Origin of the sequence: Brucella pituitosa, assembly GCF_003049685.1 — a bacterium.
Lineage (GTDB): Bacteria > Pseudomonadota > Alphaproteobacteria > Rhizobiales > Rhizobiaceae > Brucella > Brucella pituitosa.
Window position 1 is genome coordinate 57,672 of the sequence record NZ_PYSY02000002.1, and the last position, 57,671, is coordinate 115,342.

The window sequence follows — 57,671 nt, forward strand, 5'->3', positions numbered from 1 at the left end:
TGGGCAGACATCGACTGGTTCGGTTATTGCCTGGCTTGGCCGCATGATGAACGGCACAATGGATATAGAAGAGCTGAACCGCAAGGCTGCCGCACTTGAGCCGGGCGCGGATGGGCTTCTGGTGCAAGATCATTTTCAGGGCAATCGCACGCCTTATACCGATGCCCTGTCGCGCGGGGCAATTGTTGGCCTGACACTTGCACATGAGCCGCACCATGTTTTCCGTGCCATCATGGAAGGCATCAGTTTCGGTACACGCGCGATCCTCGATGCCATGGCGGAAGCCGGTTATAGTGGTCAGGAAATCACGGTCGGCGGCGGGGCAAGTGCATCACCGCTTTGGCTGCAAATCCACGCCGACACGGCTGGGCTGCCTGTTTGTGTGCCGCAATCACGTGATGCGCCTTCGGTTGGAGCTGCCGTTCTGGCCGCCCATGGCGCTGGACATTTTGCCAGCATTGACGACGGCATCGCCGCCATGGTCAAGCCGGGCACCCGTATCGAGCCACGTCCGCGTGAGACGGCCATCTATAACGAGATTTATCAACAATATCGTGCGCTGTATCCAGCTTTGAAGTCGGTTCGGGGTGCCTGAGGAAGATATTCGGGAGAAGATAATGCTCAAGGATTTTCAGCTGACGGGTAAGAGTGCTGTCATTACTGGCGGTGCCAAAGGTATAGGACGGGCTATCGCCGAACTTTTTGTCGAGGCCGGTGCCAATGTTATCATCACCGACCGAGATGAGGCTGCGGGTAAGATAGCTGTCGCAGAACTCAACGCCCGGAGAGCCTCGTCAGCGCAATTATATGTGCTCGATGTAACGGACAAGAATGCTGCCGAACGGGTGGCAGAGGCAATTTCCAACGAGATTGGCGTGCCGGATATTCTTGTCAACAATGCCGGTATTGTTCGAAATGCCGCCGCCAGCGATGTGACCGAAGATGATTGGCGGGCGGTGATCGACGTCAATCTCAATGGCGTTTTCTACTGCGCACAGGCATTCGGAAAGCGCATGGCTGCGGCGGGTCGGGGCGCAATCGTCAACATCTCGTCGATGTGCGGGGAGATTGTCGTCTATCCTCAGCCGCAGGTGGCCTACAACGCTGCAAAAGCGGGTGTCAATCTCATTACCAAGTCACTGGCTGTTGAATGGGCCAAGCTAGGCGTGCGCGTAAATGCGGTCGCGCCCGGTTACACCGCAACCGAACTGACGCTTGCGGGACGCAGCAACGGAGAATGGTTTTCGACCTGGCTCGCCATGACGCCCCAAGGGCGGCTCGGTGAACCGCGTGAGATTGCCAATGCCGTTTTGTTTCTTGCATCCGATGCAGCAAGCTTCGTGACAGGCACAGTGCTGACAGTCGACGGCGGCTATACGGCTCTTTGATTTCTGGGATTTCTGGAGGATGAAATGACTGAACAGGCAAAAATAGCACTCGTCACAGGTGCCAGCCGTGGAATTGGACGTGCAATCGCTATTGGTATGGCCAAACGCGGCTTTGATGTAGCCATCAACGATATCGAACGCCAGAAGGATGCTTTACAGGATGTGGCGAAGGAAATTGAAGCAGCCGGTTGCCGCGCTTTGACCGTCTATGCGGATGTCAGCTGCAAAACCGACGTTGAAGCGATGGTGCAAAAGACCGTCGATACTTTTGGTCGTATCGATGCTGTCGTCAACAATGCAGGTATTCTGATTGCCAGCGACGTCGAACATCTCAAGGAAGAACATTGGGACAGTGTTCTTGATGTAAATGCCAAGGGTACATTTCTGGTCGTCCAGGCCGTGTTGCCTCACATGAAAAAGCAGAAATACGGTCGCATCGTGAATATTGCCTCTATCGGTGGCAAGCATGGTGCACCAGAACAGGCGCATTATTCTGCATCAAAAGCTGCGGTCATGGGGTTCACACGCGTATTGGCACAGGAAGTGGGGACTTTCGGTATTACCGCAAACTGCGTCTGCCCCGGCATCATTTTAACTGACATGGGTCGCGTCAATCTTGACGATGTCGCAATACGCGAGGCCTGGCAGGAAAAGACCGCCATGCGGCGGATTGGCGACCCTGAAGACGTGATTGGGCCGGTTGTGTTCCTTGCTTCTGATGACGCAGCTTTCGTGACCGGCCAGAGCCTCAATGTCGATGGCGGTATCGTGCTAAGCTGATCATAGTAGTTTTACAACCACGACAAAACGGCCCGCAGTGATACTGGCGGGCCGTTTTCATTTGCGATGCGTTTCACAAAACATCGAATAACCTCTTCTGTTTTGCATTAGCCACTTCAAATCTCACTCATTGAGAGATAAATTGTCATGGGTGGCTTCCTGTTAAATTAGGACAATCGATGGCTTGTAATGATCTTGTGACCTTCGATGTGTGGCAACCTGCGCTGGAGATGCGAAAGGGAACCACCAAACATCGGCTTCTGACTGAAAAGATCGTTGAGGATATTGAGAAGGGTGTCCTGAAACCTGAGACGCGTATGCCAACGCATCGTGATCTCGCGCACAAGCTCGGGCTTTCGGTGCAGACGGTCAGTATCAGCTACAAAGAAGCCGAGCGGCGCGGCTATCTGCGTGGCGAAGTCGGCCGGGGAACTTATGTCTGCAATCGCGTGACGGAGCGGGCGGACCGGTTCATGCTTGATCGGGATCCCAGCGGAACCGCGGATCTGTCGATCATTCGCGCCGTCTATACGGAAGCCCACGAGAATGCCTCGCGTCGCTTGCTGGAGGAAATGAGCCAGTCGGACAATGCAAGCTTCATGCGTCCGTGTCGTCCAATTGCTGGGCTGGACCGGCATCGTGCTGCCGCACGGGACTGGTTGCGTGGCCTGTCCGTTGATGTTGATCCGGGTCGCATCATTATTACGAATGGTGCAGCGCATGGACTTTTTCTTGCGGTTGCTGCTGTCGTTCAGCCGGGAGAGGTAGTGCTTACGGAAAGCCTGACCGATCATGGCATCATCGGTCTTGCCAATGTACTTGGCTTCACGCTGCGTGCGCTGCCGACGGATAGAGAAGGCATATTGCCCGATGCCTTTGAAACTGCGTGTAAGGCGGGAGATGTAAGAGCACTGGTGCTCATCCCGACGCTTGGCAATCCGACCAGTCATTTAATGGGAGTCGAAAGGCGCATTGCTGTCGCGGACATTGCGCGGCGATATGGCGTTTGTGTCATTGAGGATGAAGTCTACAAGCCGATCCTCGAAGAGCCTCTGCCGTCAATGCCGGAACTGCTGCCGGAGCTGGGTTTCTTCGTCACAAGCTTCACCAAGACAGTCATGACCGGCTTGCGGACAGGCTATCTTGTGGTGCCAGCGCATTATTCTATTCGCGTGACGTCGATTTTGCGCGTCACGAGCTGGAGCGGCGTTAATCTCGTTGCAGAGATGGCCAGCCGCTGGATCGAGGACGGAACGGCGACAGAGCTTCTGGATATTCAGCGCAGCGAACTGCGTTCAAGGCAGACATTGGTAGCCGATATTCTTGAGCCTCACATTGCAGGCAGCAATCCGCTGTCGCTTTGTGCCTGGTTGAAAATCCCGCGCAACTGGTCGGAGGATGGTCTGGTTCGTGCTCTGGCAAGCAAAGGTGTTGCTGTCACACCTTCTGATCCATTCGTGGCGGGTGGTGAGCGGGGAGATGGCGGCATCCGCATCTGCCTCGGCGGGAGGCTTTCGCGATCTGCCTTGCAGACAGCTCTTGAAACTATTCGCGAAACCTTCGCGCAACTGCCGCCAGTCTATGACGTCAGTTCTATAGCCTGAGCGCTATAGAACTGATTGCAGAAATTCTTTCGTCCGCTCTTCGGTCGGAGACTGGAATATCTGTTCGGGCGTGCCCTGCTCGCAGATGCGTCCTTTGTCGAAAAAACAAACACGATCAGACACTTCACGTGCAAAGCGCATCTCATGGGTGACGAGGAGCATTGTCAGATCATGTTCTTGTGCGAGACTGCGAATGACCGCCAGAACTTCGCCGACAAGCTGCGGATCAAGTGCCGATGTGGGCTCGTCAAAGAGTAGAACACGCGGACGCATAGCCAATGAACGCGCAATCGCAACGCGCTGCTGCTGGCCGCCGGAAAGCTGTGAAGGGTAGTGATCTTTCTTGTCTGTCAGGCCGACAAGAGCAAGAAGATCGAGTGCGCGCGCCTCGGCTTCGTCCCGCTTCATACCGAGAACGTGAACCGGCGCTTCGATGATATTGCGCAGCACAGACATGTGCGGAAACAGATTGAAGCTCTGGAACACCATGCCGACATGCGCTCTGATTTTACGCAAGTGGGCTTCGCTCGCTTGAAACTGTCCTTTGCCGTTCGGCTCATGATAGGACATGTCTGCGAGTTCGAGCGTCCCTTCCTGAAATGGCTCCAGCGTCATGAGAATGCGGAGCACGGTCGATTTTCCCGATCCTGATGGACCGATCAGCGTTACTTTCTCGCCCGTCTTGACCGAGAAATTGAATTGATCCAGCACAGTCAGTGCGCCGAAACGCTTGGATACGTCCTGAAAGCGGATAATTTCCTGGGTCATTTGAGAGCGATCCCGTTCTTTGGAAGTGTGCGTTCGAGCAGTCGAATGCCTGCCGAGCAGATAAGTGTCAGGATGAGGAAGATCAGGCCGACCATCGATAGTGGCACCAGATATTCGAAGGTGCGGTCGCCGATCAGATTGGCGAGGTTCAGCATGTCGACGATACTGACGACAGACAGAACCGGGGTCTCCTTCAGCATCGAGACAAGGTAGTTGCCCATAGCCGGGATGATCCGGGGTATGGCTTGCGGAATGACGATATCGCGATAGGTGCGCCATGGTGTGAGGTTCAGCGCACGTGCCGCTTCCCACTGTCCGCGCGGAATGGCCTCTATACCTCCGCGATAAACCTCCGACGTATAGGCCGAATATTGAAGGCCAAGCGCCAGAGCGCCGGTCAGGAATGCGGGCAGTACGATGCCGTAGACGGGCAAGACGTAATACAGGAAAAACAACTGCACCAGCAGCGGCGTATCGCGCAGAAATTCCACAACGACCACCGTTGGCCAGGAAATGATCTTGTACGGGCTGCGGCGCAAAAGCGCGAAAACGAGGCCGAGCACCAGCGCAATCGCGAAGCCGGTGGCTGCGGCCTTGAGGGTTACTGTGAGGCCAATTCCCAGAATTGGCAGAATGGAAATCGCAAAAGAAAGCGTGGACGAGGTGTCCCATGCATAGCCGTAGATCATGCGAAACCTCCTGCCATTGTCTGGCGTTTCAGTCGTCGCTCAAGCCAGCGAATAGCGGAAGCGAGCACCAGAGCCATTGCAAAATAACCGAGTAGTGTCAGCGAATAGATCGTCACATTGTCGAGCGTCAGATTGCGCAAACGCTGGGCCTGGAAGGTCAGATCGCTGATGGCGATAAGCGAGGCGAGTGCTGTATCTTTCAGATTATGAATGGCCAGATTGCCGAAAGCCGGCATCATCTCGACGACGGCCTGTGGCAGGACGATATGAAACAATGTGTGGCCTCTGCTGAAGTTGAGGGCTCTTGCGGCTTCGTGCTGTGCTTCGGGAACAGACTTCAACGCGCCGCGCACCACCTCCGCACCATAGGCACCTATATTGAGACCAAGCCCCATGATGCCGGTCGTGAGTGGGTCGAACGAAATGCCGATCAGTGGCAGGGCGTAATAAAGCCAGAACAATTGCACGAGCAGTGAAGTACCCCGGAATATCTCGATATAGATCACCGCAATCGTGGAAAGGATGGGTCCACCCGCAAAACGGGCAATGCCGGCTGCGAACGCCAGCAGAGTGCCGATAGCCATCGAACTGAGGGCAAGAACGACGGTGATTTGTGCGCCTTTGAAAAGGGCGGGAAGATACTCCGTCCAGTGCATATGGTCTTCTCCCGATAGAGATGAGACAAGGCCCGCCGAACCAATCATCATGGCACGGCGGGCGACAAAAGCGTTACTTTGCGTTGCAGAGGGTGGCCGTATCGACAGTCCGAGCCGCCTCTACGCTCTCTTCGCTAAGCCCGTAAGTCATCAGGATTTTGGCGTAGTCATCAGTTTTCTTGAACTCGATGAGTTCCTTATTGAAGGCGTCGTAGAATTCCTTGTCCTCCGGACGGAAGCTGAAAGCGCCGAAACTGCGTGCAGCTTTGCCATCCACAACCGGGTCGGTAAACGGATGTGCCTGCTCCAGTTCCGGGGAATTCGCAACAAGGTTCGCCACCGTCAATTCGGTTGCCGCATAAGCATCGGCACGACCGGCCTGTACCGTGGATGGAGCGTCAGCATTGCCCTGAATCATGACGATTTGCGATTCATCGATACCCATGCCATGCAGGAAGTCGATTTGATCCGCGCCTGAAACGATAGCAACTTTCAGGGAAGGATCCTTCTTGATGTCTTCATAGGAATGGATTTTCTTCGGGTTGCCTTTGGGCACCAGAAGACCTTCACCATAGCTGGAATTAGCAACGGTGAACTGCACCTGCTTGCAACGATCCGGCAGAATGTTCTGCTCGGCGGCGACAAACTCAAAGCGCTTGGCCTTCAATCCGGGAATAAGTGAGCCGAATGGTGTGACGGTCCAGTCGACTTCCTCAATTCCGAGTTTCTTGAAGATTGCTGCGGCAACATCCGGACCGATGCCTTTGGCTGCACCACTCGCGTCCATATAACCATAAGGCATTTCGTTAGCGGTTGCTCCTCGCACAAAGCCCGCGCTTTTCAGATCGTCAATGGTGACGGCCTGTGACGGCATTGTAAGAGCTGCAAATGCTGCCGCGGAAAGCAGAGCGGAAATCGTATGAAGTTTCATGCGCATGGTGTTCACTCCTCTTTATGGATGCCGGTTGTTTTTGTTCCGGCTTTTCAATTGGTCAGTACTGATTGATTTGAGACGAAGATGGCTCCTCGCTGATCGTGGCGATGACCGAAAGGCAATCGCCCATCTTGATGAGACCCGGAAAGTGCCGTGCCGCGAGTATTCCATCGAGTGCGGCGCGATACTCTTGCGGAGCCAAGCCGGTGCGCGCCACATTATGAACGCGGGCAATGAGGTCGCCTTTGCGTACTTCTGCGCCGAGATCAACCAAAGGTTCAAGCAAACCTTCGGTATCGGCAAAGCCGAAGCATTCCTGTGACGGCATATCGAGCCATGTGGTGGGCGAAAGCTCGACTTCACCATGCAGAATGCCTGCATGGCGCAAAAGGTTGCGAATGCCGCGTTTGGCGATTGCTGCCGACCGTGCCGAAATCGTGCCGCCGCCTGAAAGCTCGGTCGTCACAAAGACTTTGCCTGCTTCTTCAGCGGTTGTATCGTACATGCCTACTGCATCGATCTCGATCATCCGCATGGAGAAAGGAGCCGAAAAGGCTTTGACGGCAGCAAAGCATTGGGCTTCCTGAGTTGCATCGGGCAGGGCGTGCGCGGCGGCATAGGGCAGGAAGTCGAGTGTTCGTCCGCCGGAATGAAAGTCCACGACGATATCGGCTGTGGGCAGCAGATAGCGGGTGAAATAATCGGCGATCTTTTCCGTGACGGTGCCATTCGGGCGGCCGGGGAAACTACGATTGAGATTGCCTTTATCTATCGGCGATGTGCGCGTTCCGGCCATGAAGGCCGGGAAATTCATTGCAGGAACAATAATAACGCGTCCGTTGATCTCAGCCGGTTTCAGATTGGCGGCGAGATCGTAGAGGGCAACCGGTCCTTCATATTCATCGCCGTGATTGCCACCCGTAAGAAGGGCTGTGGGTCCATCGCCATTACGAATGACGCAGATGGGCAGCATCAGCGAGCCCCAGGCGGAATCGTCTCGCGACCACGGTAACCGCAAATGACCATGCTGCACGCCGTCGCGGTTAAGATCGACGGTTGGCGTGATTGGGGAGGGGCGGGAAGGGGGCGAGCTATGCATCATCGCAGCGTCCTAATCCTTGACCACGAGTTTGCGCGGCACATTCGACAGGCATTCGACACCCGTTTCGGTGATCACGATGCTCTCGGTAATCTCGAGCCCCATGGTTTCCAGCCAGAGACCTGTCATGAAATGAAAGGTCATGCCGGGCTGCAATTCCGTGCGGTCGCCGGGACGCAGGCTCATTGTGCGTTCGCCCCAGTCCGGCGGATAGGACAGGCCGATGGAATAGCCGGTGCGGTTGTCCTTGATGATCCCGTATTTCTTCAAAACAGCGAAGAAGCCGTTGGCGATATCCTCGCAGGTGTTGCCGGGACGAGCAGCAGCAAGTCCCGCTTCCATACCTTCTAGTGTTGCCTTTTCTGCCTCAAGAAAGGCTTGTGTCGGCTTGCCGAGAAATACGGTGCGCGACAGTGGGCAATGATAGCGCTTGTAGCAACCGGCAATCTCGAAGAACGTGCCTTCGCCGGTTTTCATTGGAAGATCGTTCCAGGTGAGATGCGGGGCGGAAGCGTCGGGTCCGGAAGGCAGCAACGGCACGATTGCCGGATAATCACCTCCGAAATCGTCAACGCCGCGCGTACCTGCATCGTAGATTTCAGCAACCAGATCGCATTTGCGCATACCCGGCTCGATCTTGTCGACGATGCGCCGATGCATGGCTTCCACGATGCGGCCGGCCTTGCGCATATAGTCGATTTCGGTAGCGCTTTTCACCGCGCGCTGCCAGTTGACAAGCCCCTGCGCATCTTTGAAACGTGCGTTGGGCAGATGCTTCTGCAGGGCATGATGTGCTGCAGCCGTGTACCAGTAATTATCGAACTCCACAGCTATCGTCTTGTTGCCCCAACCCTTTTCCTCAAGGATCGAAGCCAAAAGATCCATCGGGTGGCGTTCCAGCGATTGCACGTAATGGTCAGGATAGCCGATGATATTGTCATGGCTTATCCATGCGGTACGTTTCGCACCGTTGCCATCCTGACCGCGACCATACCAGATCGGTTCGCCTTCCATCGAAAGCACAACGCATTGATGGACATAGAAGGACCAGCCATCATAACCGGTAAGCCAGTGCATGTTGGATGGATCGGTGACGATGATAACATCGAAGCCTGCCTTCTCCATGGCGCGACGGGTTTTGGCTATCCGCTGATCATATTCCGTGCGGGTGAAGTTGAGTTCCACACTCATCGACTGGCTCCTGCAGTTTTGGTTGAATCGATTTTCGTGCCTGCGTCGCGCAGGCTGGCGCGCTCCGTCGCAAGGCGAGCAATTGCGGTGTCCTGAACACCGGTGCCTGTTAGATCGCAGAAGGTTATATCCTCTGGTTGCCGCTGGAATTTCGCCTTATTGAGAACGATTTGGCCAAGCTCTGGAAAGACAGTATCCGCTGCAACAATCCCAGCCGAAATTGCATGATGCAGTTCGCCAAGCCTGCGCGTTTGGGAGAGGCTGTCAGCGACATAGATGATTGATCGCTGGAAAAGGGCGGGGTCGATCTCGTTCTTATGTTCGGCATCCGAGCCCATCGCAGTGATATGCTGGCCGGGAGTAAGCCATTCAGCCTTTATGAGCGGTGTTTCCGATGGCGTTGTCGTGACGATAATGTCAGTGCCGTCGCAAGCTTCCTTAGCATCTGCGATTGCCGTCACCGGTATTCCGAGCTTTTCGGTAAAGTTCCGCGCGGCTTTTTGTGCGCTATCGAAGTTGCGTGCCCAAATCCGCGCCTCGGTGATGGGGCGAACGAGCGTCAGCGCTTCAAGCTGCATTTCTGCCTGCATGCCCGCACCGAAGATGGCGGCTAGATGGGCGTCCTTTCGTGCCAGATATTTTGCGGCGACAGCACCGGCAGCCGCTGTACGCACATCGGTCAGATAGCCATTATCCAGCAGCAACGCTTCAATAAGCCCGGTCTTGGCCGAGAACTGGATCATCAGTCCGTTGGTAGAAGGCAGGCCGATGGAAGGATTATTGAAGAAGCCCGGACTTACCTTAATGGCAAAGCTGTCTAATCCGGGAATATAGGCCGTTTTCACATCGACTTCGCCACGTTCTGCAGGGATATCCAACCGAAGAATGGGCGGCATGCTGACACCGCCACTGGCGAGTGCCCTGAAAGCATCCTCCACGCATGCTACGCTTTCAACGTCGAGGGCTATGATCTGTCGTAGATCAGCTTCGGTCAGAATTCTCATTTCAGCCATCAGCCTGCCCTCCGATAGCGGTTTTCCATAATTGCGCGATGCTGTTCGGGATCGACATTGCCGCCCGAAATGATGATGGCAGTTGCTCCCGTTGGCTTTATTTTTCCAGCAAGCAAGGCGGCAATACCGACGGCCGCAGCTCCTTCGATGACTTCGCCTTCCTGTGTTGCGGCATGTCTGATCCCCGCTGCGATCTCCTCTTCATCGAGCAGGATCACATCATCAAGCAGCGAGCGACACAGCTCAAAAGTCCAGCGATTGTCGAGCCCGATACCACCGCCGAGGGAGTCTGCCAGCGTGTCCAATTCCTCAACATTGACTGGTTTGCCCGCTTCGAGGCTCGCCTGCATAGCCGCACCGCGTTTCATGGAAATTCCAATTACCCGCGCTTGCGGAAGCTTTGCTTTCACTGCCGCAGCCACTCCGGCGGCAAGGCCGCCACCAGAAAGCGGAACAAGCACTGTACCCAGTTCGGGGAGGTCTTCGACAATTTCCAATCCCACAGTTCCCTGTCCGGCAATAATGCGCGGATCGTCGAATGGTGGGATGGCATTCATGCTTTCATCACGCACAAGTCGCATGACTTCTTCCATCGCGTCGTCCTGGGATTTGCCGATGATGCGCACATCAGCACCAAGTGCACGGATGGCCTCGACCTTATTGCGCGGTACAAGCGATGAAAGGCAGATCGTGGCGGTCAACCCTTGCGTGGACGCCGCATGAGCCAATGCGCGCCCATGATTTCCGGTAGAGGCTGTGACAAGCCCCCGCTCGCGTTCATTCCCGGACAGGCTGAGAACAGCATTTGTTGCACCACGAAGCTTGAAACTACCCGTTGGTTGTCGGTTTTCAAGCTTGAGAAAAACCGGCACGCCTGATTGCGCGCTGAGACTTTCGGAGTGGATCAGCGGCGTTCTTTCGACATGACCATTCAGCCTGTCCTGGGCTCGCTCTATTTCGTTGAGACTGATCATTTGCGACACACTTCCCGACATCCGCACTGCCGTTCAAAGCGGCGTGACAATAGGGAGCGCTGCACCAAGCAAAGCACTTCTTCGCTGCAGGTGAGCAAATTGAGGGCGCAATAAAGCACCATATGCGAAACCATAAGGCCGCATTCTCGTTCCCCATTTATTTGATTTTTCTTCTTGGCTATATGTGTGAAAGACCAATTACATCATGTCAATAATTATATTGGATCATTACAATATTGCTCTGAAGTGACTTTTTACTGACGCAGGCTTGCCTGCGATATGCGACCATGCCAATGAGAATGGCCTTGAAACGCAAATACTCACTTACATTGGACCGTTATAATGAAATCCGCCCTCAAGCTTGATGCTGTTGATCTTCGTATTCTGGAAGCGGTGCAGCAGAATGCGCGGATCACCAAGCTCGCGCTTGCAGAGCAGGTGGGTTTGTCACCGACACCGTGCTGGCTACGACTGCGCAAGCTGGAAGAGGCGGGCATTGTAACGGGCTACCACGCACGCATCGCCTATCGCAAAATCGCCCCCATTGCGCATGTCATGGTTCAGATCACGCTCGGCAATCACCGCCAGAGCGATTTTGACCGCTTTGAGCGCGCAATCGCTGTCATTCCCGAGATTGTCTCGTGCTGGTCTGTCGGTGGAGGCATCGATTATTTTCTGATGATCATGGCCCGCGATATAGATAGCTATCAGCGTCTGATTGACCGCCTGTTGGATCAGAATATCGGAATCGAACGCTATTTCACGTACATCGTGACGAAACTTGTCAAAGATGAGCGGACTGGAACACCTTTGTCGATCCTCGCGGACAACGTGGAATAGTCCAAACGATCTGTTTGATCGCTGAAGTTTAGCCCAATCCTGCTGTTCTTCGTTATGCCTTTGGTCCGAATAAAGGCCCAGCCTGTGAGATGTTTCTTCCAGAATTGGGAGAAGCACAATGAATGCCGTTTTGGATCATCCGATACAACATGACGGGCTTAACAGGCTTCGGGACAAACACCTTTTTCGCGAACTTGGCTATATCGATGGGCGCTGGGTTGCGGGAGAGAAGGCTGAAACTTTTGCCGTTGTCGACCCGGCAACCGGGCGACGGCTGGCACGCGTCGCAAGTCTAAGCGAAGCCCAAACAACGCTTGCGATAGATGCAGCTGAGAAAGCCTTTCCTGAGTGGCGCAACAAACTGCCCCAGGAACGAGCCGCAATTTTGCGACGCTGGTATGAGCTTGTTCTGGCGAACCGCGAAGATCTGGCATTGCTGATGACGCTGGAGCAAGGCAAGCCGTTGGATGAATCGCGCGGCGAGATTGACTATGGCGCAGCTTTCATTGAATGGTTCGCAGAAGAGGCTAAGCGCCTCAACGGAGAGACCATCATAAGCCATCTGCCCAATGCCGAGATGATGGTGCGCCGTGAGGCGCTGGGTGTCGTAGCACTTGTGACGCCGTGGAATTTCCCGCATGCCATGATCACCCGTAAAGCGGCAGCAGCGATTGCTGCAGGCTGTCCGGTGGTGGTGCATCCGTCGTCGGAGACTCCACTTTCAGCGCTCGCATTGGCAGAGCTTGCAGAACGCGCCGGCCTTCCGTCTGGGGTTTTCAACGTTGTGACGGGCAAGGCTGCGCCAATCGTCGATGTGTTGTGCCGCGACGAGCGTGTGCGGGCGCTGAGCTTCACCGGTTCGACCGAGATTGGCAAGCTGATTGCCACCAAATGTGCGGCAACAGTCAAACGTCTGGTCATGGAGCTTGGCGGGCATGCGCCATTGATTGTCTTCAACGATGCAGATGTTGACCGTGCGGCCGATGTGGCCATGGCTGCCAAGTTTGCAACTTCAGGGCAGGATTGTCTTGCTGCCAACCGTATCTTTGTCCAGCGCGATATCCTTCCAGCTTTCACGAGCGCTTTTGCTGCGCGCATATGGGGCCTCAAAACAGGCAACGGTCTTGATGCGGACGTCGAAATTGGTCCGATGATGCATAGCCGTGCGGTCGATAAAATTGAGGAACAGGTTCGCGACGCGGAAAAGCGCGGCGCTCGTATCGAAGTGGGTGGCAAGCGGATTGGTGATCAAACGCTTTTCTTCGAGCCGACATTGCTGACCAATGTGTCTGACGATGCGGCGATTATGCACGAAGAGACATTCGGGCCGGTAGCTGCCGTCACGGTTTTTGACGATGAGGACGAAGTCATCGCCCGCGCCAATGCCACACAATATGGTCTGGTTGCCTATGTCGTAACGGCGAATGGCGCTCGACAGCTCCGCATGGGGCGCGCACTCGAATATGGAATGGTAGCCATCAACCGCGCAAAAATTACCGGCGCGCCGATCCCCTTTGGCGGCTGGAAACAATCAGGGCTTGGCCACGAAGGCTCCCATCAGGGCATCGAAGCCTTCACCGAACTCAAATATCTCTGCATCGATACCGCCGCGTAAAAGCGTGGCGACAGGAAAGGAACATACCCATGTTGAACAATAGCAACGAACTGACCGCTTGGGATCGCGATCATTTCTTTCATCCGTCCACCCATATGGGAATGCATGCGCGAGGCGAAACGCCAACGCGCGTGATCGAAGGCGGCGAGGGTGTGTACATTGCCGACGTGAATGGCCGGAAGAGCCTTGATGCCTTTGCGGGTCTTTATTGTGTCAATGTTGGTTATGGCCGCACAGAAATTGCGGATGCAATTGCAGAACAGGCTCGGAAGCTCGCTTATTACCATGCCTACGTCGGCCATGGCACCGAGGTGTCTATCACGCTTGCCAAGATGATCATCGATCGTGCACCCGAGCATATGAGCCGTGTCTATTTTGGTCTGTCCGGTTCGGATGCCAATGAAACCAACATTAAACTGATCTGGTACTACAACAATATTCTTGGCCGCCCGGAAAAGAAGAAGATCATTTCGCGCTGGCGCGGCTATCACGGTTCGGGCGTGATGACGGGAAGCATGACGGGGCTTGCGACCTTCCACAACGCCTTTGACCTGCCGCGTGCGCCTATCCTGCATACGGAATCGCCATACTATTTCCGTCGCGCGGACCGCTCGATGAGCGAAGAACAGTTCTCGCAACATTGTGCCGACAAGCTTGAGGAAATGATCCTTGCAGAAGGCCCGGAGACAATTGCAGCCTTCATTGGTGAACCTGTTCTGGGCACCGGCGGTATCGTTCCGCCACCAGCAGGCTACTGGCAGAAAATTCAGGCCGTTCTTGATCGCTACGATATTCTGCTTGTCGCCGATGAGGTCGTTACCGGCTTCGGCCGTCTTGGCAGCATGTTCGGTTCCGATCATTACGGTATGAAGCCGGACCTCATTACCATCGCCAAGGGATTGACCTCAGCCTATGCGCCATTGTCGGGTTCGATTGTTTCTGATCGCATGTGGCAGGTGTTGGTACAGGGATCTGACAAGATGGGTCCGATTGGTCATGGCTGGACCTATTCTGCCCATCCGATCTGCGCTGCCGCAGGCGTAGCCAATCTCAAGCTGATTGATGAATTGAACCTCGTCGAAAATGCGGGTTCCACCGGCGCTTATTTCCGCAAGGCACTGCAGGATGCTGTTGGTGGCCATAAGCACGTTGGGGAAGTGCGCGGCGAAGGTCTGATGGCTGCAATCGAATTCGTGGACGACCGCGACGACCGCAAGTTCTTCGACCCATCGCTAAAGATCGGCCCACAGGTTTCAACGGCACTTCTCGCCAACGGCGTTATCGCTCGCGCTATGCCTGAAGGCGATATTCTCGGATTTGCTCCACCGCTCTGTCTGACACGCGAAGAAGCCGATAAAATCGTCGATGCAACCAAGAAAGCAATTGCAACGGTATTTGCCTAATCTGATCTCTGTGAGCTTGCGATATCAGCCTTCACCATCTTATCGGGTGGTGAAGGTTTTCTTTTAAGGTTCAGAATTGTCGATTCATTGAACCCGTATGTCGATTGGTCCTAAAGCTATTGCTGATTTAAAGAAACACACGAGAAACTATTCGCTGATTTGAATATATTTCGGGGCGGCGAGGAATGACTGTTTTTGATTTTGGACAAGGCAACGCTTATGTCCTTACTCCGCACCATCGCGGACAAACAGGTTTTGCCAGGCAAGTAGAACTCAATATTCAAATCCGAAGACGAACGCTCAAAGCATCGACAGCGATGTCCGGTGTTCTTGCTGCTATAGCAGCCATGGCCGCTTTTTCTGGCCTCGCATTTTCAACTGCTCCAGTTCTGGCACAGCAAGTCTCAGGCCATGGTGGGGCCGGTGGACAACATGCAATCAGTCGCCCTCGGGCGGGGGGCTCCGGCGCCGCTGCCATCTCCTATTCAGGTGGTGGTGGCGGTGGCGGTGGCGGAAAAAACTCGACTTCTGCTTCTGAGGGGATTGGTGGAACTGGCGGAAGTGGCCCACATGCGCGAGGCGGGGGAGCAGGTGGCCGCTGGAACGAGCGTGGTAACGACGGCGCCAAAGGGGCGAATGGTGCAGCGAAGGGCTGGGTTTGGGCACCCGGTAACTTCGGCCATGATGGTGGAAGTGGCGGAGGCGGCGGAGGTGGTGGCGTTACGTCCCGGCTTGCTTCGCGTATGCTTTACGATATTTCCACCTCCATTACTGGTGGCAAGGGCGGCAGTGGTGGCAATGGTGCCATAGGTGGAATTGGGTACTCGGCAGCGATATACCCGTTTTCTGCATATTGGGATGGAACCGGTGGTGGCGGTGGTGCCGGTGGTGGTGGCGGCGGCGGCGGAGCCGCTCTTGCTTTCAGCTCTTCGAACCAGGGGCCAATGCCTGCCGGGCAAGTCGCGGCCAATATTTCAGCCAACATTACCGGTGGAGCAGGTGGTGATGGTGGTTACGGCGGCGACGGTGGTGCTGGTGAAACCAAAGCAAGCCTGAACAATGCCGTCGGCGGCGACGGCGGTTCTGGCGGCAATGGCGGCAACGGCGGCGCAGGCATTCTGGCGGACAACTTTGTCGCATCAATCTACCTAACTCCCGGGACCGCTGTTGCTGGTGGCAATGGCGGAAAGGGCGGTAACGGTGGCTGGGGCGGTAACAGCGATTATGCCTACAACTATAACCTTGGTAATGGCGGTAATGGTGGAGATGGCGGAGCCGGTGGAACGGGTGTTGTGTTGGGCGGACCAAACGCTGACCAAAGCCACATCATTCTGGGCGACGGTGCCAGCGTTAAAGGCGGACAAGGCGGAGAACGAGGTTTCCGGGGAGGTCCCGGGTCCGTTTACAAGGGTACAATGTCCCCAAGTAACGGTATAGCCGGTCATCAAGGAAATGGCGGTCAAGGCGTCTGGTTGAGTTCCGGGGAGAGACTTCGCGTCGAGGTGGGGACTGGCGCAGTTATTCAGGGGGGAGACGGAGCCTCCGGCGGGATTGGTATTGAAGGCTCTGCATCGCAGTCGTTCATAAGTGCTGCGGGCACCATATCGGGCGGACTTGGCTCGGATGAAACACGAGCAGCAGCGATTTCCATCAACGGCACGAAAAACGTGCTTCAGCTTCTCAATGGCTATCAGTTTGTCGGTGGCGTTAATCTTGGTACTGACGCCACGTTATCCTTGGCTGGCGTGGAGAATTCTACGTTCGATCTTTCTTCGGTGGGCATGCGGTTTCAAGGTTTTAGCCACTTCCTTAAGGATGATCAGAGTACATGGACGCTGAGTGGAAAAGCCAACACAAAATTCAAAGATGTTAGCGTCTCTGGTGGCGTTCTGACGCTTGGTCCTGACCAAACAGCACTGCAATCCGAAACTGGCCTTATCGATGGCGGTAAGGTCATTGTAACTGGCAACGGTGCTCCCAGCTCTGCAGACTGGTCCGTTGAACAATCTCTGGTCGTTGGCAATATCAAAGCGGGTGAGCTGGAGATTTCCAATGGTGGGGCGGTCAAGGTTGGCGGTGATTTGATCATAGGTAGCCAGAACTCAGCGTCAGGCACCGTAAATATCGCCGGTTCGCAATCAAGCCTGACCGTGGATGGCATGCTGGCTGTTGGTGATTCCGGCAATGGCACAATGATCGTTTCTAATGGTGCGCAAGTTCAGTCCGGTAAAGTGGCAATTGGGAGAAACACTGGTTCGACCGGATCCGTTCTTGTCACTGGTGCAGGCACGAAATGGGCGGCGCGGGACATCTATGTCAGTGGTGGTAATGCGGATAATGATGGTGGACATGGCTCGTTGACCATCGCCGATGGTGCGGTTGTTGGCTCGCCCGGCGGAATGATCGATGTCGGCGATAATGGCGCTTATGGCGTTCTGAATATTGGTGCGGCTGAAGGTGAAAGCGCTGCTGCTCCAGGCATCTTTGCCGGTCGCTATCTGATGCTTTCACCATTTACCGATACGGTTTTTAATCACAATGCGACTGACTACAGCTTTGATGCTTCAATATTGGGTTCTGCGAACCTCAAGTTTCTTTCAGGAAAGACAAAGCTGACAGGAGCCAGCTCGTCTTTCGACGGCAATGCGACCGTATCCAATAGCACTGTGGAAGTGGCCGAGAGAGCGAAACTGAATGGTACATGGACTGTCGATCATGGGGGGCGGCTGGAAGGATCGGGTCAGGTTGGTACGACGACCATAAATGCCGGGGCTGTTCTCGCACCAACGGGCACGCGTTCATTAACACTTAATGGGGGGCTTACCCTCAATGCGGGTGGCTCCATTTTACCCAGCGACGCGGCTTCGCTCATCGTGAACGGTAAGGCAACGTTCAACAGCGGCGGGCTTTATACTTACAATCTCGCTACAGGCGGTTCAGGGACGACGGCAACGACTGTTGTGAACGGTGACGTTGCGCTTAACGGGACGACGCTGAATGTAACGGGTACACCTGCGATCGGTTATCACCGCCTCATTTCATATACAGGCAGTCTGACACAAATGAATGGCGGACTGAATGTTGGAACAACGCCCGACACAACACCATTCGGCTTCAACTATACGGTTGATACAACACAGGCACGGGCCGTTGATCTTTTCGTCAATCCTCAAGGCTTGAACATTCTTCAGCTATGGGATGGTGGAACTCCGGGTAGCAACAATCAGAATGGTGTATGGAACAGCGCCAACCAGAACTGGTTAAACCCTGCTGGCGGTACTGCTGACACAACATGGGGCCACGGTTATGCCATTTTCCGTGGATTGGGTGGCACAGTCATGATTGATGGTGCGCAGTCAGCCGTTGGATTGCAGTTTGCGGGCGGTAATTTCAGAATTGAGGGTAATTCCGGCGCAACGCTCAATCTGACTGGCTATAGCGGATCTGGTATCAATATCGAAGTCCCGGAAATACGTGTCCTTGATAACGAAGGGGCACTGATAAGCGCATCGATTACCGGCACCTCGGGTCTGGAAAAAGCCGGAGATGGATTGCTGGTCCTTTGGGGAGATAACACGTATTCCGGTAACACTTATCTCAACGGCGGCATTCTTCAGATAGCGTCCATGCAAAATCTGGGGTCGGCAAACAACACGCTGAATATCAACAACGCTACCTTAAGAACCGCCGATAGTTTCGATCTGACACAAGCCGTAACTCTGGGTGGCGTGTCGACAATCAATGTTCTTCTCGATCAGGAAATGAAACTCACAGGCGGCGTTTCCGGCGACGGAATGCTGTTCAAGGATGGCGGCGGTACACTTCTGCTCAGTGGAGCAAATAACTGGTCGGGTGGTACATGGATCAATGATGGCACGTTACGTCTTGAAGCAAACAATCTCTCGGCGATCGCTTCGAACTCCGATTTCGTTCTTACAGGTGGACAGCTTGATCTGAATGGCAATGCATTGCAGATGCGCTCCTTGATCGGAACCGGTGGCGAAATCTCAATCGATGGGACGACACTGACAATTGCGCAGGACACCGGCACTATTTTTGCAGGTAGAATAACAGGTAACGACTTCAATAGTAATCTGGTCAAGAGCGGCAGCGGAATGCTCGTGCTTTCCGGGACCAATAGCTATTGGGGCAACACTACCATCAATGATGGATCGCTGGCTATTTTCGATGCGGCAAATCTTGGGATCAATTCCAGCGGCGCAGCACTTGAAATTCGCAATGCAGCACTCGTAACACTTGGCGATATAGGCCTTAATCGTCGTGTGAACCTGATCGGAACAGGAACAATTAATACACTGTTTGGAACGACGCTTGAATTGAGTGGCGCAATTTCCGGACCTGCGGGAACGTTGTATAAGGATGGCGCGGGACGGCTCATCATTTCCGGAAACGGAACCTATGCAGATGGTACGACAGTTGCGGGTGGTATTCTGCAGATTGGTGATGGCGGAACAACCGGTTCCATTATCGGCAACATTAGCAATGACAGTTTGCTGGCGTTCAACCGTTCAAATGCTTTTAGTTATGACGGATCGATATCCGGTGCGGGGACGTTGCTTCAGGCTGGAACCGGAACGACCGTTCTGACTGGTAATCACAGCTATACGGGCAATACATTCATCACAGATGGTACATTGCAGATTGGGAATGGCGGTGTAACGGGATCGATTGGCGGCTATGTGCTTAACAATGGCACGCTCGCATTCAACCGCAGCGATGACTACACTTTCTCAGGTTTGATTATTGGTACTGGTGCGCTGGTCCAGGCAGGCTCAGGCACTCTTATTCTGGATGCCGACAACTATTATACGAGCGGCACACGCATTGAGAGCGGGACCCTTCAGATCGGGAGCGGCGGTACGTCAGGCTGGATCACAGGCGATGTTATCAACAATGGGACACTGGTCTTTAGTCGTTCGGACGCGTTTGAATTTTCCGGCAGCATTAGCGGATCAGGTGGTTTTCAGCAGAAAGGTGAGGGCGCTGTCGTTCTAACGGGCGACAGCAGCTATACAGGTGCCACCGATGTTCTGTCAGGGCGGCTCGCAGTCAATGGCTCCATCAGTTCTTCGATGCTCACAACGGTCTATGAAGGTGCCGAACTCGGCGGCACCGGCACGGTAGGGCAGACATTCATCAATGGTGGTACGCTGGCACCGGGCAATTCCATAGGCACCCTCAATGTGGCTGGAGATTTGCGATTAACGGCGTCTTCTCTCTATGAGATTGAAGTCTCTCCTTCAGGTTCAGACCGCGTAAATGTTATGGGGCAGGCTGATTTGGGTGGCGCGACGGTACATGCTTCTTTCGATCCGGGTGCTTATGTGATGAAGCGCTATAACATTCTCAATGCAGAGGGTGGTTTGGCCGGGAGTACATTCGGCGAAGAGGTGACGACAAATCTGCCGGAGAATTTCGTCTCGCTCTTGCGATACGACGCCAGTAACGCCTTCCTCGATCTCGAAATGAATATCGGCGGCTTGAATGTGAACCAGCAGAACGTGTCGGCGGCGCTGGTCAACTACTTCGATGAGAACGGGCAAATCCCATTCGCATTTGGTGGGTTGGATGCCGACGGTCTGACTGCCGCTTCAGGTGAGTTGGCAACCGCGGCACAACAAACGACCATCGACGCCATGAGCCAGTTCATGAATACGCTCATGGATCCTCTGGTAACCGGTCGGGCGGGGCGTGTTACAAAAGCGCGAGCATCTGATGCGAACCTATTTGAGCACCGCTGGAGTGTATGGGGCGCAGGTTACGGCGGTTCACGCACAACGGATGGTGATGCGATCATTGGGTCGCATGACGCGCGTGGTCGTGTTTATGGTGTCGCTGTCGGTGCGGATTATCTCGTGTCACCCGATACAATTCTGGGCTTTGCCATCGCCGGTGGAGGCACCAAGTTCAGCCTCGCCGATGGCCTGGGCAGCGGCGACTCCGATCTGTTTCAGGTGGGCATTTATGGCAGGCATAATATCGGCAATGCCTATATTACCGGCGCGCTTGCCTATGGCTGGCAGAGTGTCGATACCGAGCGCATGGTTTCGTTCTACGAAACGGATCAGCTCAATGGCAGCTATAGTGCAAATTCATGGTCGGGGCGGCTTGAGGCAGGCTATCGTTTTGACACGCCCTGGCTGGGCATAACCCCTTATGCGGCAGGGCAGTTTGTAAGCTTTGACCTGCCATCCTATTCGGAAAAAGCCTATGCAGGCAGCGATACTTATGCGCTCAACTATTCGTCACAGCGCGAAACTGTAGGGCGTGGCGAACTTGGTCTGAGTTTCGACAAATCTCTTACACTCTCGGATGGCGTATTCACAACGCGCGGACGCCTTGCCTGGGCCCGCAACTTCAACAATGATCGTAACGTCTTTGCCGCGATCAATGCATTGCCGGGAGTGGGCTTTGTGGTCAATGGTGCTTCACAGCCAAAGGATGTCGGCCTTGCAAGTGTCTCGGCCGAGATGGCCTGGAATAATGGCTTGTCGCTGGGGGCTGCGTTTGACGCCGAGTTCTCCGGCGCCAGCACCAATTACGCGGGAAAGGGTGTGCTTCGCTACAAATGGTGAAAGCAGGTGCTTGGGTTATCGCGGCTCAAGCTCTGCAGCGAGTTCATGCACGCTCGCCCGAATGTCATTGAACATTCCGAAATTTACGCGGTTGGCGACAACGAAAATCCCAAGCTTGCGATTGGGTGAGAGAACCACATAGGTCATAAAACCACCAAGGCCGCCGCTTTTGCCCAAAAGCATCGGAACACCGTTGCGCGGCATGGTTACAACCCAGCCCAATCCCATGCCTTCTCCGCCGGTGACTTCGGTCCCGACGACACGTTCAAGCCCGTCATAGGGCAGCCACATCGTATGATCGAGGGTATGTGCTTCTTGCGTTGCAGCGGTGGGATTGAGATGCCATTGCATCCATTTCACCATGTCATCGGCCGTCGAATAGACGCCCGCACTGGCATACATAATGTCTGGAACGACATTATTCGGATCGTTCTTGTTGAACGGATCAAGCCCGGTCATCAATCGCTTTTTCTGCTCGTCGCTTAGTGTCGTGGTGGTATCGCTCATACCCGCAGGTTCGAATACCCGGCTCTTCAAGAGGTCAGCAAAGTTGCTTTTGCCCGCCTTGGCGAGTGCATCGCCCATCAGGCCATAACCGAAGTTTGAATAAAGCGTGGTCGTACCAGGCGCATAGGCTGGTGCGTTCGATCCGATCCACTTCCAGTAATAGTCGCGATCAAAGGCATCGAATGGATTGTCCGACGGTTTTGCACTGGGATCGGCAAGCTCACGCGGCAAGCCTGCCGAATGCGTTGCGAGATCGAGTAACGTTATCGGTCGGCCTGTTCGTTTAACGCTGACACCGTCAGGCGCATAGCGTTCAAGCGGATCGGTCAGTCTCACTGTACCATCGGCCACCAGAGAGGTGAGAACGTCAGTTGCGAAGACCTTCGAGATCGAGCCGAGGCGGAAAACTGATTTGCTGTTCGGTTCTGTGTCGTTGCCAGGCACTGTTTCCCCAAAACCTTGTACAATAGTTTCATCACCGCGGACGACAGCGATTGTCAGTGCTGGCGCACCGGAGCTCAGGAACAACGCCATGCCGGTCATGGAGACGGCATCTTTCAAAGCAAGGTCTTCTGCGCTCGCGTGTTGCCCCATCACCAAAGTCAGACCGCTGGCCATCAGCAAGGCACAAATAAAATGTGCAGGGCGAATTTCAGGCAACTGGCTCGAACGCATGTTGATCCCTTAGTGCTTGGTTTGGTGTGATTGTTCTGTTGTTGAGAGCATTGAGAACAAGTGTTGTACTGAGCAATGACAGAAGGATGAATCAACCAGCCGGTTGGATGAACGAACATGGGATTTGAGCAGCCGTATGTCGAGCTGCCTTACACGCCCAACCTTTCGCGCAAGGGTTTGCGATAAACGCGGGAAACCGGCCAGGATTGCTGTATGGCGCGCATTTTGATGAGCCATCTATCTGGCTTGCTTCGGTCTAAATCTGAAACATGCAGAGCATTGACAAAAGCTGTGCGATGGACGCGGAAGAAATGGCTTTCCGGCAATATGCTCATCCAGATGCCAAGGGCGCGTGAATCAAGCAGCATCGATCCGTCGTTCAGCCAGATCTCGCTATAATTTCCTGCAGAGCGTACACCGACAATTGCCTCTGGCGCTACGCCACGCACGACGCCACGTTTGCGAAGATAGACGAGCGGTGCGGTTTCTTCTCCCAGATTGATGGTTATCTGATTGTTGTTACTGCCATATTGGGCCTGAGCGATGAGATTTGCACATTGAAACATCGCCTTGATTTCGGCACCGGACCACTGGTGATATTCGCGCGTTGTGTCGAAGCCGATGATCCCGCGCAACCGCCCATCGTAAAACATTGGGATGCTTAGGATACTTTTATTGCCCTGACGGACGAACTCGACCTGTATAGCTCTGGCAGCACGCGGCAGGCTGTGCACATTGTTTACCGCTACGGCTTTTCCGGCAATTAAATATCGATGCAGCCAGCCGATAAGTGTTGTCGGAGCCTCTTGCAATTCTTCAAGGAAGGAAGTCGTACCGCCTCTGCACCATTCGTAGGTATTGCGAAAACGAAGCAAATCCTGGCCGTATTCGATTATCCATGCACGGTCTGAATTGGATGCTTTGCCGACAAAATCGAGATAATCGGAAATAGCGATATTGAGCGGATGTTTGAGCAAATCCATTGCGCAAATATATGGCCAATCCATCGATGGCTCATCTGCGCAGTCCTGTTCAGAGCAAATCTGATAGGCTTCAACGATATGGTCCAAACCCCACTCCGAAGTTTGTCTGAATTGGCTTTAGGCTGGATTTTAGTATCAGAACTCGCCGGAGAACTTGGGCATCTTGCCCAAGATGCCAGCGAAGGAACTAGGTTGATACTACCCATTTTTGATCTTCAAGCGCCAGAAAATAATACAAAGAACAGCAGATTTTCGCTGCTTTTTTAAACGAAAACAGCGGGTTTTACGCCCATCGAATATTTAGGATTGGATTTCTCATATTATCTCTTGCGGCTCGGCGATTTAATGTAATAACATTACATATGTGGAGCATTTTCCAATCCCATTCGATCAGTAGAAGTGCTGGAATTCATGACTGATGCATGCCTGACTTTTCGTGACCTGACGCTTGGCTATAACAGTCATCCAGCGGTCCATCATCTCAGTGGCGCCGTTCGCACTGGCTCGCTGACTGCCGTTGTGGGTGCAAATGGTTCGGGAAAATCGACGTTGATGAAAGGCATAGCGGGCATTTTGCGCCCGTTGTCTGGCGCATGTGTTGCGGGCAGGGCGGAAAGCCTCGCCTATCTGCCACAGCAATCGGAACTGGATCGTTCTTTTCCGGCACGTGTTATCGATCTCGTCGGCATGGGGCTATGGCCAAGACGTGGATTGTTGCGCCGACACAATGCCGGTGATCGACAGACGTTGACGGATGCCCTTGTAGCCGTTGGGTTGGAAGGCTTTGAGAAACGTTCACTCGACAGTCTTTCGGGTGGACAACTCCAGCGCACATTGTTTGCGCGTGTGCTTGTCCAGAATGCCGATTTGATCCTGCTCGATGAGCCATTCAATGCGGTGGATGAGAAGACGGTTACTGATCTTATCGGGCTGATCAAGGACTGGCACCATGAAAAGCGCACGGTCATGGTCGTTGCGCATGATCTTGATCTGGTCCGGGAGCACTTTCCTGAAGCATTGTTGCTGGCGCGCCGTGCTGTTGCATGGGGCAGCGTCGATGATGTGCTGACGTCTGAAAATCTTGCACGCGCCCGACATTTCCATGAGGCCTGGGATGAAGCAGCGCCCTGGTGCAAGACGGCACACAGTCATCAGCATACGCCCACGAGTTTGTCAGCATTCGGCAAGGACGCGGCATGATGGTGGTTTTGCATCAATTCTTTATCGCTCCCTTTGCGGAATTTGCCTTCATGCAAAGGGCATTGCTGGGTGCGGTCTTTCTTTCGATCAGTGCTTGCCCGGTGGGCGTATTTCTGATGTTGCGGCGCATGAGCCTGACTGGCGACGCCATGTCCCATGCCATTCTGCCGGGCGCTGCTGCCGGGTTCCTGTTTTATGGGCTGGAAATCGTTCCAATGACCATTGGCGGGATGCTTGCGGGGATAGTGGTAGCGCTGTGTGCGGGCGCAGTCTCGCGTTTGACGATCCAGAAAGAAGACGCCTCAATGGCCGCTTTCTATCTGATATCATTGGCAATTGGTGTGCTGCTAGTTTCAATGCGCGGATCGAGTGTCGATCTGATGCATGTGCTGTTCGGGACCGTACTGGCGCTCAACAATGATGCACTTTTCCTGATCGGGCTTACCACAGTCCTCACATTGATAACGCTTACTGTGTTCTGGCGTGCGCTGATTGCTGAATCTCTCGATCCCTTATTTCTGCGTTCGGTGTCCAGGCTTGGCTCGCCAGTGCATTTCATCTTCCTTGGCCTTGTGGTCCTCAATCTTGTGGCTGGGTTTCAGGCGCTGGGTACGTTGTTGTCCGTGGGGTTGATGATCCTGCCTGCCGCATCTGCACGCTTCTGGACAAATCGTGTTGAAACCATGTGCTTTCTGGCAACGGTCTTTGGTCTTGGCGCTTCGCTGTCAGGTTTGCTGCTGTCTTATCACCTGTCGTTACCGTCAGGACCGGCCATCATTCTTTCTGCAGGAGCGGTTTATTTCATCTCGGTCCTTGCGGGAACGCGAGGCGTGTTTGCGACATGCAGACTCCGAACCTCGCACAAAGTTGCCTAACAATCAGGAGGACTATTGAAATGATGCGGCAATTGAAACTTGCCCTTGCATTGAGTGTTGCAACATTGGTCGTCAGTTCGCATGCAGGTGCAGGAGAACAAAAGCTCAATGTCATTGCCAGCTTCTCCATACTGGGTGACATGGCGCAAAAAGTGGGTGGTGACAGAATTGCCTTGCGCACCCTGGTAGGTCCCAATGGCGACGCACATGTCTATGAGCCAAAACCGTCGGATGCTATCGCAATGGCGAAAGCTGATGTGGTTCTGGTGAACGGTCTGCAATTGGAAGGTTTTTTGTCCCGGCTTGTTGAGGCCAGCGGGACCGAAGCCGAGATTGTCGAGGCGACTGAAGGTGCCGAGATTTTGCGTGATCCGCACGGCGGGCACTACCATTATTACGGCACCAAAGCAGTGTTCCATGAAGCGCCGTTCGATCCCCATGCCTGGCAATCTGTGGGGAATGCCAAGGTCTATGTTCAAAACATCGTTTCGGCTTTCTGCAAAGCCGATGCCAAGGGATGCGACGTCTACGAGCAGAACGCGGCTGCTTATCATCAGCAATTGGACAAGCTTGACGCTGATATCAGAAGCACGATTGCCTCCATTCCGCAGGATCATCGCGTTGTGGTCGTTGCCCATAACGCATTTCGGTATTTTGAAAACACCTATGGCGTGAAATTTTTGTCACCACAGGGCGTTTCAACCGAGTCTGAAGCATCTGCTGCCGATGTCGCGGGTGTCGTGCGGGATATCAAGGAAAACCGTGCTGCCGCTGTTTTCGCCGAAAATATTGCTGATGCGCGCCTTGTTGAGCAGATCGCGTCCGAGTCTGGGCTCAGGCTTGGTGGCGTTCTTTATTCCGATGCGTTGTCTGCATCCGATGGCCCTGCCGCCTCTTATATCGACATGATGCGCCACAATGCTGAAACCATCCGCGCTGCGATCATCCCCCAATAAGCGCAATGAACATCACTACCGCTGCGACTTTGAATGTTATGTAATATCATTAATAAGGAGAGACCTATGAGAAAACTGATGCTGACAGCTTCGGCCCTTACAATGGCCGTTTGCATGGCAGGCGGAAATGCATTGGCAGACGAAGACAATGTAACCGCTTGGCGACTATTTGTGTCTGACCATGCTGAGCCCGTCGTCAATGTCATCGACGCTCTTGATGGCGACAAGCTCGACACTTTCAAGATCAAGGGACCAGCATCGCTCTACCGTAGCGAAAGCGGAGAGACAGTGTTTGCCGTACAGGGTTCCGCAGGTGCGGTATCTGCCATTTCTTCCGGTATTTCATTTCATGATCATGGGGATCATGCCGACATTGATGTCGATGACTCCAAACTTCTCAATGTTGAGTGGACCGGCACAAAGCCCGCACATTTTGTCGAACGTCAGGGCAATATTGCGCAATGGTTTGATGGTGAAGATGCGGCGCGGTTCTTCAAAGAAAAAGCCGTTCTTGATGAGAAACCAGATGTGAAGACAGCGAATGTGGTTGCTCCGCATCATGGCGTGTCTGTTCCTTACGATAGTTATGCGGTTGTGACGATTCCAAACCCGGACGACGCCTCCAAACGACCAATCGGTGCGCGTATCGTTGACTTCAAGGGTAACAAGGTTGGCGACGATGTTGCATGCCCCGGCCTACATGGTTCTGCAGGGTCAGGCAGTATTTATGCACTTGCCTGTGATACAGGGCTGCTGCTTATCACGCAGGACGGCGACAAGCCTGTCATTAAACATCTGCCTTACGGAAAATCCTTGCCTGAAGGCAGCTCTTCTACCCTGATCGGCGGCAAGGGTCTGCAATATTTCATCGGCAATTATGGCCCGGATCGTATTGTTCTGGTCGACCCCTCAGAAACCGACGGCGGTTTCCGTCTGGTACAGCTTCCGACGAGACGCGTGCATTTTGCGGTTGATCCGGTGCGGCCGAAATTCGCTTATGTCTTTACCGAAGACGGCCAGCTTCACCAGCTTGATGTTCTCAAGGGCGAAATCGTTAAGTCGATCAAGCTGACCGAGCCATACTCCATGGATGGTCACTGGAGCGATCCGCGTCCGCGTATTGCAGTTGCAGGCGACAATGTTGTTGTGAGTGATCCACTTAAAGGTCAGCTGCATCTCGTCAACGCTAACTCGTTTGAAAAAGCGGGCGATATCGACGTCGCTGGCAAGCCTTTTAACATCGTCGCAGTTGGCGGCTCCGGTAAGGTCCATGCGGGCGAAGCCGGGCATAGCCATGAGGGACACAAGCATGAGGAGCATAAGCACGACTGATAATATTTCTATCTCCATCCGTCGTGAAACTTGGCCCGGCCTTTTTAGGTCGGGTTCTTTTTGAGCACTAATTCTTTGTTTTGCACATGTCTCCCAAAACCGGTTCCCACTTTTGAGAGACATGCTTTGGAGGGGCGACGAAAGGTGGTAATCAGCTCCGAAGATGAACCATTCACCAGGATGTTGAGTTGCAGCTCTTGCTTAATTGGTACCGATGTTTCTGGCACTTTTCAGCTATGTGAGTTGTGTCATCCCCTTGTCACGCACCCGGAATAAAAGCGCGCAAACCATACAGATTGCGCGCTTATGTTACATGAAACTAAAATACACGCAGACGTAGCCGTTAAGGCTGAAGGATTGAGCCTCGCTTATGGCAGCAGCACAATCCTCAAGAACATCGATTTGACCCTTCCAAAAGGTCAGACGCTTGCGTTGCTTGGCCCATCGGGATGTGGAAAAACCACACTGCTCCGACTGGTGGCAGGATTACTTGCGCCGACCAGGGGTTCCATAATCATCAACGGTATAAAAGTAGCTGATGCGGCGAGCGGAACTTTTGCACCACCGGAAAAGCGTTACCTTGGAATGGTGTTCCAGGACTATGCTCTCTGGCCGCATATGTCAGTTTATGGGAATGTTTCGTTTCCGCTGGAAATGCGTGGTGTTGGACGTGCGGAGCGCGAAAAGCGGGTAAAATCGGCATTGGATCGCGTCGGTCTTTCCGGTTTTGGGGATCGTTCCATCAGCGACATGTCCGGCGGACAGCAGCAGCGTGTTGCCATTGCACGTGCCATCGTCGCTGAACCGGGTTTGGTGCTTTTCGATGAACCGCTATCAAATCTTGATCGTGAATTGCGTGAAAACATGGTCAGTGAGATTGGGCAGCTTGTCGCCAATCTCGGTCTGACTGCGATCTACGTAACACATGATCAGAGCGAGGCATTCTCGCTTGCCCATCAGGTAGCAATCATGCGCGCGGGCGTTATCGAACAGCTTGCAGCACCTGAAATGCTCGTCTCTCATCCCACAACACCGGCAGTTGCTGAATTTTTGCGTCTTGGCTGTGTGATGCCAGTGGAACGCGAAGATAGCTTCTACCGTATTTCTCAAACCGAAGTTCGGCTGAACCATGCTGCCATGCCTGCCGATGCAACGCATGTCCTTCTGCCGTCTCGTTCGGTGCGCAGTGTGGCAATCGATGAGGCGGCAATTCCGGCAACGGTCTTGCGGACCCATTTTCGTGGGGACGGCCACCTGACGACAGTTCGCATTGGGTCACAGTATGTTGGCCATGAGTTGACCTATCTCGATCACAACAGACTTTCGCCCGGTATGCCGATCGGCATTGCCATCGATACAGAACAGCTGCGCTGGTTCTCGTAGCAATCACTTCACGTCACTGCATCTCAGGAGAGATTTATGAAGAAGTCAATTATCGGCGCCACTATGGCATTCGCTGCTGCCCTGCTGGCGAGCACCACGGCATTTGCCGACATCACCGTTTATTCGGCAGGTCCGGGCAAGCTGATCGAAGGTCTCGCTGCAGGCTTTACTGCCAAGACCGGTACGAAGGTCAATGTCTTTCAGGCAACGACCGGCAAAGTCATGGCGCGTATTGAAGCTGAAGCTGCCAACCCTGTCGTAGACGTACTGATTTCGGCTTCTTGGGATACAGCGACCGACTTTGCAAAGCGCGATTGGCTCGTGGCTTACACCAGCCCGAATGCCGAAAAGGTTCCTGACTTCCTGAAGAACGAAACTGCTGTTGCTCAGGGTGTTTCGGCTCTCGGTATCGCATGGAACCCGAACAGCAAAACCCCAAAGCCAACTGAATGGGCTGATTTGGCGAAGCCAGAATATAAGGATCTGGTAAACTTGCCTGATCCATCACAGTCGGGGGCAACATTTGAGCTCGTTGCAGCGCTTGCAGAGACGCAGGGCTGGGATTTGTTCAAGCATCTGCATGAAAACGGCGCAACTGCTGCTGGTGCCAATGCCGAAGCATTGAATCCTGTGCTTCAGGGTGCGAAGGCCGCAGTATTTGGTGCAGTCGATTACATCTCGCTCGCAGGCAAGGCCAAGGGCGAAGCCATCGATGTCATCTTCCCGGCATCTGGCACTGTTATCGCACCGCGCCCGGCCATGATCCTCAAGTGGTCGAAGAACCAGGAAGAAGCCAAGCAATTCGTCGACTACATGCTGTCGGATGAAGGTCAGAAGATGGTGGCTGACACCTATCTGATGCCTGCGCGTTCTGACGTTGCTGCAAACCGCCCGCTGATTAACGATCTGAAGATTTTGAAGATCGACGCCGCAGCTGTTTACGGCAAGCGCAATGAAACACTGAAAGAATTCAACGCGGTCTTTGGCGCGAAGAAATAATCAGATTGCGGCTCTTCCTGATTGTCAGGGAGAGCCGCTTACTTATTCTATTCAATAGATTATGAGCTGGCGGCTATATTGCGGTCGTTGCTCGATGACCACAGAGGCAATCATGAGTGCAAAGACCGCTACCGCCGCAAATCCACTCGGCTTTGTGGCTGTCATCGGACTGGCAATTGTCGTTGCGGTTCCATTCATATTTATTGTTCTGCAGGCCATTTTCCCGCAGATCGGTCAGGGTATGCTGGCGGCACCTTTTGTGCATCTGCCAGCACTTTTTGAAGACCCAAAACTCTTACGCATGACTGGGAACACTGTGTTGCTCGGTCTTTGCGTCGTTGCATTGTCTGCATTGATTGCTGTGCCTTTGGCTGTGTTCCGCGCGCTTTACAAAGTGCCGTTTGCGCTGGTTTGGGACGTGCTGATGCTAGTGCCCTTCATGATCCCACCTTATATCGCAACGCTTGGCTGGATCATGACATTGCAGCCGCGCGGTTATCTCGAACAGCTCGCAGGCTTCAACCTTGCACCATTCCTGTTTTCGCTTGCGGGCATGACATTCGTCATGGCACTCAATACCTTTCCACTGGTCTATTTCGCTGTGTCCCGCACCATTGAAGCCGTTGGCGCGCGCTACTCAGATGTTGGTCGTGTTTTCGGTGCATCGCCTTGGCGCTCGTTCTTCCGCATCACATTGCCACTGGCAACCCCGGGATTGGCGGCAAGCCTGTTGCTCGTCTTTGCTTCGGCGATTGAGGAATACGGCACCCCGGCAGCACTCGGCAGCCGTTCCGGGTTTGAAGTTCTGGTAACGGAAATCGATTTGAGAATATCCGATTGGCCGATTGATCTTTCAGGAGCAGCGGTCTTTTCGCTCGCCCTTGTCTGCCTTTCGCTTGCGGCTTTCATGTTTCAGCGCTGGATTCTGACGCGCCGGTCCTATGTAACGACAGGTGGGAAGCCGCAGAACAAAGACAAGCGTGAACTGGGCGCGCTCAAAATCCCGGTCGTGATCTTGTTTGCCGTGATAGCCTTCGCCGCAACCGGTGTGCCGCTCCTTGCAATTCTCGCAACCGCGCTGTCAAAGACCATTTCAGGTGGCTTGACGCCTTCAAATCTCGGTTTCGATAATTTTGCTGATATTGCGGATAATAGTGCGGGAGCGATGCGCGCTTTGATCAATAGCCTGTCTTTGGGTGTAGCAAGCGCTCTGCTGACCGGCTTTCTTGGTGCTGTCGCGGCTTATGCTGTGGTAAAAATGCGCTTCCGTGGGCGCTTCTGGCTCGATGTGCTTACTGTTTTACCCAATTCGCTGCCGGGCGTCGTGGTTGCTGTTGGCCTTATCCTCGCATGGAACCAGCCATCGCTGCTGATTTCGCCTTATAATACGCCGCTTATTCTGCTGCTTGCTTATTGCTGCATTCTTCTGCCGCAGCCAATACGCTATGCAACAGCCGCATTTCATCAGATCGGCGATAATCTAGAAGCTGCGGCACGCGTATGCGGTGCAAGCAGTTTCACGACTTTCCGTCGCATCATGCTGCCGCTGATCGCGCCAAGCCTGATCACTGCAATGTTGCTGGTATTTGCTGTGGCGACGCGCGAGTTGGTCGCATCAATTCTTGTTGCGCCTGTTGGCATGCAGACCATATCGATTTTCATATGGCGACAGTTTGAACAAGGGTCAGTTGGTCTTGGCATGGCGATGGCGTTTATCGCTATTCTGCTGACAACGCTGCTGCCATTGCTCCTGATGGGGCTTCTGAAGCGGACAGGTCTGGTAAAAATCTAACCCTGTCGACAAATTGCGTACAGAGATTTATTCTTTCGGTGTGCCACAGAGTCCGTGGCTGAGGCTGAAAGGATCAAGCAATGTCTCTCACTACCCAACCGCCGCGCATTTCCAATGAAGAGCGGCTGCAGCGTATCAATGTTCTGCGCCGTAATCTAAGCGAAAAAAACATTGGCGCTTTGCTGCTTGGGTCTACCGAGAGCTTGCTATATTTCACCGGACTTGTCTGGCATTCCAGCGAGCGTCTGCTTGGTGCAGTCATTACGCAAACTGAAATCGTCTACATTGTACCGGGCTTCGAGCAGAGCCGCGTAGAAAGCCTTCCTCATTTGCCGGGTGAAATCTGCACCTGGCAGGAAGAAGAAAACAGCGCTGCACTTGTTGCCTCGCTGCTGAAGGCCAATGAAACACTTGCCGTGGACGATGCAGTGCCGCTGTTTGTCTACAATAACTTGCGCAGAGAGATCGGTGCAGATCGGCTGGTTGATGCTGGCCCGATCATTCGCGAACAGCGCATAGCCAAATCGCCAGCCGAAATCGACATTATCAAATATGCCATGGGGCTGACACTTGAAGTGCATCGCCGCGCGCATCAATTCATTCGTCCGGGTATAGCTGCGTCAGATGTCGTACGCTTTATTGATGAGCAGCATCGTGAACTTGGCGCAGGTCGCGGATCCACCTTTTGCATTGTCTCTTTTGGTGAGGCGACGTCGCTGCCTCACGGCGCGGATGGCGAGCAGTTTTATAAGAACGGCGACGTCATTCTCGTCGACACCGGTTGTCGGATCGATGGCTATCATTCCGATCTGACGCGCACCTATATGCTGGATGAGCCGACCGCCGAGTTTGAACGCATCTGGACGATTGAGCGGCAGGCGCAACAGGCCGTATTTGATGCAGCAAAAATCGGTGCCGCCTGTTCCAGCCTTGATGATGCCGCCCGCGCGGTGATGATGAAGCATGGTCTCGGACCAGACTATCAACTCCCCGGTCTGCCACATCGCGCAGGCCATGGTCTGGGTCTGGAAATCCATGAGGCCCCTTACATCGTTCGTGGCAATCAGTTGCCGCTTGCGCCGGGCATGTGCTTTTCCAATGAGCCGATGATCGTCGTGCCTGGTCAGTTTGGTGTGCGTTTGGAAGACCATATTTACATGACAGCTCAAGGTCCGGAGTGGTTCACGCAACCTGCCAAGGGACCAGTTGAACCTTCCGCTTAGAGTGCGTTTTAGTCTGATTGAATCAGATAGGCGCTCTGATCATTTGTCTTAAAGCCCATCCCGAAAATGCGTTGCACTTTTCCGGATGGGCCCAAATTTCCGACAGAAGGATATACCGATGACGGATAGCGAAACCAGTCTCACAAACGAGCGCAAACGCGGTTCGGGCGTTAAAATGGTCTATGACCTGCTGCGCGATGAAATTCTTGATCTGGTCCTGCCGCCCGGTAACCCGATTGATGAGGTGCAGCTTGCCGAGCGGTTCAAGATGTCCCGTACGCCAATCCGTGAGGCTTTGGTGCGGCTGGCAGGCGAGGGGCTCATTGATACGTTGCCCAATCGCTCGACTATGGTGTCGAATATCGACTTCCTCAATATGCATACTTATTTTGACGCGCTGACGCTGATGTATCGCGTGACGACCCAGTTGGCAGCTAAGAACCATCGTCCCGAAGATCTTGAGATCATCGCTGCACATCAGAAAGAGTTCGCTGCAGCGGTTGAGGCACAGGATGCGCTTGGCATGATTGCCACCAATGCAGCTTTGCATCTCGCTATCGCGGAAGCAGGTCGCAATCCCTATTTCACCACGCTGTTCAAGCGCCTTCTTGATGAGGGGCGCCGGATTCTTCGGCTTTACTACCAGTCTTATAATGATCGCTTACCCAAACGCTTTGTGGAAGAGCACGACGAAATGATCGCGGCAATTACCGCGCGCGACACCAGGCTGGCCGAACAGTTGGCACATGAACATGCAGAGCAGATTGTACGGCAGGTACAGAAGCTGGTGATGCGCGACGACCGTTTGGAAATAAGTTTGTAGCCCCATCTTATTTCTGTCGACAAATAAAATACAGACTGATATATCAGTTGCGAGGAACTAAAACGAGGCAATGGCCACGACAGTTTCAACCGTGTTTTTTGTTTTGCTGCATTGTCCTTTGCGAAGCTGTTCCACAGTTTCGCCGGAAATGCTCTGAGAGGAGTTTTAGATGGCTGCCAATATTTTCTCCGGCGTGATCCCGGCTCTGATGACCCCATGCAAGGATGATCGCACGCCCGATTTCGATGCACTGGTGCGTAAGGGCAAGGAGCTGATCGCGGCTGGCATGTCGGCTGTTGTTTACTGCGGTTCGATGGGCGACTGGCCTCTGCTGACCGATGAACAACGCATGGAAGGCGTTGCACGTCTGACTGCAGCGGGCATTCCTGTGATTGTCGGAACTGGCGCTGTGAACACTGCGGTTGCCGCTGCACACGCTGCACATGCACAGAAGGTTGGTGCAAAAGGCTTGATGGTGATCCCGCGCGTTCTGTCGCGCGGTTCGGTGATTGCAGCACAGAAGGCGCATTTCAAAGCTATTTTGTCTGCGGCTCCTGATCTTCCTGCCGTCATCTACAATAGCCCGTATTATGGCTTTGCAACTCGCGCCGATCTGTTCTTTGCGGTTCGCGCAGAGCATCCGAACCTCGTTGGGTTCAAGGAATTCGGCGGCCCTGCAGATATGCGTTATGCGGCTGAAAACATCACGAGCCGCGATGATGATGTCACGCTGATGATCGGCGTTGATACGGCTGTGTTCCACGGTTTTGTTAATTGCGGCGCAACCGGCGCGATCACTGGCATCGGCAACGTTCTGCCGAAAGAAGTCATCCAGCTCTGCAAGCTTTCGCAGGCCGCAGCTGCGGGCGATGCCGATGCGCGCCAGCGTGCGCTTGAACTCGAACAGGCCCTTGCTGTTCTTTCGTCCTTTGATGAAGGTCCGGATCTGGTGCTCTATTTCAAGCACATGATGGTTTTGAAGGGCGACAAGGAATACACGCTGCATTTCAACGAAACCGACGCTCTTTCAGATAGCCAGCGTGGTTATGTCGAAGCGCAGTTCAAGCTCTTCAACAGCTGGTATGCTGAATGGAGCAAGCTTCCTGGCGCTGTGCAGAAGTACAAGGCTTAACTTAGCCGTAGACTGAAAAGGCCCTCCGTTTGGAGGGCCTTTTTTTGTTTAGAGCGTTTCTTACTTTGATTGAAACAGGAGAAACGCTCTAAGTATTTGTTTTATCGCATTTACCTCACGCAAAACCGCTTCGCACTTTTGCTGGAAATGCTCTAGGAAATGGCATCGAGGCCTTTTTCAAGGAGGTGGTCGAGCTGGTCGATTTCCGCCTTGGTGAGTTTTACGCCTTCGCTTTCAGATTCTGCGCGTGCCTTGAATCGGCGCTGTGAGGGCAGGCGTGCGCCCTGACCGACGATTGCCTCGAAGAACGCCTCTGCGCGAGCAAATGGGTCGCCGGGGCGGCCTTTTGCGAAAGCTTCAGGCGAAAACGCGATGATAAGTTCACCATGTACTGGCGAAAGCGTTGTGGTTCCGAGGAAGTCGAGCACTTCCGGGCTGGTCAGGTCACCAATCATGATGGCAGCGAGTAGCTCTACCATCGTGCTGATGGCCGAGCCCTTATGGCCACCGAATGGCAACATGGCACCGGCCAATGCGGTTTCCGGATCAGTTGTCGGGTTGCCGTTTACATCCAGTGCCCAGCCTTCCGGCAACTGCTTGCCTGCGCGGCGATGCAGTTCGATCTCGCCACGTGCGGCAACGGATGTTGCAAAGTCAAAGACATAAGGCGATGTTTCTTTGCGCGGCCAACCGAATGCGAAAGGATTGGTGCCAAGCAACGGCTTGTTGCCGCCGGTCGGCGCCACTGTTGCATAACTCGGACACATGACGAGAGCAGCCAGACCTTCGGCTGTCAGCGCTTCGACTTCCGGCCAGAGAGCGGAAAAATGTGTGCAGTCATTAATGACAAGTGCTGCAATGCCATTTTTGCGCGCACGTTCGGCCAGAACCGGAACGCCCATCTCGAAGGCCGGGTTTGCGAAGCCGTAATTGGCGTTCACCCGCACAATGCTGGAAGCTTCCTGAGTAACGATTTCAGGAATTGCGTCCGCTTTTACCTTACCGGCCTTGACTGTGCGAAGCGCACCCTCGATACGGTATATGCCGTGAGATTTGCAGTGATCGCGTTCACCCGCAACAATCACACGAGCGACGGCTCCAGCCTGTATTGCGTTGAGACCTGCTTTACGAAAAATCGCCTCTACGCGGTCGTGAAGCGTTGCAATGCTCAGGATAGTGGTCTCGCTCATCATGCGTCTTTCATGGCTACGCCTGGCGGGAGGGCCCACAGGCAATTGATATCTGCGCACATAATGTATACAAACATTAGGCAAGTGCAATTTAGATGCGGTGGGATACTGGCTTAATTGCACGCCGATTTCTACAGGAGGATGAACGAATGGCATTCACGCCCAAAGGAAAACACCTTGTTGCTGGCGAATGGCTCGACGGAGCCGGCACATTTCAGTCTGCACCAGCAAGTGGGCCTGCCCATTCTTTCGCAGTCGGAACTGTTGATCTGGTGAACCGCGCCTGTGAAGCTGCGGAAGATGCTTTCTGGACTTATGGCTATTCGAGCCGCGCTGAACGCGCCACATTCCTGCGCGCAATTGCTGACGAAATTGAAGCACGCATCGCCGATATCGTCGTCATCGGTTCGCAGGAAACTGGCCTGCCGGAAGCACGCCTTCAGGGCGAAACGGGACGCACGACCGGTCAGCTTCGTCTGTTCGCCGATCATATTGAAAAAGGCGATTATCTTGATCGCCGTTTTGATGCAGCGCTTCCTGATCGCCAGCCTGCACCGCGTCCTGAGATTCGCCTTGTTCAGCGCCCAATTGGTCCTGTAGCCGTTTTCGGTGCCTCCAACTTCCCGCTGGCATTTTCGACTGCCGGTGGCGATACAGCAGCAGCCCTTGCGGCCGGTTGCCCCGTTGTCGTGAAGGGCCACTCGGCTCATCCCGGCACAGGTGAAATCGTTGCTCAGGCTGTTGAGGCTGCAATTGCCAAGACCGGCGTTCATCCGGGTGTGTTCTCGCTCATTCAGGGCGGTCGCCGCGATGTCGGTCATGCACTGGTACAGCATCCGAACATCAAGGCTGTCGGCTTTACCGGTTCTCTCGGTGGTGGCCGCGCACTGTTCGATCTTTGCGCAGCACGTCCGGAGCCGATTCCATTCTTCGGTGAGCTTGGTTCGGTCAATCCGATGTTCCTGCTGCCAGAAGCAATGAAGGCGCGTGCAGAAACGCTTGGACAGGGCTGGGCTGGTTCGCTGACCATGGGTGCAGGCCAGTTCTGCACCAATCCGGGTATTGCCGTTGTTCTCGACGGTGCTGACGCGGATCGCTTTGCGGAAGCAACAGTTGAAGGCCTCAAGAAGGTTGGTCCGCAGACCATGCTGACCGATGGCATCGCACAGGCATATCACGACGGTAAGGAGCGTTTTGATACGCGTAATGCCGTTAAGCCGCTGTATGAGACCGAGTCATCTGGTCGTCAGGCTTCGCCAAACCTGTTTGAAACGACTGGCGAGCGTTTCCTGTCTGACCATGCTCTGGGCGAAGAAGTATTTGGCCCTCTCGGCCTGGTCATTCGCGTTGGTTCTGTCGATGAGATGGAAAAGCTCGCTCGCGGCTTTGAAGGTCAGCTGACCACCACTATCCATATGGATTCGGGCGATCTCGACGACGCACGCCGTCTTCTTCCTGTTCTGGAGCGCAAGGCTGGCCGTGTGCTGGTCAATGGCTTCCCGACCGGTGTGGAAGTGGTCGACTCGATGGTGCATGGCGGACCGTATCCGGCATCGACGAACTTTGGTGCGACAAGCGTTGGCACCATGTCCATTCGTCGCTTCCTGCGCCCTGTTTCTTACCAGAATTTCCCGAAGGGTCTGCTGCCGGAAGATTTTGAATAGTCTTTTCGTTGCAGATAAAAATAGAAAGCCCCTCTATTGGAGGGGCTTTTTTTGTTCTATTCGTAAAGTGCTACAGCCAATTTTCGGATAGCTTCAGCCGTCCTTGGGCCAAATCCCAGCATATATGGCCCTTCCAGCACAATCAGGGACTGATTTTTGGCAGCAGGTGTTCTCTGTAGAGCCTTCACTGAGAAAACGTCTTCGCGGGTCGGGCCGCCATTGCCGTCTGAGAGCATGAGCACGACATCAGGCTCGGCCTTGACCAGCCACTCTTCCGAGACTGGTTTATAACCAGAATAGACCGACAGAGGATTGATGCCACCTGCATAGCGGATGAAAGCATCGGCTGCCGTGTCGCTGCCAGCACCGCTCAGGCGAGCGAGCCCATGGAAAAATACCACCTTCTTTTGCTTATCGGCTGATATCCTGCTGGCATAGGCTGTTGCCGTATCGAAGTCGTCCACGACTTTCTGAGTCAGAGCTTCGCCTTGTTTCTCAAGGTCAAGCCTCTTTGCAATGAGCCAAATTTTTTTGATCAAACCGGCACGGCTGTTGTCGACAGGCACATAGAGAATCTCGACCGCTGACTGGTTCAGAACATCGGTGGTTTCAGGCGGCCCGATATCTTCGGATGCAATGATCAGGTCTGTATTAAGCGTGAGTATGCCTTCAGGAGACAGGCTGCGCCGATAGCCGACATTTGCCTTGCTTGCGGTTTCGGCAGGGTATTTGCTGCTGCGGTCAACCGCAACAACCTTATCGCCTGCGCCAAGCGCGAATATGATTTCGGTCACGTCAGGACCAAGCGAAACAATGCGTTGTGCATCTCTGATTTCCGCGACGGCTGGTGATTGGGCGGTCAGCTGCAGGCCGACGAGAAACATCAAGGCGAGCAGGGATTTTTCGATACTGCGCAGAGGGTGGGCGGAGATAGCGATTAAGAAATGCACGGTTGCTTGATCCAATTGATGGAATGAACTGATCAAGAAACCTATTTAATATGAGTATTATTATCAAGTTAAATCGAGCGCCCCCGATGAGGGCGCTGGAAGTTCTAACTAATGGTCGCTTTTGACTTGCGAGGGGAATATTTCTTCACAAGACGGAAACTTTGCTTCGCCGTTGGGCGACTGTTGGAGTCCACCAATGCTGACAAAGCGCGAGCGTAATCGAGCACAAGCCCCGGCGTCCACGCCATGGATTCTGCGCGCTTGCGCATAAGGCCTGCCGCCCAGAGTTCCGGAAATACGATGGCCTGGAGCGCCTTGAAAACTGGCCATCTGTGCTCGCGATAAACGCCTTCAAGTGCTGCATCCAGCGCATCGGCGACAGCACTTGAGCAGTTCCTGTTGGTCAGGTTGTAAGTATCGTTTGCGCGATAATGCTTCCAGAATGTTTTGAGGCGTGCTGCATCAATATTATTGATTTCGACTTGCACGGTAGATGGGCACCATTCGCCTGACTCGACCTCGTAGCTCGGCAAAAACCGACCGGTAACATTGTTGTCGGCAGTGGCACGCAAGGTACGGCTGAATTCATCGGGGTTGCGGTCGATTTCAGCTGCGGGGTAATGACTGATATAAATATCGGGTGCCATTTCCAACGCCGCATGTCCTGTCGAGATAACACCATTGCTGTCGACGGCCGCAATATAGCGGTTGATCGCTCTTTGTCGAAGCGATGTCATTGCTGTGCCTGTTGGTGTCCAGACGTGAACGATAAGCTTTTTGCGGTTTCGGGCGCTTCGCTTGCGGTAGAGCTTTGCCGCGCGTTGGTTGAAGGGGTTTCTGCTGAGAATGCTCGTCAGCGAAGCATCTGCTTCCAGCCGTTTTATTCGGAATGCGATGCTGAGCAAGCCAACGCCGGTCAGAATGAGCACGGCGCCGACATTTGTGCCGACCGTGCCTTCATACCATGTCGGCCAGGGTTGCAACGTTGCAATTGCGAGCAAGACTTCGACGATACCCCCGGCCATACCGATTTTCCAGCGCGGATATCGTACCACCCAGGCGCTGCCGATGCGCACAATACCATCAATGAGGAAACACAGGCCGAAAAGAACGGCGAGCGCGAAGTTGCTCGCAGGCGTTGAACTTATGATCAGGATGCTCACACCGAGAAGGGCCACGCCTTGCACGATGCGCATTCTGCGGGCCGTACCATAGCTCGCAATGGCCGCGAATAGGCACAATACGGCTTCAGGCAAGAGGAAATAACCAAAAACACGTGCGGGTAAGACGGTATCGCCGTCAAGTGCATCGATCACAATCAGGGCGCCACCGATAATCCAGAGCGCAGAGATTACCAGCAGGGTTCTCCAGTGCCGCTGAATAATTTCGCGGCCCAGCAGTAGAAACAGTATTCGTATCACCCCACCACTCCGCAAACTTTCAACGCATCTGTTATTAGCCGCAAAGAGGGTGACGTTTCAATGTAAAAGGGATTTAAAATCGGTGACATTTCCATGATGGGTGGATCAATTGAATAGTCTCTAAGAGAAAAAAGCTCCGCTGGGCGGAGCTTTTTATTCATTGCAGTTTTGACGCTAACTTATTGCTCGCCCGACCCAGATCAGAATACACGCACCGATGAAGCCCGCCACCAGATAGCCGAGCCAGCCACCGAATGAGACACCCAGAAAACCAAAGATAAAGCTGGCAATTGCCGCGCCAATGATGCCCAAAATAATGTTCATGAATATGCCTGTGTCGCTATTCATGAAGTTGGATGCAATCCAGCCAGCAAGACCACCAATAATAATTGCAGCAATCCAGCCTACACCTGCTTCACCCATTTTAGTCTCCCTATCTAACCTGATAAATAAGGATATGTATCAGTCCTTGATTTCGGCAAGGGCTGCAACACCGACTTCTCAACCTGCAAGATGGCTTGTAAGAACTTGTTGCATGCCTGCGCGTTCTGCCGGCGTTAAATCCAATCTTTCAAACTGATCATCAAGCAACACTGGCAGCGTATTGTCGGCTCGAACCGCGACAAGGCCGAAGGTCTCATCGCTTTTCTCGTCATAATACAGATACGGCAACTCATTTTTGGCGAAGCTGGAGAAGATGTTTCGCTTCTTTGTGTGCGTAACCAAAGGCGTATAGCCAAACCTTACACGCCCCATACTCTTTTTGCGGGAAGAAATCTTTGCCCAGCTCAGTTGCAGCATCGAAGCCGTTTTGGCCGCAGAGATCGAGCTCGAGATCAGAACAAAACGCTTGATGAAGAGAATGCAGCCGCCAACCATGATGCCAACGAGCACAACGCCGACGAAAAGACGGTTCCAGAATTCATCCAGCGCCAGTGAGAGAGTTGCATTATTGGGGTTCGATTTTTGCACCACAACATCAGTCTCATAATTATCGCTAGAGAGGCTGAGGAAAGAAAAGTCGACGGACTTCAGTTTGTTTTCGCCGTCATACCGGTAGGAGAGGGTGGCCTTGCAATCGGTAATCATTTTCTTGCTACGGCAGCTGCCGTCGAAAATGGTAGCATCCTCAATGATCAGTGGGTCATTCTTGATGAGGTAATCAGCGTATAAGCCTGGTCCCCATGAAACCGTAACAACAACAGATACGAGCGCGAGGATTATTGCTAAAAACAACAGCTTCCATCTATCCGCAAGACCATGCTTTTTCACCTTGATCGGACGGACAGGGAGGACACCAGACAAATCTGGTAATGTGTAATTATCGCTCATAGATTTAACATCTTCGGTTATTGAGAGGAGAGGATGTGTCATCTAGCGGAATATCAGGTGGTACTTGAATAGAATTGTCACTCTTTCCAGTAACGTAAGGTTACGGCTTTTATGTTTGAGAGAGCGAACCAATCTCATCACAGATAGTCGGTTGAATGTAGTTATCACGACCATACGCATATGGCGTCCGTTGAGAATTTCTAGCGGAACCAATATGTGGCCGTGCGCATTTTGATAGTGACAACCACGTCATAATGCCGTTCAGGAGAATTAATAATGCATCGTATTATTCTGACTGCCGCAGTTGGTCTCGCAATGATTTCATTTGCCAATGCACAAACTGCTACAATGACAGAAGAAACGCAAACAGAAGTATTTGTTACTGCCAAGCCCACTGACGTGCTTAGTTATAATCTGGTTGGTCTTAATATCCTGAACGGTGACAATACGAACATCGGCGAAATCAAAGATCTTATTATTTCGAACGCCCAGCTGTCGGGATATATCGTGTCTGTGGGCGGCTTTTTGGGTGTCGGCGAGAAATATGTCGTCGTCAGCCCCGAAGCTGTAGACATCACCTACTTCGATGATGAGAAGAAGTGGTCTGCTGTGATGAACTCCACGAAGGAGGAAATTCAAAAGGCTCCAGAGTTCAAATATGAAGGCCGCTGGGCGAAGTGATGCCACACCATTCGCCCGGTCTTTGCATTGGGACGCCTGCTTTATTCGGATCCGTGTCGAACTTTTCGGGGTAAGCTCTAAATTTCACGCATCCGGTTTCCGAAATTAACGAATATGAACTGACCAGCATAGGCTGCAATTGCAGCTTTGAGCAGATCGCCGGGTACGAAGGCAAGATCTCCGATGATGGCGCTGAATGGAGAGAGGCCCACATAAGCAATAAGCCAGGCGACACCGAATGCGTGGTCGATGATGACGCCTATTGTGGCAGCAAAGAAAAAGCCTGCGAAAGTTTTCCAACCGCCGTTTGTGCTTTGTGCCACCTTATTTGAAATCCAGCCTGTGGCGAAAGCTGCAGGCAAGAAGCCCACAAGATATCCAGCTGTTGGGCTGAGGAATACAGCAAGGCCACCTCTGCCTCCTGATAGAACTGGCAGGCCGATTGCGACGAGCACGATCAGCAACAGCACCGAAAGTGCGCCCCCGCGTGCGCCAAGCACAACACCAGCGAGCAAGACTCCCAGGCTTTGTGCATGAATTGGGACAGGCACAAAGGTGAGCATAATTGGGGGTATCAAGCCCAGCACCACAATGATTGCGGTAAACAGCGCTATCATAACCAAAGATTTCGTTTGCACGTCCTGTACCTTCTTGCTGGCGCTTATTGTTGGCGAAGCGGTTATGCGTTTACGTGTCTATACTGAATTCTGTTTACGCTGGTCATTGCGAATGCACCTTGCATCGATGGCATTTGCAATTTCATCTGCACTTTGCAACGTGCCAATTACCATTGGTACGATCACCGTAGATAGCCGCATTTTCAGCCCCCGTGCGCGATGTGCCTCCGCTACTGATTTGTAACGCGCGTGCACCTCAGGGACGAAGCGTATTACCAGTCCTATTGCCAACCCGATGTCACGTGCATTGCCTATACCAATCGCCTCCAATGGTCGAGCGGCTCTGGTGATCGTGTCTATAAACTGGCCAATTGACGTGGTCGCTGTAATCAGAGTGGCAAAAAGGCTCAATGAGCCCAGCCGCATGAGAACAATTGATGCCGCTTGAAGACTGTCTGCATAGGCGGTCCAAATAACGACAACTGCAATCGTCAGCAGAAGTGGCCATGATTTTAGCCATTGAGCAACTGCGGCTCGGCTTAAGATGAGCGAGCCAGCGATGACCAGAGTGGTTAAAATTCCAAGAACTGCAGGAGATTTGAGGCTAAACAACACAACACTCAACCCGAAAAGGGCTATGAGCTTAACTGCTGGCGGCAATCGGTGGGCCAGTCCATCCCCTTGTGTTTCATAGAAGTTCATGATGCCAGCGCCAGATAGTGGGCGATAGTCTCGTCAGCGGGGGCATCCTGGACGAGTTTACCTTGATGGAAGAGCAGTACGCGGTCGAAGCCTGAAAGCAGTGTCAGATCATGGCTGACCACGATAACGTTCTCTTCAAGATCGCGGATGGTCCGTTCTACGATATTCCTGTTTCTCAAATCGAGTTGATTGGTCGGCTCGTCCATGATGACAATATCTGGAGATGTAACGAGAACTGAGGCGAGGGCGGCAAGCTGAAGTTCACCGCCGGATAGCTCGTGCGCCCTGCGCTCTGCCAGATGCGTAATTCCGATGCGATCAAGTACGCTTGAGACTGCGGCGGCTATTTCCTGCTTGTTGAGTCCGCGCGATTGCAGGCCCAATGCAATATCGTCTTTTATCAGCGGTAGTACGATTTGGTTTGCGGGAGTCTGGAAGATATAGCCAACAGCGGCGCGTACTTTCGCGCCGTCAGCCGCAGTATCATAGCCATTTGTCAGGACACGGCCAGATGAAGGCAGAACCAATCCATTCACCATGCGCGAAAAGGTAGACTTCCCAGATCCGTTCAGGCCGATGATGCCAATGCGCCGTTGTGAAAGCTCGAGCGAAAGCGGCTCTAAAACCACCTTGTCGGCAAACTTCGCCTCAGCTTTATCAAACAGAATTTTCAACTTTTGATCCCACACAATGCGACATCGCTCTGCTCGACGCGATCACGGCGGTCAAGACGTCAATACAATGCGATTGGTTAAAGCTGATCGGCGCACGGTGCAATAAGGCCTTTCTTCTTTTATTTGTCGACTTCTGGTTTTTGAGCCCTTGCAAAAATCTCAACAAAACGACGGCGGGCCGAGTGCTGGCCTCATTCAGAAAGCATAAAAGCGCTGGTAATCAGCGCTTTTCGTCAATTTGGATGAGGAGCGGACTCTCACGGCCAGCATCTCTTATAGCTTCAATCAGTTGTGATTACTTGCGCAATTCGGCTTCGATGTCGTCGAAAGCTTTGTCTTTGCCAATGCCGGTCAGGAAGGGGAGACCCTTGATGACGGGCTTGGTAACAGAAGCCGAAATAGGCGTCGTGGAGACGATGAAATCTACATTGTCGGCAAGAGAAGGAACTTCAGTCGCTTTTGCCTGTTGGGCATTGAAGGTCAGTCCACGCTTTTTCATTTCTTCGGTAACGGCCGCATTCACTGCCGTAGATGTTGCTACACCTGTGCCGCAAGCGAAGAGAATCGTTTTCATTTTAGCCATGGTTTCCTCCAATTGGTGTTCGTGCATTCAATGTAAGGCACAAATATCGTATTTTTTCTTGTCTCGAATTCAGTTGTAAAGACCTGTTATCCTTAAGACGATTGGTCGTTATTGCAGGGCAGTTTCAACGTCCTCAAGCGTGCGCGCAGCCTTCAACCTGTCGAGTGCATCAGCATCCTGAATGGTTGCCATGATCTGTTGCAAGGTCTCAATCTGTTTGTCCTTGTCATTGATGGCAAGCAGAAACACATATCCAACCGGGACAGTTTCTTCCGGATCTTCCATATTGGCGAACTGGATGGGCGACTTCAACGTCGCGAATGCAATGCCAGCCTTGACCACATGTTCAGGATCGGTGTGAGGAACTGCAACGTTATCGTCGCGCTCAAGCGGCAATCCGGTTGGCATGGACAGTTCACGGCTGACGACAGCATCGGCGTAGCTTGGCTTTACATAGCCCAGCTTCTCGAGCTTGCCCGCCAATATCCGGATAATCTCTTCGTTGGTTTTTGCTTCGCTCTGAAGCTCGATCGCTTGTGGGTCGAGATAATCAATCAGACCAGCAGCCATTCCATTCTCCGTTTGAAAAAGGCCGCACGTCGATATCGACGTGCGGCTTCGATTATATTGAAAAACTGACAGCCAATATCAGGCAGTCTTTTCTTCCGCAGGTTCATCCTCTGCGCCCGCCGCACGTTCCCATGCGAGTGTGTTGCGACGATAGAGTATGAACAGCAGCGCAATAACAGCAGCAATGACTGCCACGCCAACCGTACCACCAAGCCAGCTGATTGTTTTGATGATAATGTCAGGAACCCACAGGAACCCATCAACCACCGAAGTAATCTGCAAGGCATTTTCAGGTAGCTTGAAGCCCGACGATACAGCCGCGCTGGTGAACAATGGCGCAAGCGCATTGGCGACATAGAAGCCAATGGCCAGTGTGATGGTTCCAACGACGACCATGCGGAACACGTTTCCTTTCAGAAGCGGTGCAGTCATGGCGACGATGAACGGAATGACGGCGAGATCGGCGAACAGGATCACGCGGTTACCCGGCAATATGACCGATAGAATGATAGCAATCGGTACAAGAATGAGCGCCGACGAGATCGCTGCCGGATGACCGATAAGGATAGCCGAATCGAGGCCGACAAGAAGTTCGCGGTCGCCTGTGCGCTTGCGTACAAATTCCTGTGCAGCATCAGAAACCGGCAACAGACCTTCCATCAAGATTTTGACCATGCGCGGCAGGAGCAGCATAACCGCTGCCAGCGTCATGCCGGTGCCCAGAACCTTAGCAAGCACCGTGCCGAAGTCACCCGCGTTATAGAATGCGATAAGACCGAGCACGAGACCTATGATCAGACCCATCACAACCGGCTCACCAAAAACCCCAAAGCGACGTTCGATGGTTTCGGTGTTGATGTTGATCTTGTTGATGCCGGGGATGCGATCCATGACCCAGTTCAGCACAATCGCGATTGGCAGGATCTGTGCGGAAGCCAGATGTGGCACCGAAACACCGGGAATACCATAGAACTGTTGCACAGCGCGCGCCGACCAGTCAGCAAACAGCAGAGACAGAGCCGCAACGAGCGCTGCAACAATAATGCCGTAAGCGATGTTATCCGTTGCAGCAACAACCAGCGAGCCAACGAAAGCAAAATGCCAGAAGTTCCAGACGTCGACATTCAGCGTACGCGTCCAGCGCATCAGCAGAAGAGCGATGTTGACCAGAATACCAACTGGAATAACCCACAAGCCTACGGATGAACCAAAGGCAATGGCCGCAGCGGAAGGCCAGCCCACATCGACGATATCGCGCTTGATGCCAGTGTTGGTAACGATTGCCTGAGCCACTTCACCGATAGAGGTGAACATGAGGCCGAGGACCAGATTGATACCGATGAAAGCGACGCCAATGGTTATGGCTGCACGGAACGCTTTGCCAACCTTTGCCCCAAGTACCACTGCAATAATGAAAATTACGATAGGCAACAGAACCGTTGCCCCAAGCGTATCGACTGCCGTTTTTAGTCCGCTCAGAAATGCGTCCATTTATTTCTCCTCCCCCTCGGAACACTTCCCAAAGTGCACCGAGCTAACAGAACGTCATTATTAGCTCGCACGTATCGACGTTTCAAAATGTGAACTGGGCGAAACGGCAGAACATTTGTATTCTATAGCAAACTAAAGTTGAATAACAAGATGGCATTTCGAGGGGGTTGAATGTTGCAGGAAATGAACACTGGTATTGACTTAGAAACAAATGTTCATTAATCGATAGTGCATCAGAGGAGACTGCGAAAGTTTTGCAGGGACGTTCAGGAGGAAACGATGGCAACCAACGTGGCGTTGACAGGTTTGGCGCGTGATATGCAGGCGCGGGCGGATAGTGGGCGACCAATTCGCATCGGACTGATTGGCTCTGGCGAAATGGGCACTGATATCGTCACACGCGTTGCGCATATGCCGGGCATCGAGGTTGGCGCTATTTCTGAACTGCGCGTTCCCAATGCACTTAAGGCCGTGGATATTGCTTTTCAGGAAGAAGGCCATGGCCGCGAGGTTTCGACTGCTTCCGACCTGACTGCTGCGATGGAAGCGCACAAGGTTGCTGTAACCGACAATGCCAATCTGATCCTCGAAAACGATCTTATCGATGTCGTTATCGATGCAACCGGCGTTCCGGCTGTGGGGGCTGAAATCGGTCTGCGCGCCATGGAGCATGGCAAGCATCTTGTCATGATGAATGTCGAAGCTGATGTCACCATTGGTGCTTATCTGAAAGCCGAAGCTGAACGCCTTGGCGTGACCTATTCGCTTGGTGCAGGCGATGAGCCGTCATCCTGCATGGAGCTGATCGAGTTTGTGACCGCGATGGGCCACCCGATTGTGGCCGCGGGCAAGGGCAAGAACAATCCACTCAATATCGACGCGGTTCCTGATCAATATATGGAAGAAGCCACGCGCCGTAATATGAACGTGCGCATGCTGGTTGAATTCGTCGACGGTTCAAAGACCATGGTCGAAATGGCTGCTATTGCCAACGCCACAGGTCTTGTCCCCGATAAAGCCGGTATGCACGGTCCAGCTGCAACGCTCGACCAGCTCAACAAAACCCTGATCCCTGAGAAGGATGGCGGCGTGCTGTCGAAGGTTGGCGTCGTAGATTATTCCATCGGCAAAGGCGTTGCGCCGGGCGTGTTTGTTGTCGCCGACATGTCTCATCCGCGTATTTCGGAGCGCATGGAAGATCTGAAGATGGGCAAGGGTCCATATTTTACGTTCCATCGCCCTTATCACCTGACTTCCCTTGAAGTGCCGCTCACCTGCGCCCGCGTTGTTCTTTACGGCAAGCCGGACATGGTGCCGCTTTCAAAGCCAGTCGCCGAAGTGGCGGCCGTTGCAAAGAAGGACATGCAGCCGGGTGAAAAGCTCGATGCGATTGGCGAATATTGCTACCGCGCTTGGATTATGACTTCCGGCGAGGCGCGCAGCGCGCATGCGATCCCTTGCGGGTTGTTGCAGGGTGGCAGCGTGACCAAGCCGATCAAAAAAGGCGAACTGATCACTTACGACAATGCGGCTGTAGCTCCCGGCTCCAAGATTGCCGAGCTGCGCGCACGTCAGGACAAGCTCGTTTACGGAGCGTGAGGACAAAACATCATGGTTCAAGCCAAAAAAGTCGAACCGCAGGATACGGGCGACCGTCACAACTTGCCTTATGCTTTCCGCACTTATTCGCCGGAACAGCTGAAAGAAGCACTGCATAAAATGTACCTTATCCGCCGCTTTGAAGAAGGCGCGGAAGAAAGCTACACGCGTGGTCTCATTCACGGAACAATGCATCTTTCCATCGGGCAGGAAGCAAGCGCGATGGGATCGTGCCTGCCTCTTAATGACGATGATATGATCACCTCGACCCATCGTGGTCATGGTCACTGCATCGCCAAGGGTGCGGACGTGAAGCGTATGTTTGCGGAGTTTTTCGGCAAGGAAACCGGCTATTGCAAAGGCCGTGGCGGTTCGATGCACATCGCCGATGTTTCCAAGGGAAATCTCGGTGCGAACGGTATTGTCGGCGGCGGCATTCCGATCGCGGTCGGTGCGGCTCTTTCCGCAAAGAAGCAGAAAAACGGTAAGGTTGTCGTGTCGTTCTTTGGCGATGGCGCGAACAATGAAGGCGCCTTTCACGAGGCGCTCAATATGGCCGCTGTCTGGAAGTTGCCGGTCGTTTTCATTTGTGAAAACAATGGCTACGGCATGTCCACCTCAACCAAGCGCTCTACGGCAGTTGCCAATGTTGCTGACCGCGCCTCGGCCTATAACATGCCGGGCGTGATCGTAGACGGCAACAATCTGTCGGAAGTGGCAGAGGCTGTGAATGAAGCCACCGAACGCGCACGGCGCGGCGATGGGCCTACACTCATTGAAAACAAAACATACCGCATTCGTGGTCATTCCAAGAGCGATCGCAACCGCTATCGCACCAAGGAAGAAATAGAGCATTGGCAGAATGATCGCGATCCCATCGCGCATTTTGAGGCCGATTTGAGAGCTTATGGCTTCATCAACGACGCCGAGATCGAGGCAATCCGCGCTGAGGTGGAAAAGGAAATCGCGGACGCGATTGAATTCGCCAAGAACAGCCCGGCGCCTGATCTGACCAACCTTACCCGCGACGTTTACACGGACGATATTTGAACATGGACACGACAATCCGTGAGTTGAGCTATTCGCAAGCCATTCAGGAAGCAATGGCAATTGCCATGGAACGCGACGACCGCGTGTTCCTGATGGGTGAAGATATTGGCGTCTATGGCGGCGCATTTCAGGTGACAGGGGATCTGGTGCATCGCTTTGGCGAGGACCGTGTCATGGACACCCCGATTTCAGAACTGGGCGGCGCAGGTGTCGCGGTCGGCGCAGCACTGACCGGCATGCGTCCGATTTTCGAATTCCAGTTTTCTGACTTTGCAGCACTTGCTATGGAGCAGATTGTCAATCAGGCGGCAAAAATCCGCTACATGCTTGGCGGTGCAGTTTCTGTGCCTCTGGTCATGCGTTTTCCGGCAGGTTCGGGAACGGGTGCAGCAGCACAGCACAGCCAGAGCTTAGAGGCTTGGCTTGGCCATGTTCCGGGTCTCAAGGTTTTGCAGCCCTCGACACCTTATGATGCCAAGGGCATGTTGCTTGCAGCCGTTGAAGATCCTGATCCGGTTATGATTTTCGAGCACAAGCTGCTTTACAAGACCAAAGGTCCGGTTCCTGAAGGCTTCTACACCGTGCCAATCGGCAAGGCGGAAGTGGTTCGCGAGGGTCGCGATCTGACCATCGTTGCAACCGCAATCATGGTGCATAAAGCTCTTGATGCTGCCGCTGAACTTGCCAAGGAAGGCATTGATGTTGAAGTGATCGATCTGCGCACCGTGCGTCCGATTGATCGCGAAACCATCATTAAAAGCGTCAAGAAGACGTCCAAGCTCCTCTGCGTTTATGAAGCGGTCAAGACCCTTGGCATCGGTGCTGAAATCTCCGCAATCGTCGCGGAAAGCGATGCTTTTGATTACCTCGATGCACCGATTGTGCGTCTGGGCGGAGCTGAAACGCCAATTCCTTATAATCCTGATCTTGAACGCGCGACCGTTCCGCAGGTGCCTGATATCCTGAAAAGCGCTCGTGATCTGGCCAAAGGAGTGCGCTGACCATGGCTGTGGAAGTCATTCTCCCCAAGGTCGATATGGATATGGAGACGGGGCAGATTTCGCGCTGGTATGCCAAGGATGGCGATACCGTCACGAAGGGCCAGCTTCTCTTTGAAATTGAGACTGACAAGGCGGCGATGGAAGTCGACGCTCCGGCATCAGGCATCATTGCGGATATCAGTGCCGCAGAAGGCGCCGTTGTCCCGGTTGGGCAGACAGTCGCCTGGATTTACGACGAAGGTGAAGAGCGTAATGCCAAGTCACCGCCCGTCGTTGAAGAGCCAATTGCTGCTGCGCCCGTCGAAACTATCATTGAGACGGTAGCACCAAAACCGGTTGAACCAAAATCCTCCCAGGACGATAAAAATGGTTCAGCAGATGATGTGCGGGCAACACCGCTTGCACGTCGGCTTGCACGTGAAGCAGGCATTGATCTGACCAGCATTCAGGGCTCAGGTCCGAAGGGTCGCGTGCAGAAAAAGGATGTTGAAGGCGATATTGCGGTATCGGCTAAATCGCCTGCGATTAAAAATGCTGAACCATCTGCGCCCGAACAGCTTAATGCAGTCTGGTTGCGTGAGGGCGAGGCCGATCGGTTGCCGATTGTGCTGATCCACGGCTTTGCCGCGGACCTCAACTCATGGCGTGGCTTGTTTGCCGGGGCATCGCTTGGCCACCCGATACTGGCGCTTGATCTTCCGGGACACGGCAATTCACCACGTGTCGTTCCTGAAAGCATCGATGACATTGCCGCTGCCGTTGAAGCGACGCTTTCTGCTTTCGGTGTGACATCGTGCCTGTTGGTCGGTCACTCGCTTGGTGGAGCCGTCGCCACAGTCACCGCTGCGCGTGGCGTTGTCGATGTGCGTTCCCTGCTGCTTATTTCTTCGGGTGGCTTAGGACCGCAGGTCAATGGTGCGTTCATAAAGGGTCTTGTCGGCGCGAAAAGCGAAGCCAGCATCGTTCCCTGGTTGAAACTGCTCGTTGCCGATGAGAGCCATCTGACGAAGCCGTTCATCAATGCAACGGTTGCTCAGGCTGCTGATACAGAACTGCGCGATACGCAGGAAGCGATTGGTCATCGGCTTTTTGCGGATGGCACACAGACTTTTGAGGTTCGTTCAAGCATTGCCTCGCTTGCAATGCCGGTACGGCTCATCTTCGGTGCCGAAGATCGGGTCATTCCCGCGTCTCAAGCCCATGGGTTGCCGGGGAAGGTGGGAGTCCACATTTTCGCAGGTTGTGGACATATGCCACAAATTGAAGAGCGGGCTGCGGTGTTGCAAATTCTCAAAGAATGCGCCGCCGCTGCCAATTAACACCAGCCTAAAGCAATTTAAAAAGCACATCGTTTTGCGACGATGTGCTTTTTGGTTTTAGCCTTATTAAGCCCTGTCTTTCAGCATCTGTGCCGCACTTTCTTCATCGGTGATGAGAACGGTGGGTTTCAGGAGCTCGATTGCGCCAAGCAGGGCGGCAATCTTCTCTTTGCCGCCGGATGTCAAAATGCGCTGAGGCGTTTTCTGAAGGCTCTCGATCTTGGCTGACATGACACGATCATGCACCGGATCATCGACGATCTTGCCGTTGATATCATAGAAGTGGAACAGCACGTCGCCGACGGCACCATTTTCGATGAGCGATATTTTCTGCTGCTCATCAATGAGGCCCACACGATAAGACGTGCTGCTGGCCGTCTGAATATCACCGACGCTGAGCAGAACCATGTCCAGTTCTTCGGCCATATCCAGTACGGTATTCAATCCACAACGTTCGATAAGAGCGATCCGCGTTTCCTTGCTATCAACCAACGCAGGGGCGGGGATCAGATAACCTTCACCCTGAAAAATCTGTGCAAACTGCCACGCAAATTCCGGCGGATTTGAACGACGTGGCTGCACGATGCCGCCGAGCAGGGAGATGACTTTCAAGTCATTGAGCGGGCGCGCACCGATATGTTGAAGCGTGCTGGAAAGAGTACGCCCCCAGCCGACGCCAATCGTCATGCCGTGCTGCACCTTTTCCGACAGATAGGCGCCTGTTGCTGCACTGATCGGCGGAATTGGATCAATGTCGGATGACGAGAGCGGCGCGACAATCGCCCGTTCCAGACCAAAGGTCTTTTCAAGCTCTACTTCGAGTGCAGTTAGACTTGCCAGCTTGCCTTCGATGGTAATTTTTACTTCATTGCGAGCACGGGCATCAGCAAGAAGGCGCACGATTGTGACACGGCCGACACCGAGCGCTTCTGCGATGTCATTCTGAGTCATTTGTTCGACGTAATACATCCACGCGGCACGCGTTCTCAACCGGCTCGTGCGGTTTTCGGCGGCAACGCCTTCCGATCCAATGATGAGGTCAGCTGTCTCCGGATTCTTTTGCGTCTTCTTGCCAGCTTTTTTCAAAATAATCCCTCAAATTATTGGCGCAATACTGCTTTATAGAAGTGATACTCTTAAAGCGAACCTATTGCTTTTCCACGTGAAGGCAAACAATAATTCATGTGCTCTGTCCAGGCTGTTCCGGTGGCGCTTCGGTTAAGGAAAATGAACATGCTACGCATTCTTTCGGAAGAAATTGCAGTCAATCTGAAGGACCGTTTGCGCGAGGTTCGATACATGATTCGTCGCAATCGTCATGAAAGTTTGCAGGGCGAACAGGCCTCTTCGCGTCCGGGTGAAATCGTGTCACCGGAACTGCTGCTGGGACATGCCGCGAGCATGATGGACAAGGCACTGACGACGGCTGAAACAATCTCCATTTCGCTGATTTCATCGAACCCGAATGTTCATAACAGTGCGCCGCATGTGAGAAGCTTGTCGGTCTATTTTGGCGCTGGAGCTGAGGGTGCGCGCGCGTTCCGCAAGGATATGTATTATCTGACGAAGGAGGTACTTCGTCGCAACCAGCTGCAGAATGTGTTGATCCAGGAGGCTGTGTTCGTCACGGTGCATGCAAAAGTAATGCGCAAGCATGGGGCTTTGTTGAAGGGCGTGTTCGCTGCAGAAGCGGGTGACAAAAAAATCAATGAAACTGCCAAGGCCATCGCGGCCATGTTTCTCGAGCTTCTTGCGGAAAAGCCGGTTCGTTTTATCTCACTTGATGGCCATTGTGATCCGCAGGCTTTGCGTAAATTCGAAACGATGTGTTTCGCTGCTGTTGGCCTGGCGTGCGGACTGGCGACAGCCAAAGCTGGCGATCTGGAGGGAGTTGACCCGCTCGAGAGTGCCATTCTGGCTTTGGATGCACGGCATGAGCGTCTGATGCAGGCTGCTGAAGATCGGGATCAGTCGCAGCTCGAAAATCTGTTCCAGACTTTTATCGCCCACCTGCCATAAAGAAAAACCCGGATGTTAGAGCACCGATCTGATTCAATCAGATCGGTGCTCTAACTGTTTGTTTGACGCGTATCTTATCCGAAAACCGCTTTACACTTTTCGGGATGCGCTACAATATCCGGGCTTAATGTAAAAGCATATTAGGCGACGCCCTAGTTTCCCAACATATCCGTGATCGTCTTTTTTGCACGCGGAATTGAAGCCGGGCTCATGCTGAGTTCCGTCAGCCCCATGCGCAGAAACTCTCCAATAAGTTCCGGCTTACCTGCGGCTTCTCCGCACATGCCCACCATGATGCCTGCTTCAGTGCCCGCCTTTGCGGTCATCTCAATTGCTGCCATTACAGCCGGATGGCTTACATCGTTGAGCTTTGCAACAGTCGGATTGAGCCGATCTGCGGCCATCACATATTGCGTGAGATCGTTGGTGCCGATGGAGAAGAAAGCCGCTTCTTTTGCAAGTTCGCGGGCTGCAAAAACCGCCGCCGGCGTCTCGATCATCACGCCAAGGTCGAACTCGGCGAAAGCTTTATCTTCGCTTTTAAGTTCGCTGATGCATTCTGCGATCAGTCGTTTGGTTGCGCGAATTTCTTCGACATCCGAGACCATCGGCAACATCACCTTGAGATTGCCGTTGACAGCTGAGCGCAACAAGGCGCGCAACTGCGGCTTGAATACATCCAAACGATCCAGACACATGCGAATGCCGCGCCAGCCAAGGAACGGGTTTTCTTCCTCGGGAAACTCGATGCCCGCAATGGGCTTGTCGCCACCGATATCGAGCGTTCGGACAATAACCGAATGTGGTGCAAATGCTTTGAGAAGTGCTGAATAGGTTTCGGTCTGCATATCTTCGGACGGCAGATGAATGTGCTTCATGAAGAGAAGCTCAGTACGGAAAAGACCAACACCCATGGCGCCGGCTTCGAGCGCGACGTCGATCTCTTCAAGCGCACCCATATTGGCCGCAACTTCGATAATGGTTCCGTCGGCGCGTCGAGGAATTATCGAGCGGTAAGCATCAAGTGCCTGCTTTTCCTGCAACGCAGCAGCAATGCGTGTTTCGATTTCGTTGCAGGTGGCCGCATCCGGGTCAGAATGGACGATGCCGCTACTACCATCAACAGCAACGATTTTAGCGTTTTTAAGCTGTTGAACAGCGCTTCCAAGTCCCAGGACGGCAGGTATGCCATGCGTGCGGGCGATGATCGCAACATGCGATGTGGCGCCGCCATGTCCGCAGACGACGCCTTTGATTTTCTTGAGCGGAGCTCTTGCTAAATCCCAAGCACCAATGTCGTCGGCGATAAGTACGGACCCTGCGGGCAAACCTTCCAGATTAATGTCTTCTTTGCCCAGAAGGGCAAGGCAAATTTGTCGGCTGACGGCATGCACATCGTCTGCGCGTGCATTGAGATAAGGGTCGTCAAGTGCCGCAAACTGCCCGGCAACTGTGGATGCTGCTCCCAGCATTGCTGAAATTGCATCCATGCCCCCGCGAATAAGCGAGATAGCTTCTTCTGTCAGGCTGTCATCAGCCGCAATATCTTTTAATGCAGCAATAATGCCGCGATCTGTATCCGCAAGGTTTCCGGTGGCGAGCGATTCATCCATGCGTTGTTGCACGGTTGCGATTGCCGATTTGAAATGGGCAATTTCTGCGTCAATTTCAGAAGCTGCAAGCTTCCGACCGAGCGGCTTGATTTCTTCGGGGAAGAATGGAAATGCCGTGCCTAAAGAAATGCCTTCGCTTGCGCCGACGCCCTTTATTTGTCCATCGGGTAGCTTCGCGATTGTTGCTGCTTGAGCGACTGGCGCAGTTTTGGGTTCGGTGTCTGGTGCCGGGATTGAAGGTGTCTCAACATTGCTTTCTTCAAGGCCAGCCTGTGGGTTTTCAAGATATCCGATCAGCGCTTCGATTGCTTCAATGGCATCAGCTCCATCGGCGCGCACTGTGACTTCGTCAAGCTCTTTAACGCCAAGAAGCATCAGTTTGACGGAGCTTTTGGCACTTACGCTTTTTCCGGCCTTGGCGATTTCGATGTCGCTTTCAAAACCTTTGGCCAGTTTAACGAAGCGGGTGGCTGGGCGTGCATGCAGCCCTTCATGCACCCGGACAATGGTCGAGCGTTCCATTTATGTAAGCCTCAAAGCGACATCTGAAACATTCCGACATCTTGTTTGCCGGAAACTGTTCCAATCATCTGTTTTAACACGTAATTCTGACGGCAGATTTGACGATTTTTAGCCGCCAATAATGATAATCTGGCCTTCTTTCAGGGCAGAAACAAGCTCTTCACCGGCTATTTCAGTTGCGCAAATTTCGCCCGGGCGGTCTGTAGACTGTGCGCCCGTAAACGAAATAACGACGTGACCGATTTCGCGTACTTTTTGCCAGGCGCTATCGCCGACAGCAGTGATTTCTGCGTTGAGTGAACCGATGGTGATGCGGGCTCCGACAGCAGGTGCGGAGGCTTCAGGTCCTTCTTCCACGGCATGCATTACGGATACTTCTGCGAGTTCGGGTGGAGACCCATCTGCAAACAGAATGAGAACGCCGCCTTCGGCGAGATCCGCAACTTCCGGGCCGATCGCGGTAATCCGCGTTTTCAGATGTATCGACATAGAGGCGGTCCTTTCTTGATATGGTCGTTCGATGCTCAGGAAAATTGATCGGGGAGCATTGTTATTGCACATGTTTGGGAGATTACCTGCCGCCGCTTTTGCTGCGGCAGGCTGAGAGTTTTAAAGCACTGCGAGGCTGACTACCCAGGCGATCAGAACCGACAGAGGACCCATGATCTGACGGCTGATCAGAACAGCAGGAACACCAATTTCGATTGTCTTGGGTTTAGCTTCACCTAGCGCCAGACCAACCGGAACGAAGTCGCAACCGACCTGTGTGTTGTAGGCAAATAGCGCAGGCAGGGCCATGGCTGGAGCGATGGTGCCGTTGGCGATCTGCGGTCCGATGATTGCCACGCCGACGACCTGCGCGATAACTGCACCCGGTCCGAGAATCGGCGACAGGAACGGCAAGCCGCAAATTGCCGAAAGCACCAGCAAGCCGACAATGTTATTGGCTAGCGGTCCAAGCGGCTGAGCGAGAATGTCGCCAATGCCTGTATAGAGGATCAGGCCGATCAGCATCGTCACGAATGCCATGAACGGCAAGACGTTACGAATGACCTGATCGATCGTGCGACGTCCGGCCTGGAAGAAAATACCAACGACACGGCCCATGACACGGCCGATACTGCTGATAAATCCGACAATACCGCCTTCGCTTGGCAGTTCTACCGGAGCAGGCGTTTCTTCTTCTGCGGTTGCTGCAGCAGGAGCTGCGGCGGCCGAGCCGTCAGCCGGAACGATGTTTTCC

The 57,671-nt window shown here is 53.5% G+C and carries 50 protein-coding genes (2 of these 50 cut by a window edge); 25 read left to right on the forward strand and 25 right to left on the reverse strand.

Translation table 11 applies throughout. From position 1 onward, the window contains the following. The 4 genes from C9380_RS12570 to ehuR all read left to right on the forward strand — a co-directional run. Nucleotides 1-595, forward strand: partial view of an FGGY-family carbohydrate kinase gene (locus C9380_RS12570; protein ID WP_128093679.1) — the 3' end only. The gene continues 899 nt to the left of window position 1, outside the view; the window shows 595 of its 1,494 coding nt (coding positions 900-1,494); its start codon lies beyond the left edge, outside the window; its stop codon occupies nucleotides 593-595. Between the two features lie 22 nt (nucleotides 596-617). Beyond that, on the forward strand, nucleotides 618-1,388 hold the full coding sequence (locus C9380_RS12575; RefSeq protein WP_128093680.1) for an SDR family NAD(P)-dependent oxidoreductase: 771 nt from the start codon (nucleotides 618-620) through the stop codon (nucleotides 1,386-1,388). Between the two features lie 24 nt (nucleotides 1,389-1,412). Next, nucleotides 1,413-2,168: an SDR family NAD(P)-dependent oxidoreductase gene (locus tag C9380_RS12580; RefSeq protein ID WP_128093681.1), complete on the forward strand. Its 756-nt coding sequence runs from the start codon at nucleotides 1,413-1,415 to the stop codon at nucleotides 2,166-2,168. Between the two features lie 179 nt (nucleotides 2,169-2,347). Next, entirely contained in the window at nucleotides 2,348-3,772 is a 1,425-nt protein-coding gene (gene ehuR / locus C9380_RS12585) for a MocR-like ectoine utilization transcription factor EhuR (protein ID WP_164844655.1), read from the forward strand. 3 nt (nucleotides 3,773-3,775) lie between these two features. Here ehuR and ehuA read toward each other — a convergent pair whose 3' ends face one another. The 8 genes from ehuA to eutB form a co-directional block, all read right to left on the reverse strand. After that, complete coding sequence (gene ehuA, locus C9380_RS12590) at nucleotides 3,776-4,540, reverse strand: ectoine/hydroxyectoine ABC transporter ATP-binding protein EhuA (protein WP_105534574.1); 765 nt, start codon at nucleotides 4,538-4,540, stop codon at nucleotides 3,776-3,778. After that, the gene (ehuD, locus tag C9380_RS12595) at nucleotides 4,537-5,229 is read right to left on the reverse strand and encodes an ectoine/hydroxyectoine ABC transporter permease subunit EhuD (protein ID WP_100556760.1); all 693 of its coding nucleotides are present in this window, start codon (nucleotides 5,227-5,229) and stop codon (nucleotides 4,537-4,539) included. The genes ehuA and ehuD overlap by 4 nt, the downstream gene beginning before the upstream one ends. After that, nucleotides 5,226-5,885, reverse strand: coding sequence for an ectoine/hydroxyectoine ABC transporter permease subunit EhuC (gene ehuC / locus C9380_RS12600; protein WP_100556761.1), 660 nt, complete (start codon nucleotides 5,883-5,885; stop codon nucleotides 5,226-5,228). Before ehuC ends, ehuD begins: the two co-directional genes overlap by 4 nt. Nucleotides 5,886-5,958: 73 nt before the next feature. Continuing rightward, nucleotides 5,959-6,822: an ectoine/hydroxyectoine ABC transporter substrate-binding protein EhuB gene (gene ehuB / locus C9380_RS12605; protein WP_100556762.1), complete on the reverse strand. Its 864-nt coding sequence runs from the start codon at nucleotides 6,820-6,822 to the stop codon at nucleotides 5,959-5,961. Nucleotides 6,823-6,877: 55 nt separating this feature from the next. Continuing rightward, nucleotides 6,878-7,921 (reverse strand): N(2)-acetyl-L-2,4-diaminobutanoate deacetylase DoeB, encoded by a 1,044-nt coding sequence (doeB, locus tag C9380_RS12610; RefSeq protein WP_128093682.1) that lies wholly within the window; start codon nucleotides 7,919-7,921, stop codon nucleotides 6,878-6,880. 9 nt (nucleotides 7,922-7,930) lie between these two features. Next, nucleotides 7,931-9,109 (reverse strand): ectoine hydrolase DoeA, encoded by a 1,179-nt coding sequence (gene doeA / locus C9380_RS12615; protein ID WP_128093683.1) that lies wholly within the window; start codon nucleotides 9,107-9,109, stop codon nucleotides 7,931-7,933. Next, nucleotides 9,106-10,122, reverse strand: coding sequence for a cyclodeaminase (locus C9380_RS12620; protein WP_128093684.1), 1,017 nt, complete (start codon nucleotides 10,120-10,122; stop codon nucleotides 9,106-9,108). The genes doeA and C9380_RS12620 overlap by 4 nt, the downstream gene beginning before the upstream one ends. Further along, nucleotides 10,122-11,096 (reverse strand): hydroxyectoine utilization dehydratase EutB, encoded by a 975-nt coding sequence (gene eutB, locus C9380_RS12625; protein WP_128094423.1) that lies wholly within the window; start codon nucleotides 11,094-11,096, stop codon nucleotides 10,122-10,124. The genes C9380_RS12620 and eutB overlap by 1 nt, the downstream gene beginning before the upstream one ends. A 342-nt stretch (nucleotides 11,097-11,438) precedes the next feature. Here eutB and C9380_RS12630 point away from each other — a divergent pair, with 342 nt between their 5' ends. From C9380_RS12630 to C9380_RS28330, 4 genes are all read left to right on the forward strand, one after another. Continuing rightward, the gene (locus C9380_RS12630; RefSeq protein WP_128093685.1) at nucleotides 11,439-11,936 is read left to right on the forward strand and encodes an Lrp/AsnC family transcriptional regulator; all 498 of its coding nucleotides are present in this window, start codon (nucleotides 11,439-11,441) and stop codon (nucleotides 11,934-11,936) included. Between the two features lie 118 nt (nucleotides 11,937-12,054). Continuing rightward, nucleotides 12,055-13,551 (forward strand): NAD-dependent succinate-semialdehyde dehydrogenase, encoded by a 1,497-nt coding sequence (locus C9380_RS12635; RefSeq protein WP_128093686.1) that lies wholly within the window; start codon nucleotides 12,055-12,057, stop codon nucleotides 13,549-13,551. Nucleotides 13,552-13,580: 29 nt separating this feature from the next. Next, on the forward strand, nucleotides 13,581-14,954 hold the full coding sequence (locus C9380_RS12640) for an aspartate aminotransferase family protein (RefSeq protein ID WP_128093687.1): 1,374 nt from the start codon (nucleotides 13,581-13,583) through the stop codon (nucleotides 14,952-14,954). Nucleotides 14,955-15,139: 185 nt separating this feature from the next. Further along, complete coding sequence (locus C9380_RS28330) at nucleotides 15,140-21,550, forward strand: autotransporter-associated beta strand repeat-containing protein (protein WP_282183934.1); 6,411 nt, start codon at nucleotides 15,140-15,142, stop codon at nucleotides 21,548-21,550. A 15-nt stretch (nucleotides 21,551-21,565) separates the two neighbouring features. On the opposite strand, the gene ampH is transcribed toward C9380_RS28330, so the two are convergent. Beyond that, nucleotides 21,566-22,732, reverse strand: coding sequence for a D-alanyl-D-alanine-carboxypeptidase/endopeptidase AmpH (gene ampH / locus C9380_RS12655; RefSeq protein WP_128093689.1), 1,167 nt, complete (start codon nucleotides 22,730-22,732; stop codon nucleotides 21,566-21,568). A 149-nt stretch (nucleotides 22,733-22,881) separates the two neighbouring features. Then, nucleotides 22,882-23,802 carry a GAF domain-containing DNA-binding protein gene (locus C9380_RS12660; protein WP_024896509.1) on the reverse strand — a complete coding sequence of 307 codons (921 nt, stop codon included), beginning with the start codon at nucleotides 23,800-23,802 and terminating at the stop codon, nucleotides 22,882-22,884. A gap of 324 nt (nucleotides 23,803-24,126) precedes the next feature. Here C9380_RS12660 and aztA point away from each other — a divergent pair, with 324 nt between their 5' ends. From aztA to C9380_RS12710, 10 genes are all read left to right on the forward strand, one after another. Then, nucleotides 24,127-24,915, forward strand: coding sequence for a zinc ABC transporter ATP-binding protein AztA (aztA, locus tag C9380_RS12665; RefSeq protein WP_100557981.1), 789 nt, complete (start codon nucleotides 24,127-24,129; stop codon nucleotides 24,913-24,915). Then, the gene (aztB, locus tag C9380_RS12670) at nucleotides 24,915-25,790 is read left to right on the forward strand and encodes a zinc ABC transporter permease AztB (RefSeq protein WP_128094424.1); all 876 of its coding nucleotides are present in this window, start codon (nucleotides 24,915-24,917) and stop codon (nucleotides 25,788-25,790) included. The genes aztA and aztB overlap by 1 nt, the downstream gene beginning before the upstream one ends. A 20-nt stretch (nucleotides 25,791-25,810) precedes the next feature. After that, nucleotides 25,811-26,746: a zinc ABC transporter substrate-binding protein AztC gene (gene aztC / locus C9380_RS12675; protein ID WP_128093690.1), complete on the forward strand. Its 936-nt coding sequence runs from the start codon at nucleotides 25,811-25,813 to the stop codon at nucleotides 26,744-26,746. A 66-nt stretch (nucleotides 26,747-26,812) separates the two neighbouring features. Then, nucleotides 26,813-28,078 (forward strand): zinc metallochaperone AztD, encoded by a 1,266-nt coding sequence (gene aztD / locus C9380_RS12680; protein WP_105706114.1) that lies wholly within the window; start codon nucleotides 26,813-26,815, stop codon nucleotides 28,076-28,078. A 306-nt stretch (nucleotides 28,079-28,384) separates the two neighbouring features. Continuing rightward, nucleotides 28,385-29,461 carry an ABC transporter ATP-binding protein gene (locus tag C9380_RS12685; protein WP_105706116.1) on the forward strand — a complete coding sequence of 359 codons (1,077 nt, stop codon included), beginning with the start codon at nucleotides 28,385-28,387 and terminating at the stop codon, nucleotides 29,459-29,461. Nucleotides 29,462-29,497: 36 nt separating this feature from the next. Next, entirely contained in the window at nucleotides 29,498-30,460 is a 963-nt protein-coding gene (locus C9380_RS12690; protein ID WP_105706118.1) for an ABC transporter substrate-binding protein, read from the forward strand. 112 nt (nucleotides 30,461-30,572) lie between these two features. Continuing rightward, on the forward strand, nucleotides 30,573-32,252 hold the full coding sequence (locus tag C9380_RS12695; RefSeq protein ID WP_128093691.1) for an ABC transporter permease: 1,680 nt from the start codon (nucleotides 30,573-30,575) through the stop codon (nucleotides 32,250-32,252). Nucleotides 32,253-32,332: 80 nt separating this feature from the next. Beyond that, nucleotides 32,333-33,475, forward strand: coding sequence for a M24 family metallopeptidase (locus tag C9380_RS12700; RefSeq protein WP_128093692.1), 1,143 nt, complete (start codon nucleotides 32,333-32,335; stop codon nucleotides 33,473-33,475). Between the two features lie 118 nt (nucleotides 33,476-33,593). Then, nucleotides 33,594-34,298 carry a GntR family transcriptional regulator gene (locus C9380_RS12705; RefSeq protein WP_128093693.1) on the forward strand — a complete coding sequence of 235 codons (705 nt, stop codon included), beginning with the start codon at nucleotides 33,594-33,596 and terminating at the stop codon, nucleotides 34,296-34,298. A gap of 169 nt (nucleotides 34,299-34,467) precedes the next feature. Further along, on the forward strand, nucleotides 34,468-35,430 hold the full coding sequence (locus C9380_RS12710; RefSeq protein ID WP_024896499.1) for a dihydrodipicolinate synthase family protein: 963 nt from the start codon (nucleotides 34,468-34,470) through the stop codon (nucleotides 35,428-35,430). 152 nt (nucleotides 35,431-35,582) lie between these two features. Here C9380_RS12710 and C9380_RS12715 read toward each other — a convergent pair whose 3' ends face one another. Beyond that, nucleotides 35,583-36,620: an Ldh family oxidoreductase gene (locus C9380_RS12715; RefSeq protein ID WP_128094425.1), complete on the reverse strand. Its 1,038-nt coding sequence runs from the start codon at nucleotides 36,618-36,620 to the stop codon at nucleotides 35,583-35,585. Between the two features lie 149 nt (nucleotides 36,621-36,769). On the opposite strand from C9380_RS12715, the gene C9380_RS12720 reads away from it, so the two are divergent. Beyond that, entirely contained in the window at nucleotides 36,770-38,284 is a 1,515-nt protein-coding gene (locus tag C9380_RS12720) for an aldehyde dehydrogenase (NADP(+)) (RefSeq protein ID WP_128093694.1), read from the forward strand. Between the two features lie 56 nt (nucleotides 38,285-38,340). On the opposite strand, the gene C9380_RS12725 is transcribed toward C9380_RS12720, so the two are convergent. From C9380_RS12725 to C9380_RS12740, 4 genes are all read right to left on the reverse strand, one after another. Continuing rightward, on the reverse strand, nucleotides 38,341-39,234 hold the full coding sequence (locus tag C9380_RS12725; protein ID WP_245872225.1) for a heme/hemin ABC transporter substrate-binding protein: 894 nt from the start codon (nucleotides 39,232-39,234) through the stop codon (nucleotides 38,341-38,343). 104 nt (nucleotides 39,235-39,338) lie between these two features. Continuing rightward, nucleotides 39,339-40,655: an HdeD family acid-resistance protein gene (locus tag C9380_RS12730; RefSeq protein ID WP_024896495.1), complete on the reverse strand. Its 1,317-nt coding sequence runs from the start codon at nucleotides 40,653-40,655 to the stop codon at nucleotides 39,339-39,341. Between the two features lie 174 nt (nucleotides 40,656-40,829). After that, the gene (locus C9380_RS12735) at nucleotides 40,830-41,078 is read right to left on the reverse strand and encodes a GlsB/YeaQ/YmgE family stress response membrane protein (RefSeq protein WP_024896494.1); all 249 of its coding nucleotides are present in this window, start codon (nucleotides 41,076-41,078) and stop codon (nucleotides 40,830-40,832) included. A gap of 78 nt (nucleotides 41,079-41,156) precedes the next feature. Next, entirely contained in the window at nucleotides 41,157-41,987 is an 831-nt protein-coding gene (locus C9380_RS12740) for a hypothetical protein (protein WP_128093695.1), read from the reverse strand. A gap of 276 nt (nucleotides 41,988-42,263) precedes the next feature. Between C9380_RS12740 and C9380_RS12745 the strand changes: the two genes are divergently transcribed. After that, complete coding sequence (locus C9380_RS12745; protein WP_024896492.1) at nucleotides 42,264-42,668, forward strand: PRC-barrel domain-containing protein; 405 nt, start codon at nucleotides 42,264-42,266, stop codon at nucleotides 42,666-42,668. A 77-nt stretch (nucleotides 42,669-42,745) separates the two neighbouring features. Here C9380_RS12745 and C9380_RS12750 read toward each other — a convergent pair whose 3' ends face one another. The 6 genes from C9380_RS12750 to C9380_RS12775 form a co-directional block, all read right to left on the reverse strand. Continuing rightward, nucleotides 42,746-43,306 (reverse strand): biotin transporter BioY, encoded by a 561-nt coding sequence (locus C9380_RS12750; protein WP_024896491.1) that lies wholly within the window; start codon nucleotides 43,304-43,306, stop codon nucleotides 42,746-42,748. Nucleotides 43,307-43,363: 57 nt separating this feature from the next. After that, on the reverse strand, nucleotides 43,364-43,987 hold the full coding sequence (locus C9380_RS12755) for an energy-coupling factor transporter transmembrane component T family protein (RefSeq protein ID WP_100556780.1): 624 nt from the start codon (nucleotides 43,985-43,987) through the stop codon (nucleotides 43,364-43,366). Further along, nucleotides 43,984-44,661, reverse strand: coding sequence for an energy-coupling factor ABC transporter ATP-binding protein (locus C9380_RS12760; RefSeq protein WP_100557983.1), 678 nt, complete (start codon nucleotides 44,659-44,661; stop codon nucleotides 43,984-43,986). The genes C9380_RS12755 and C9380_RS12760 overlap by 4 nt, the downstream gene beginning before the upstream one ends. Nucleotides 44,662-44,956: 295 nt before the next feature. Next, entirely contained in the window at nucleotides 44,957-45,244 is a 288-nt protein-coding gene (locus tag C9380_RS12765) for a PTS sugar transporter subunit IIB (protein ID WP_024896488.1), read from the reverse strand. A 108-nt stretch (nucleotides 45,245-45,352) separates the two neighbouring features. Then, nucleotides 45,353-45,814, reverse strand: coding sequence for a PTS sugar transporter subunit IIA (locus tag C9380_RS12770; protein WP_100556781.1), 462 nt, complete (start codon nucleotides 45,812-45,814; stop codon nucleotides 45,353-45,355). Nucleotides 45,815-45,892: 78 nt separating this feature from the next. Next, nucleotides 45,893-47,305, reverse strand: a complete 1,413-nt coding sequence (locus C9380_RS12775; RefSeq protein ID WP_024896486.1) for a PTS galactitol transporter subunit IIC — start codon at nucleotides 47,303-47,305, stop codon at nucleotides 45,893-45,895. 279 nt (nucleotides 47,306-47,584) lie between these two features. Between C9380_RS12775 and C9380_RS12780 the strand changes: the two genes are divergently transcribed. Genes C9380_RS12780 through C9380_RS12795 form a run of 4 tightly spaced genes read left to right on the forward strand, consistent with a single transcriptional unit; the run spans nucleotide 47,585 to nucleotide 52,274 of the window. Further along, nucleotides 47,585-48,904, forward strand: a complete 1,320-nt coding sequence (locus C9380_RS12780; protein WP_024896485.1) for an NAD(P)H-dependent oxidoreductase — start codon at nucleotides 47,585-47,587, stop codon at nucleotides 48,902-48,904. A 12-nt stretch (nucleotides 48,905-48,916) separates the two neighbouring features. Beyond that, nucleotides 48,917-49,954, forward strand: coding sequence for a thiamine pyrophosphate-dependent dehydrogenase E1 component subunit alpha (locus C9380_RS12785; protein WP_128093696.1), 1,038 nt, complete (start codon nucleotides 48,917-48,919; stop codon nucleotides 49,952-49,954). Nucleotides 49,955-49,956: 2 nt separating this feature from the next. After that, nucleotides 49,957-50,955, forward strand: coding sequence for an alpha-ketoacid dehydrogenase subunit beta (locus C9380_RS12790; RefSeq protein WP_012093444.1), 999 nt, complete (start codon nucleotides 49,957-49,959; stop codon nucleotides 50,953-50,955). A gap of 2 nt (nucleotides 50,956-50,957) precedes the next feature. Continuing rightward, complete coding sequence (locus tag C9380_RS12795) at nucleotides 50,958-52,274, forward strand: acetoin dehydrogenase dihydrolipoyllysine-residue acetyltransferase subunit (RefSeq protein ID WP_128093697.1); 1,317 nt, start codon at nucleotides 50,958-50,960, stop codon at nucleotides 52,272-52,274. A 66-nt stretch (nucleotides 52,275-52,340) separates the two neighbouring features. On the opposite strand, the gene C9380_RS12800 is transcribed toward C9380_RS12795, so the two are convergent. After that, nucleotides 52,341-53,360 carry a sugar-binding transcriptional regulator gene (locus C9380_RS12800; RefSeq protein ID WP_128093698.1) on the reverse strand — a complete coding sequence of 340 codons (1,020 nt, stop codon included), beginning with the start codon at nucleotides 53,358-53,360 and terminating at the stop codon, nucleotides 52,341-52,343. 147 nt (nucleotides 53,361-53,507) lie between these two features. Between C9380_RS12800 and C9380_RS12805 the strand changes: the two genes are divergently transcribed. Then, complete coding sequence (locus C9380_RS12805) at nucleotides 53,508-54,293, forward strand: hypothetical protein (RefSeq protein ID WP_128093699.1); 786 nt, start codon at nucleotides 53,508-53,510, stop codon at nucleotides 54,291-54,293. Nucleotides 54,294-54,445: 152 nt separating this feature from the next. Here the strand turns inward: C9380_RS12805 and ptsP are convergent, their stop codons facing one another. The 3 genes from ptsP to srlE all read right to left on the reverse strand — a co-directional run. After that, complete coding sequence (gene ptsP, locus C9380_RS12810; protein WP_128093700.1) at nucleotides 54,446-56,428, reverse strand: phosphoenolpyruvate--protein phosphotransferase; 1,983 nt, start codon at nucleotides 56,426-56,428, stop codon at nucleotides 54,446-54,448. Between the two features lie 108 nt (nucleotides 56,429-56,536). Beyond that, the gene (locus C9380_RS12815; RefSeq protein WP_024896478.1) at nucleotides 56,537-56,917 is read right to left on the reverse strand and encodes a PTS glucitol/sorbitol transporter subunit IIA; all 381 of its coding nucleotides are present in this window, start codon (nucleotides 56,915-56,917) and stop codon (nucleotides 56,537-56,539) included. 120 nt (nucleotides 56,918-57,037) lie between these two features. Next, nucleotides 57,038-57,671, reverse strand: partial view of a PTS glucitol/sorbitol transporter subunit IIB gene (gene srlE, locus C9380_RS12820; RefSeq protein WP_105706129.1) — the 3' portion only. Its footprint extends 353 nt past the window's final position; only the last 634 of its 987 coding nucleotides appear in the window; the start codon falls outside the window, past its right edge; its stop codon occupies nucleotides 57,038-57,040.

Excerpts from the sequence above, each read along its gene's own strand:
- C9380_RS12575 (WP_128093680.1), top strand. The coding sequence starts at position 618 with ATGCTCAAGGATTTTCAGCTGACGGGTAAGAGTGCTGTCATTACTGGC.
- C9380_RS12710 (WP_024896499.1), top strand. The coding sequence starts at position 34,468 with ATGGCTGCCAATATTTTCTCCGGCGTGATCCCGGCTCTGATGACCCCA.
- C9380_RS12740 (WP_128093695.1), bottom strand. The coding sequence starts at position 41,987 with ATGAGCGATAATTACACATTACCAGATTTGTCTGGTGTCCTCCCTGTC.
- aztA (WP_100557981.1), top strand. The coding sequence starts at position 24,127 with ATGACTGATGCATGCCTGACTTTTCGTGACCTGACGCTTGGCTATAAC.
- C9380_RS12620 (WP_128093684.1), bottom strand. The coding sequence starts at position 10,122 with ATGGCTGAAATGAGAATTCTGACCGAAGCTGATCTACGACAGATCATA.
- ehuD (WP_100556760.1), bottom strand. The coding sequence starts at position 5,229 with ATGATCTACGGCTATGCATGGGACACCTCGTCCACGCTTTCTTTTGCG.
- aztB (WP_128094424.1), top strand. The coding sequence starts at position 24,915 with ATGGTGGTTTTGCATCAATTCTTTATCGCTCCCTTTGCGGAATTTGCC.
- C9380_RS12715 (WP_128094425.1), bottom strand. The coding sequence starts at position 36,620 with ATGAGCGAGACCACTATCCTGAGCATTGCAACGCTTCACGACCGCGTA.
- C9380_RS12685 (WP_105706116.1), top strand. The coding sequence starts at position 28,385 with ATGTTACATGAAACTAAAATACACGCAGACGTAGCCGTTAAGGCTGAA.
- C9380_RS12640 (WP_128093687.1), top strand. The coding sequence starts at position 13,581 with ATGTTGAACAATAGCAACGAACTGACCGCTTGGGATCGCGATCATTTC.
- C9380_RS12630 (WP_128093685.1), top strand. The coding sequence starts at position 11,439 with ATGAAATCCGCCCTCAAGCTTGATGCTGTTGATCTTCGTATTCTGGAA.
- ehuC (WP_100556761.1), bottom strand. The coding sequence starts at position 5,885 with ATGCACTGGACGGAGTATCTTCCCGCCCTTTTCAAAGGCGCACAAATC.
- doeB (WP_128093682.1), bottom strand. The coding sequence starts at position 7,921 with ATGATGCATAGCTCGCCCCCTTCCCGCCCCTCCCCAATCACGCCAACC.
- C9380_RS12735 (WP_024896494.1), bottom strand. The coding sequence starts at position 41,078 with ATGGGTGAAGCAGGTGTAGGCTGGATTGCTGCAATTATTATTGGTGGT.
- C9380_RS28330 (WP_282183934.1), top strand. The coding sequence starts at position 15,140 with ATGACTGTTTTTGATTTTGGACAAGGCAACGCTTATGTCCTTACTCCG.
- C9380_RS12785 (WP_128093696.1), top strand. The coding sequence starts at position 48,917 with ATGGTTCAAGCCAAAAAAGTCGAACCGCAGGATACGGGCGACCGTCAC.
- C9380_RS12745 (WP_024896492.1), top strand. The coding sequence starts at position 42,264 with ATGCATCGTATTATTCTGACTGCCGCAGTTGGTCTCGCAATGATTTCA.
- doeA (WP_128093683.1), bottom strand. The coding sequence starts at position 9,109 with ATGAGTGTGGAACTCAACTTCACCCGCACGGAATATGATCAGCGGATA.
- aztC (WP_128093690.1), top strand. The coding sequence starts at position 25,811 with ATGATGCGGCAATTGAAACTTGCCCTTGCATTGAGTGTTGCAACATTG.
- aztD (WP_105706114.1), top strand. The coding sequence starts at position 26,813 with ATGAGAAAACTGATGCTGACAGCTTCGGCCCTTACAATGGCCGTTTGC.
- C9380_RS12635 (WP_128093686.1), top strand. The coding sequence starts at position 12,055 with ATGAATGCCGTTTTGGATCATCCGATACAACATGACGGGCTTAACAGG.
- C9380_RS12775 (WP_024896486.1), bottom strand. The coding sequence starts at position 47,305 with ATGGACGCATTTCTGAGCGGACTAAAAACGGCAGTCGATACGCTTGGG.
- C9380_RS12705 (WP_128093693.1), top strand. The coding sequence starts at position 33,594 with ATGACGGATAGCGAAACCAGTCTCACAAACGAGCGCAAACGCGGTTCG.
- C9380_RS12695 (WP_128093691.1), top strand. The coding sequence starts at position 30,573 with ATGAGTGCAAAGACCGCTACCGCCGCAAATCCACTCGGCTTTGTGGCT.
- C9380_RS12815 (WP_024896478.1), bottom strand. The coding sequence starts at position 56,917 with ATGTCGATACATCTGAAAACGCGGATTACCGCGATCGGCCCGGAAGTT.
- C9380_RS12790 (WP_012093444.1), top strand. The coding sequence starts at position 49,957 with ATGGACACGACAATCCGTGAGTTGAGCTATTCGCAAGCCATTCAGGAA.
- C9380_RS12720 (WP_128093694.1), top strand. The coding sequence starts at position 36,770 with ATGGCATTCACGCCCAAAGGAAAACACCTTGTTGCTGGCGAATGGCTC.
- ehuA (WP_105534574.1), bottom strand. The coding sequence starts at position 4,540 with ATGACCCAGGAAATTATCCGCTTTCAGGACGTATCCAAGCGTTTCGGC.
- ehuB (WP_100556762.1), bottom strand. The coding sequence starts at position 6,822 with ATGCGCATGAAACTTCATACGATTTCCGCTCTGCTTTCCGCGGCAGCA.
- C9380_RS12765 (WP_024896488.1), bottom strand. The coding sequence starts at position 45,244 with ATGGCTAAAATGAAAACGATTCTCTTCGCTTGCGGCACAGGTGTAGCA.
- ehuR (WP_164844655.1), top strand. The coding sequence starts at position 2,348 with ATGGCTTGTAATGATCTTGTGACCTTCGATGTGTGGCAACCTGCGCTG.
- C9380_RS12780 (WP_024896485.1), top strand. The coding sequence starts at position 47,585 with ATGGCAACCAACGTGGCGTTGACAGGTTTGGCGCGTGATATGCAGGCG.
- C9380_RS12770 (WP_100556781.1), bottom strand. The coding sequence starts at position 45,814 with ATGGCTGCTGGTCTGATTGATTATCTCGACCCACAAGCGATCGAGCTT.
- C9380_RS12805 (WP_128093699.1), top strand. The coding sequence starts at position 53,508 with ATGCTACGCATTCTTTCGGAAGAAATTGCAGTCAATCTGAAGGACCGT.
- ptsP (WP_128093700.1), bottom strand. The coding sequence starts at position 56,428 with ATGGAACGCTCGACCATTGTCCGGGTGCATGAAGGGCTGCATGCACGC.
- eutB (WP_128094423.1), bottom strand. The coding sequence starts at position 11,096 with ATGATCAGTCTCAACGAAATAGAGCGAGCCCAGGACAGGCTGAATGGT.
- ampH (WP_128093689.1), bottom strand. The coding sequence starts at position 22,732 with ATGCGTTCGAGCCAGTTGCCTGAAATTCGCCCTGCACATTTTATTTGT.
- C9380_RS12795 (WP_128093697.1), top strand. The coding sequence starts at position 50,958 with ATGGCTGTGGAAGTCATTCTCCCCAAGGTCGATATGGATATGGAGACG.
- C9380_RS12700 (WP_128093692.1), top strand. The coding sequence starts at position 32,333 with ATGTCTCTCACTACCCAACCGCCGCGCATTTCCAATGAAGAGCGGCTG.
- C9380_RS12580 (WP_128093681.1), top strand. The coding sequence starts at position 1,413 with ATGACTGAACAGGCAAAAATAGCACTCGTCACAGGTGCCAGCCGTGGA.
- C9380_RS12755 (WP_100556780.1), bottom strand. The coding sequence starts at position 43,987 with ATGAACTTCTATGAAACACAAGGGGATGGACTGGCCCACCGATTGCCG.
- C9380_RS12690 (WP_105706118.1), top strand. The coding sequence starts at position 29,498 with ATGAAGAAGTCAATTATCGGCGCCACTATGGCATTCGCTGCTGCCCTG.